53 protein-coding genes and 1 riboswitch (1 of these 54 running past the window's edge) are annotated in these 55,532 nt (G+C 66.8%); of the genes, 28 read left to right on the plus strand and 25 right to left on the minus strand.

The annotated features are described in order from the left end of the window. Positions 1-335, plus strand: a 335-nt coding sequence (locus Q331_RS0104625) for an IS630 family transposase (RefSeq protein WP_026379712.1), incomplete at its 5' end; no start/stop codon positions are given. A 12-nt stretch (positions 336-347) separates the two neighbouring features. Here Q331_RS0104625 and Q331_RS19990 read toward each other — a convergent pair. Further along, the gene (locus tag Q331_RS19990; RefSeq protein WP_051630569.1) at positions 348-1,226 is read right to left on the minus strand and encodes a LysR substrate-binding domain-containing protein; all 879 of its coding nucleotides are present in this window, start codon (positions 1,224-1,226) and stop codon (positions 348-350) included. A 144-nt stretch (positions 1,227-1,370) separates the two neighbouring features. Between Q331_RS19990 and ugpB the strand changes: the two genes are divergently transcribed. From ugpB to Q331_RS0104645, 3 genes are all read left to right on the plus strand, one after another. After that, positions 1,371-2,681 carry a sn-glycerol-3-phosphate ABC transporter substrate-binding protein UgpB gene (ugpB, locus tag Q331_RS0104635; protein ID WP_026379713.1) on the plus strand — a complete coding sequence of 437 codons (1,311 nt, stop codon included), beginning with the start codon at positions 1,371-1,373 and terminating at the stop codon, positions 2,679-2,681. Between the two features lie 74 nt (positions 2,682-2,755). Beyond that, complete coding sequence (gene ugpA, locus Q331_RS0104640; RefSeq protein WP_051630571.1) at positions 2,756-3,649, plus strand: sn-glycerol-3-phosphate ABC transporter permease UgpA; 894 nt, start codon at positions 2,756-2,758, stop codon at positions 3,647-3,649. A 4-nt stretch (positions 3,650-3,653) separates the two neighbouring features. Then, on the plus strand, positions 3,654-4,535 hold the full coding sequence (locus tag Q331_RS0104645; RefSeq protein ID WP_026379715.1) for an ABC transporter permease subunit: 882 nt from the start codon (positions 3,654-3,656) through the stop codon (positions 4,533-4,535). Positions 4,536-4,538: 3 nt separating this feature from the next. Here Q331_RS0104645 and glpK read toward each other — a convergent pair whose 3' ends face one another. Next, positions 4,539-6,029 carry a glycerol kinase GlpK gene (gene glpK, locus Q331_RS0104650; RefSeq protein ID WP_026379716.1) on the minus strand — a complete coding sequence of 497 codons (1,491 nt, stop codon included), beginning with the start codon at positions 6,027-6,029 and terminating at the stop codon, positions 4,539-4,541. A 255-nt stretch (positions 6,030-6,284) separates the two neighbouring features. Between glpK and Q331_RS22880 the strand changes: the two genes are divergently transcribed. Continuing rightward, the gene (locus tag Q331_RS22880) at positions 6,285-6,665 is read left to right on the plus strand and encodes a PRC-barrel domain-containing protein (protein WP_051630573.1); all 381 of its coding nucleotides are present in this window, start codon (positions 6,285-6,287) and stop codon (positions 6,663-6,665) included. A gap of 32 nt (positions 6,666-6,697) precedes the next feature. Here the strand turns inward: Q331_RS22880 and Q331_RS0104660 are convergent, their stop codons facing one another. Then, a complete protein-coding gene (locus Q331_RS0104660) occupies positions 6,698-7,909 on the minus strand; it encodes an aminotransferase (protein ID WP_026379717.1) in 1,212 nt (403 codons plus the stop codon). Positions 7,910-8,070: 161 nt separating this feature from the next. Then, positions 8,071-8,285, plus strand: a riboswitch (cobalamin riboswitch). Positions 8,286-8,444: 159 nt separating this feature from the next. On the opposite strand from Q331_RS0104660, the gene Q331_RS0104665 reads away from it, so the two are divergent. From Q331_RS0104665 to Q331_RS20000, 5 genes are read left to right on the plus strand one after another with little or no spacing between them, the layout of a single operon-like run. After that, the gene (locus tag Q331_RS0104665) at positions 8,445-9,242 is read left to right on the plus strand and encodes a DUF4198 domain-containing protein (RefSeq protein WP_026379718.1); all 798 of its coding nucleotides are present in this window, start codon (positions 8,445-8,447) and stop codon (positions 9,240-9,242) included. Positions 9,243-9,266: 24 nt separating this feature from the next. Beyond that, the gene (gene cbiM / locus Q331_RS0104670; protein ID WP_026379719.1) at positions 9,267-9,899 is read left to right on the plus strand and encodes a cobalt transporter CbiM; all 633 of its coding nucleotides are present in this window, start codon (positions 9,267-9,269) and stop codon (positions 9,897-9,899) included. Continuing rightward, complete coding sequence (locus Q331_RS0104675; RefSeq protein ID WP_026379720.1) at positions 9,896-10,516, plus strand: hypothetical protein; 621 nt, start codon at positions 9,896-9,898, stop codon at positions 10,514-10,516. The genes cbiM and Q331_RS0104675 overlap by 4 nt, the downstream gene beginning before the upstream one ends. A gap of 3 nt (positions 10,517-10,519) precedes the next feature. Further along, positions 10,520-11,308 (plus strand): cobalt ECF transporter T component CbiQ, encoded by a 789-nt coding sequence (gene cbiQ / locus Q331_RS0104680; RefSeq protein ID WP_026379721.1) that lies wholly within the window; start codon positions 10,520-10,522, stop codon positions 11,306-11,308. Positions 11,309-11,325: 17 nt separating this feature from the next. Further along, positions 11,326-12,024 (plus strand): energy-coupling factor ABC transporter ATP-binding protein, encoded by a 699-nt coding sequence (locus tag Q331_RS20000; protein ID WP_051630575.1) that lies wholly within the window; start codon positions 11,326-11,328, stop codon positions 12,022-12,024. Between the two features lie 81 nt (positions 12,025-12,105). Here Q331_RS20000 and Q331_RS0104690 read toward each other — a convergent pair whose 3' ends face one another. Further along, positions 12,106-12,555 (minus strand): hypothetical protein, encoded by a 450-nt coding sequence (locus Q331_RS0104690; RefSeq protein ID WP_026379722.1) that lies wholly within the window; start codon positions 12,553-12,555, stop codon positions 12,106-12,108. Between the two features lie 250 nt (positions 12,556-12,805). Between Q331_RS0104690 and Q331_RS0104695 the strand changes: the two genes are divergently transcribed. The 5 genes from Q331_RS0104695 (at position 12,806) to Q331_RS0104715 (ending at position 18,330) form a co-directional block, all read left to right on the plus strand. After that, positions 12,806-13,867, plus strand: coding sequence for a Fe(3+) ABC transporter substrate-binding protein (locus Q331_RS0104695; protein WP_051630577.1), 1,062 nt, complete (start codon positions 12,806-12,808; stop codon positions 13,865-13,867). A gap of 77 nt (positions 13,868-13,944) precedes the next feature. Further along, the gene (locus Q331_RS20005) at positions 13,945-15,663 is read left to right on the plus strand and encodes an ABC transporter permease (protein WP_156953264.1); all 1,719 of its coding nucleotides are present in this window, start codon (positions 13,945-13,947) and stop codon (positions 15,661-15,663) included. A 231-nt stretch (positions 15,664-15,894) separates the two neighbouring features. Next, on the plus strand, positions 15,895-16,080 hold the full coding sequence (locus Q331_RS0104705; protein WP_026379724.1) for a hypothetical protein: 186 nt from the start codon (positions 15,895-15,897) through the stop codon (positions 16,078-16,080). A gap of 150 nt (positions 16,081-16,230) precedes the next feature. Then, positions 16,231-17,652, plus strand: coding sequence for a radical SAM/SPASM domain-containing protein (locus Q331_RS0104710; protein WP_026379725.1), 1,422 nt, complete (start codon positions 16,231-16,233; stop codon positions 17,650-17,652). Positions 17,653-17,664: 12 nt separating this feature from the next. Continuing rightward, positions 17,665-18,330: a hypothetical protein gene (locus Q331_RS0104715; RefSeq protein ID WP_026379726.1), complete on the plus strand. Its 666-nt coding sequence runs from the start codon at positions 17,665-17,667 to the stop codon at positions 18,328-18,330. A 14-nt stretch (positions 18,331-18,344) separates the two neighbouring features. Here Q331_RS0104715 and Q331_RS0104720 read toward each other — a convergent pair whose 3' ends face one another. Then, positions 18,345-20,303, minus strand: a complete 1,959-nt coding sequence (locus Q331_RS0104720; RefSeq protein ID WP_034491134.1) for an acetoacetate--CoA ligase — start codon at positions 20,301-20,303, stop codon at positions 18,345-18,347. A 170-nt stretch (positions 20,304-20,473) separates the two neighbouring features. Between Q331_RS0104720 and Q331_RS0104725 the strand changes: the two genes are divergently transcribed. Beyond that, the gene (locus tag Q331_RS0104725; protein WP_026379728.1) at positions 20,474-22,213 is read left to right on the plus strand and encodes an AsmA family protein; all 1,740 of its coding nucleotides are present in this window, start codon (positions 20,474-20,476) and stop codon (positions 22,211-22,213) included. Positions 22,214-22,231: 18 nt separating this feature from the next. Here the strand turns inward: Q331_RS0104725 and Q331_RS0104730 are convergent, their stop codons facing one another. The 6 genes from Q331_RS0104730 to Q331_RS20010 form a co-directional block, all read right to left on the minus strand. Further along, complete coding sequence (locus Q331_RS0104730; RefSeq protein ID WP_026379729.1) at positions 22,232-23,023, minus strand: ABC transporter permease; 792 nt, start codon at positions 23,021-23,023, stop codon at positions 22,232-22,234. Then, a complete protein-coding gene (locus Q331_RS0104735) occupies positions 23,020-23,913 on the minus strand; it encodes an ABC transporter permease subunit (protein ID WP_026379730.1) in 894 nt (297 codons plus the stop codon). Before Q331_RS0104735 ends, Q331_RS0104730 begins: the two co-directional genes overlap by 4 nt. Continuing rightward, positions 23,913-24,323 (minus strand): hypothetical protein, encoded by a 411-nt coding sequence (locus Q331_RS0104740; protein ID WP_026379731.1) that lies wholly within the window; start codon positions 24,321-24,323, stop codon positions 23,913-23,915. The genes Q331_RS0104735 and Q331_RS0104740 overlap by 1 nt, the downstream gene beginning before the upstream one ends. Positions 24,324-24,327: 4 nt before the next feature. Next, positions 24,328-25,491 (minus strand): ABC transporter ATP-binding protein, encoded by a 1,164-nt coding sequence (locus Q331_RS0104745; protein WP_026379732.1) that lies wholly within the window; start codon positions 25,489-25,491, stop codon positions 24,328-24,330. Between the two features lie 392 nt (positions 25,492-25,883). Then, entirely contained in the window at positions 25,884-26,975 is a 1,092-nt protein-coding gene (locus Q331_RS0104750) for a polyamine ABC transporter substrate-binding protein (protein WP_026379733.1), read from the minus strand. Positions 26,976-27,107: 132 nt separating this feature from the next. Beyond that, entirely contained in the window at positions 27,108-28,520 is a 1,413-nt protein-coding gene (locus Q331_RS20010) for a short-chain fatty acyl-CoA regulator family protein (RefSeq protein WP_169738469.1), read from the minus strand. A gap of 226 nt (positions 28,521-28,746) precedes the next feature. Between Q331_RS20010 and aceA the strand changes: the two genes are divergently transcribed. Both aceA and Q331_RS0104765 read left to right on the plus strand, forming a co-directional pair. Further along, a complete protein-coding gene (aceA, locus tag Q331_RS0104760; RefSeq protein WP_026379734.1) occupies positions 28,747-30,051 on the plus strand; it encodes an isocitrate lyase in 1,305 nt (434 codons plus the stop codon). A gap of 267 nt (positions 30,052-30,318) precedes the next feature. Further along, positions 30,319-30,552 carry an SMc00767 family acetate metabolism repressor gene (locus Q331_RS0104765; protein ID WP_026379735.1) on the plus strand — a complete coding sequence of 78 codons (234 nt, stop codon included), beginning with the start codon at positions 30,319-30,321 and terminating at the stop codon, positions 30,550-30,552. Between the two features lie 160 nt (positions 30,553-30,712). Here the strand turns inward: Q331_RS0104765 and Q331_RS0104770 are convergent, their stop codons facing one another. From Q331_RS0104770 to Q331_RS0104780, 3 genes are all read right to left on the minus strand, one after another. Continuing rightward, complete coding sequence (locus Q331_RS0104770; protein WP_026379736.1) at positions 30,713-31,108, minus strand: (R)-mandelonitrile lyase; 396 nt, start codon at positions 31,106-31,108, stop codon at positions 30,713-30,715. 212 nt (positions 31,109-31,320) lie between these two features. Then, positions 31,321-31,680: an MmcQ/YjbR family DNA-binding protein gene (locus tag Q331_RS0104775; RefSeq protein ID WP_026379737.1), complete on the minus strand. Its 360-nt coding sequence runs from the start codon at positions 31,678-31,680 to the stop codon at positions 31,321-31,323. A gap of 66 nt (positions 31,681-31,746) precedes the next feature. Beyond that, entirely contained in the window at positions 31,747-32,283 is a 537-nt protein-coding gene (locus tag Q331_RS0104780) for a TIGR00645 family protein (protein ID WP_026379738.1), read from the minus strand. 362 nt (positions 32,284-32,645) lie between these two features. Between Q331_RS0104780 and Q331_RS20015 the strand changes: the two genes are divergently transcribed. From Q331_RS20015 to Q331_RS20025, 8 genes are all read left to right on the plus strand, one after another. Further along, on the plus strand, positions 32,646-33,362 hold the full coding sequence (locus tag Q331_RS20015) for a CerR family C-terminal domain-containing protein (RefSeq protein ID WP_051630581.1): 717 nt from the start codon (positions 32,646-32,648) through the stop codon (positions 33,360-33,362). Between the two features lies 1 nt (position 33,363). After that, entirely contained in the window at positions 33,364-34,344 is a 981-nt protein-coding gene (locus tag Q331_RS0104790; protein WP_026379739.1) for an HlyD family secretion protein, read from the plus strand. Further along, positions 34,341-35,270, plus strand: coding sequence for an ABC transporter ATP-binding protein (locus Q331_RS0104795; protein ID WP_026379740.1), 930 nt, complete (start codon positions 34,341-34,343; stop codon positions 35,268-35,270). The genes Q331_RS0104790 and Q331_RS0104795 overlap by 4 nt, the downstream gene beginning before the upstream one ends. After that, positions 35,271-36,404, plus strand: coding sequence for an ABC transporter permease (locus Q331_RS0104800; protein WP_026379741.1), 1,134 nt, complete (start codon positions 35,271-35,273; stop codon positions 36,402-36,404). A gap of 141 nt (positions 36,405-36,545) precedes the next feature. After that, positions 36,546-37,331 (plus strand): MipA/OmpV family protein, encoded by a 786-nt coding sequence (locus tag Q331_RS0104805; RefSeq protein WP_026379742.1) that lies wholly within the window; start codon positions 36,546-36,548, stop codon positions 37,329-37,331. Between the two features lie 72 nt (positions 37,332-37,403). Continuing rightward, the gene (locus tag Q331_RS0104810; protein WP_026379743.1) at positions 37,404-38,819 is read left to right on the plus strand and encodes a glutamine synthetase family protein; all 1,416 of its coding nucleotides are present in this window, start codon (positions 37,404-37,406) and stop codon (positions 38,817-38,819) included. Between the two features lie 25 nt (positions 38,820-38,844). After that, positions 38,845-40,116: an NAD(P)/FAD-dependent oxidoreductase gene (locus Q331_RS20020; protein ID WP_051630583.1), complete on the plus strand. Its 1,272-nt coding sequence runs from the start codon at positions 38,845-38,847 to the stop codon at positions 40,114-40,116. Positions 40,117-40,181: 65 nt separating this feature from the next. Beyond that, the gene (locus tag Q331_RS20025; RefSeq protein ID WP_084174767.1) at positions 40,182-40,625 is read left to right on the plus strand and encodes a DUF4112 domain-containing protein; all 444 of its coding nucleotides are present in this window, start codon (positions 40,182-40,184) and stop codon (positions 40,623-40,625) included. 15 nt (positions 40,626-40,640) lie between these two features. Here Q331_RS20025 and Q331_RS0104825 read toward each other — a convergent pair whose 3' ends face one another. The 11 genes from Q331_RS0104825 to uraH form a co-directional block, all read right to left on the minus strand. Beyond that, the gene (locus Q331_RS0104825) at positions 40,641-41,093 is read right to left on the minus strand and encodes a hypothetical protein (RefSeq protein ID WP_026379744.1); all 453 of its coding nucleotides are present in this window, start codon (positions 41,091-41,093) and stop codon (positions 40,641-40,643) included. Between the two features lie 141 nt (positions 41,094-41,234). After that, positions 41,235-42,542 (minus strand): guanine deaminase, encoded by a 1,308-nt coding sequence (gene guaD, locus Q331_RS0104830; protein ID WP_026379745.1) that lies wholly within the window; start codon positions 42,540-42,542, stop codon positions 41,235-41,237. Next, entirely contained in the window at positions 42,542-43,768 is a 1,227-nt protein-coding gene (locus Q331_RS0104835) for a urate hydroxylase PuuD (protein WP_026379746.1), read from the minus strand. The genes guaD and Q331_RS0104835 overlap by 1 nt, the downstream gene beginning before the upstream one ends. Before the next feature lie 259 nt (positions 43,769-44,027). Beyond that, the gene (locus Q331_RS0104840; RefSeq protein ID WP_026379747.1) at positions 44,028-45,104 is read right to left on the minus strand and encodes a BMP family ABC transporter substrate-binding protein; all 1,077 of its coding nucleotides are present in this window, start codon (positions 45,102-45,104) and stop codon (positions 44,028-44,030) included. Between the two features lie 39 nt (positions 45,105-45,143). Beyond that, positions 45,144-46,070: an ABC transporter permease gene (locus tag Q331_RS0104845; protein WP_026379748.1), complete on the minus strand. Its 927-nt coding sequence runs from the start codon at positions 46,068-46,070 to the stop codon at positions 45,144-45,146. Beyond that, positions 46,067-47,209 (minus strand): ABC transporter permease, encoded by a 1,143-nt coding sequence (locus tag Q331_RS20030; RefSeq protein WP_051630584.1) that lies wholly within the window; start codon positions 47,207-47,209, stop codon positions 46,067-46,069. The genes Q331_RS0104845 and Q331_RS20030 overlap by 4 nt, the downstream gene beginning before the upstream one ends. Continuing rightward, positions 47,199-48,767: an ABC transporter ATP-binding protein gene (locus tag Q331_RS20035; protein WP_051630586.1), complete on the minus strand. Its 1,569-nt coding sequence runs from the start codon at positions 48,765-48,767 to the stop codon at positions 47,199-47,201. Before Q331_RS20035 ends, Q331_RS20030 begins: the two co-directional genes overlap by 11 nt. Next, the gene (gene xdhC, locus Q331_RS20040) at positions 48,730-49,614 is read right to left on the minus strand and encodes a xanthine dehydrogenase accessory protein XdhC (RefSeq protein WP_051630588.1); all 885 of its coding nucleotides are present in this window, start codon (positions 49,612-49,614) and stop codon (positions 48,730-48,732) included. Before xdhC ends, Q331_RS20035 begins: the two co-directional genes overlap by 38 nt. Then, positions 49,611-52,016, minus strand: coding sequence for a xanthine dehydrogenase molybdopterin binding subunit (gene xdhB / locus Q331_RS20045; protein WP_084174769.1), 2,406 nt, complete (start codon positions 52,014-52,016; stop codon positions 49,611-49,613). The genes xdhC and xdhB overlap by 4 nt, the downstream gene beginning before the upstream one ends. Beyond that, positions 52,016-53,491: a xanthine dehydrogenase small subunit gene (gene xdhA / locus Q331_RS0104870; protein WP_026379749.1), complete on the minus strand. Its 1,476-nt coding sequence runs from the start codon at positions 53,489-53,491 to the stop codon at positions 52,016-52,018. Before xdhA ends, xdhB begins: the two co-directional genes overlap by 1 nt. Next, positions 53,491-53,835, minus strand: a complete 345-nt coding sequence (uraH, locus tag Q331_RS0104875; protein WP_026379750.1) for a hydroxyisourate hydrolase — start codon at positions 53,833-53,835, stop codon at positions 53,491-53,493. The genes xdhA and uraH overlap by 1 nt, the downstream gene beginning before the upstream one ends. A 133-nt stretch (positions 53,836-53,968) precedes the next feature. On the opposite strand from uraH, the gene puuE reads away from it, so the two are divergent. Together puuE and alc are read left to right on the plus strand one after the other, a co-directional pair. Next, complete coding sequence (gene puuE, locus Q331_RS0104880; protein ID WP_026379751.1) at positions 53,969-55,402, plus strand: allantoinase PuuE; 1,434 nt, start codon at positions 53,969-53,971, stop codon at positions 55,400-55,402. Further along, positions 55,399-55,532: the 5' end (the start) of an allantoicase gene (alc, locus tag Q331_RS0104885; protein WP_026379752.1), read on the plus strand. Its footprint extends 886 nt past the window's final position; the window shows 134 of its 1,020 coding nt (coding positions 1-134); its start codon is at positions 55,399-55,401; its stop codon lies off the right edge, out of view. Before puuE ends, alc begins: the two co-directional genes overlap by 4 nt.

A 55,532-nucleotide genomic window follows, 5' to 3' on the forward strand; every position in this document is an offset into this window, starting at 1 on the left:
TGAACGGTCCGGCGTTCCTGGCCTATGCCGAGCAGGTTCTCGCACCCGAGCTTCGCCCCGGTGATGTCGTGGTCATGGACAATCTGCCGGTCCACAAGATCAGCGGCGTGCGCGAGGCGATCGAGAAGGCCGGTGCGCGGCTTCTGTTCCTCCCGCCATACTCGCCCGACTTCAACCCCATCGAGATGGCCTTCTCCAAGCTCAAGGCCCTGCTCAGAAAGGCCGCCGCCAGAACCGTCGACGAACTCTGGTCCGTCGTTGCCGATTGCCTGCCAGCCTTCACCGCCGAGGAATGCCGCCACTATTTCAAGGCCGCCGGGTATGACCCGGATTAAGTCGAAGCTGCTCTAGACCGGCGCCAGTTCGCGGCTGAGAGTGAAAAGCGCGCCGACGGCGCCGAGATCGGCAAGCTCGGGCCGGCAGGTGAGAAACGCTTCGGCGCCGAGATCGCCGCCATCGGCAATGCGCAGGACCGCCAGGCGCTCGTCGCGGCCAATCTCGCCCTCCAGCACGACGCCGAGGCCGAGCCCGGCGGCGGCCGCTTCCTTGATCATCTCCCGGCTGCCGAGCTCAGCCGCCACGCTCACGGCCAGCCCCGCCCGCTCCAGGCCCTTCAGGAGGACGGCACGGGTCACCGAGCCTTCCTCGCGAAGAAGCAGCGGCAGCTCCGATACTTCTTTCAGGCGAAGCGCCGACCGCCGGGCGAGCGGATGCGTGCGAGGCGCGATGAGCGCCAGGCTCTGGCGGCCGAGGGAGCGGTTGCAAAGGTGGGCGGGCGGGGCAAGCTGGGAGGCGACGATGACGTCGACATGGCCCTCTTCCAGCTCCCTCATCAGCTCGCCCGTATTGCCCACGGAAAGCTTCACGTCGATGCCGGGATAGAGTTCGGCGAAGCGCTTCATCAGCGCCAGAATGGTGAAGGGCGTGGAGATGCCAACCTTCAGGACGCCACGCTTCAGCTCGCGCGTCTCGGCGACCTGATGCTCGATCTCCTCAACAAGGCCGAGAAGCTGCCGCACGGGCGCAAGCAGGCGCCGGCCCGCCGGCGTCAGCTCGATGCCGGCACCGCCCCGCGCGCGCAGAAAGAGCGGCGTGCCGAGCGCCGCCTCCAGCGACTTCACCTGCACGGTCACCGCCGGCTGGCTGAGGCCGAGCCGCCGCGCCGCCCGCGAAAAGCTGCCGGCCTGCACCACGGCATGGAAGGCGCGCGCCTGCTGGAAGTTCATGAGATAGCCCCCCGACACATTTCTCATAAGTAAAATTCATATCGGCGTCACTCAACTTAACTAGCCCCTATTTTCGCGGCCCGACAACGGCAGCCGCGGGCCGCCTTTCGCGGTCCGCGATCGAGGCTCAAACAGGGGTAGGTCATGCCGCTGCGCTATAAGGAAATTCTCGCCGCCGGCGTCCTCGTCTCGCTGACGTCGACATCGGCCATCGCCGCGACGGAGGTGCCGTTCTGGCACGCCTTCTCGCCGGACATCAAACTCGGCAAGGTGCTGACGCGCTATGCGGAGGAATTCAACGCCAGCCAGGACGATTACAAGGTCGTGCTGACCTATAAGGGCACCTACGACGACACCATCAACGCCACCATCGCCGCCTATCGCGCCGGCAAGCAGCCGGCCATCACCCAGATCCACGCTCCGGGCGCGCCGACGGTGATCTTCTCCGACGCCATCCGCCCCGTCGACGAGGTGATGGCGGAGGCCGGCCACGAGGTCGACTGGTCGCGCTTCCTTCAGCCGGTGGCGGCCATGTACCAGTTCGAGGGCAAGCAGATGGCCATGCCCTTCAACACCTCCACGCCGCTGATGTGGTACAACGCCGACGCCTTCGACAAGGCCGGCATCTCAGAGCCGCCCAAGACCTGGGACGAGCTTGAGGGCGCGGCGCGCAAATTGAAGGATGCCGGCTATGCCTGCCCGGTCACCTCCGCCTGGCAGACCTGGGTGCTGGTGAAGAATTACAGCTTCATCGAAGACCTGCCCTTCGCCACCAAGAGCAACGGCATGGACGGGCCGGACGCTCAGCTCATCTTCAACGAGACCGGCGTCGTGGACCATCTGGACCGCCTGCAGCGCTGGGCCGAGGAGGGCCTGTTCGAATATCAGGGCCGCCAGTGGACCGGCGCCCACGAGGCGTTTTACGCCGAGCGCTGCGCCATCCTCCTGGAAAGCTCCGCCGGCTACGGCGGCATCGCCGACAATGCCGACTTCACCTTCGGCGCCTCCGTTCTGCCGGTCGAGGAAGGCAATGACGAGCCGCGCAACACCTTCATCGGCGGCGGCGGGCTCTTCGTCATGAAGGGCCTCGACAAGCCCGTCTACGATGGCGCGGCCGCCTTCTTCGCGTTCCTTTCCAGCGCGCAGAAGCAGTTCGATTGGCACCAGAATTCCGGCTACGTGCCGATCACCGTCGATGCCTACGAACTGGCCAAGAGCGAAGGCTATTACGAGGCCTTCCCGCATCAGGAGCTGGCCATCAAGCAGCTTCTGCGCGCGCCGAGCGACAATAGCCGCGGCATCCGCCTTGGCTATCTCGTCCAGGTCGACGAGATCATCGACGAGGAGCTTGAGAATATCTGGTCGATGAAGAAGACGGCCCAGGAGGCCACCGACGACATGGTGCGGCGCGGCAATCCGATCCTCGCCCGCTTCGCCAAGACGATCGGCGAATAAAGCCCTTCCCGCCAAGGCCCGCCGCCGGCTTTCGGGCGGCGGGCCGCCTCGCACGCAACGCGGAGATCTCTCGCATGGCCAGCCGGGAAAAGGCAGCCTATTTCAAGGGCGGGATACTGCCTTGGTTGCTGCTTGCCCCGCAGCTTCTGGTGCTTGTCGTCGTCTTCTTCTGGCCGGCCGGCGAGGGCATCTTTCAGGCCTTCTTTCTGACCGACCCGTTTCTTTCCCGCATGCTCTTTGTCGGGCTCGACAATTTCGCCGCGCTCTTTGCCTCGCCGGAATATTGGGATTCGGTGCGCGTCACCTTCGTCTTCGCGGCGGCCACCACCGCCTTGTCGATGCTTCTTGCCCTGGCGCTCGCCATCGCCGCCGATCAGGTGCTGCGCAGCTCCATGGTGCTGCGCTCGCTGGTCATCTGGCCCTATGCCGTGGCGCCGGCGATCGCCGGCATGCTGTGGCTGTTCCTCTTCCATCCCGCCTTCGGCGTCTTGGCGCTGGCGCTGCGCGATCTCCATATCGACTGGAACCCGCTGCTCGATGGCGGCGATGCCATGGCGCTCATCGTCGGCGCCGCCGCCTGGAAGCAGGTCTCGTATAATTTCGTCTTCTTCCTCGCCGGCCTGCAGGCCATCCCGAAAGCCCTCCTGGAAGCGGCGATGATCGACGGCGCCGGGCCGCTTCGCCGGCTGCGCGACGTCGTCCTGCCACTGCTGACCCCGACCACCTTCTTCCTTCTCGTCATGAACCTCATCTACGCCTTCTTCGACACGTTCGGCATCGTCGACGCCATCACCGAGGGCGGGCCGGGCGGGGCGACGCGCATCCTCGTCTACAAGGTCTACAAGGACGGCTTCCAGGCGCAGGATTACGGCTCCTCGGCGGCGCAGTCGCTCGTCCTGATGGGGCTCGTCATCGCCCTGACGGTAGTGCAATTCCGCTTCGTGGAGCGGCGCGTGAATTACGGTTGAGACGATGATTGAGCGCGCCTACGGCTTCAAGCTCGTCTGCTGGCTGGTGCTGGCCGCCGGGCTTCTCGTCATCTTCGTGCCGATCTATTACGCCCTCGTCATCGCCTCCCAGCCCGACGATGCGGAGCGGCTCAGCCTGTTCACCCTGCCGGCCGGCCACCTCGTCGACAACATGCTGGCCGCCTGGGGCAAGGAGGATCTGCAGCGCCAGCTCTTCAATTCCACGGTCATGGCGCTCGGCATCACCGCCGGCAAGCTCGTCATCTCGCTGATGTCGGCCTTCGCCGTCACCTATTTCCGCTTCCGCTTCCGCATGCTCGCCTTCTGGGCGATCTTCGTCACGCTGATGCTGCCGGTGGAGGTGCGCATCGTGCCGACCTACGAGGTGGTGGCCAACGTCACCAGCCCGCTCGCCGCCATCGCGGCGCTGACCGGCATCGAACTCAGCCTCAACCTGTCGCTCATCGACACCTATGCCGGCCTCACCCTGCCCTTGATCGCCTCCGCCACGGCGACCTTCCTCTTCCGTCAGTTCTTCCTCGTCGTGCCGGACGCGCTGTGCGAGGCGGCCAAGGTGGACGGGGCGGGGCCGCTGCGCTTCTTCCGCGACATTCTTCTGCCGATGTCGACGACCTCCATCGCGGCGCTTTTCGTCATCCTCTTCATCTATGGCTGGAACCAGTATCTGTGGCCGCTGCTGGTCACCACCCGCGCCGACATGACGACGGTGGTCATCGGTGTCGCTCGCACCCTGCCGACCGACAATGCCGACACGCAATGGAACCTCACCATGGCGACGACCCTGCTCGCCATGCTGCCGCCCATCGCCGTCGTCATCGTCTTGCAGCGCTGGTTCGTGCGCGGCCTCATCGAGCAGGAAAAGTAGCGTTCAGCTTGGGCTAAGGGTCCGTTGAACCGCATGGCGCCAGCCGGCGAGCTTCCTCTCGCGCAGGCCCGCCTCAAGCTGCGGCTCAAAGCGCCGCTCGCGGCGCCAGGCCTCGGCGAACGCCGCCTCGCCCGGCCAGGCGCCGGCCTGCCTTCCGGCGAGCCAGGCGGCTCCCAGCGCCGTCGTCTCCAGCACCATCGGCCGGTCGACGGGCGCATCGAGAAGGTCGGCGAGGCGCTGCATGGTGAAGTCGCTCGCCACCATGCCGCCGTCCACGCGCAGCACCGTGCCGGAGGCCGGCGCCCAGTCGCGATGCATCGCCTCAACGAGGTCGACGGTCTGGAAGCACACCGATTCCAGCGCCGCCATGGCGAATTCCTCCGGCCCGGTGGCGCGCGTGAGCCCGAACATCGCCCCGCGCGCATCCGGGTCCCACCAGGGCGCGCCGAGGCCGGTGAAGGCCGGCACCAGATAAACCTCCTGCGCGGCGTCGGCGCGCGCTGCCAGCTCGCCCGATTCTTCGGCGCGGGCAATGAGGCGCATCTCGTCGCGCAGCCATTGCACGGCGGCGCCGGCAACGAAGATGGAGCCTTCCAAAGCGAAGGTGGTCTTGCCGTCGAGGCGATAGGCGATGGTGGTCAGGAGCCGGTTCTGCGAGGGCACGAATTCGGCGCCGGTATTGAGGACGGCGAAGCAGCCCGTGCCGTAGGTGGATTTCACCATTCCCGGTTCAAAACAAGCCTGGCCGAGCGTCGCCGCCTGCTGGTCGCCGGCAGCGCCTCGGATGGGGATGGCGACGCCGAAGATGCCCGGATCGGTCTCCCCGAACTCCGCGGCGCAGTCGAGCACTTCCGGCAGCATCGCACGCGGCACGCGGAAGAGCCGCAAGAGCTCCTCGTCCCAATCGTGGCGGCCTATGTCGAAGAGCAGCGTGCGCGCCGCGTTGGTGGCGTCGCTCACATGCCGGCGCCCGCCCGTCAGCTTATGGATGAGCCAGGTATCGACGGTGCCGAAGGCAAGCTCGCCCGCCTCGGCGCGGGCACGCGCGCCCTCCACGTTGTCCAGCAGCCAGGCGATCTTGGTGGCGGAGAAATAGCTGTCGATGAGAAGCCCCGTCTTTTGCGCCACCATCGGCGCGTTGCCCTCTGCGACGAGCCGCTCGCAGATGCGGGCGGTACGCCGGTCCTGCCAGACGATGGCGTTGTGGATGGGCTTGCCCGTCTTACGGTCCCAGACGATCGCCGTCTCGCGCTGGTTGGTGATGCCGATACCGGCAAGGTCGGCGGCAGGCAGGTTCGCCTCCGCCAGAGCCTGGCGAACGACGGCGACCGTGGTGCGCCAGATATCCTCAGGATCGTGCTCCACCCAGCCGGAGCGCGGGAAATGCTGCGGGAATTCCAGCTGGCCGACCCCGACGACATGCTGACGGGCATCGAAGACGATCGCCCGGGTCGACGTCGTTCCCTGATCGATGGCCAGCACAAAGCCGCTCATGGCGCGCCTCCCCTTCTTTTCGCTTTTCGGCCCGCGCCGTCCCTTGGGACATGCCCCGACAAAGGCGTCTTACGGGCCCGCCCGCGCGCCAGCAAGGCCTCGGCGCGCGGGGTCTCGGCACCGGCCGGCGGCTGCCCACTTCTGCGCCCGGCGCCCGGCCCCGCCAGCTTCCCGCCGTGAACCAAATCCCCGCCTCGGCCGTTCGCCTGCTGACGCACGCCGTTCAACACGACGAAAATTGGAGGTAATACTAAGATGACTAAGTATTTCGCGACCGCCTGCGCCGCCCTTCTTCTGGCCGGCACCGCCGCCCATGCCCAGGGCGCCTGGGCCGAGATCGAGGACGACGACATGGTGGTCGACATCCCCGTCGATCCGCCGCGCTATACCGTCGACGATATCGACGACATGGATATCGTCGGCAGCGACGGCGAGAAGATCGGCGAGGTGGAGGACGTGCTCGGCTCTTCCGACGGCACCTCCATGGCGGTCGCCGCCGAGGTCGGGGGCTTCCTCGGCATGGGCGAGCATGTCGTCATCATCCCGCTCGACAATGCCCGCATCGTCAACGGCAAGCTCGTCGTAGCGATGACGGCAGAGGAGATCGAGGCGCTCGACGAGTGGTCGAAGCGCTGAGTCAGGCCCCTTTCTTGCCAGAAGCGGCCGGCTCAGCCGGCCGCCCGCCGTTCCTGCTTCTCGCCCGCGCGCCAGGCGGCCAGCCTCTCCACCGCTTCATGCAGCGTCTCTTCCCGCTTGGCGAAGCAGAAGCGGATATGCGAGCGCATATCGGCGGCGCCGTAGAAGGCGGAAAGCGGCACGGCGGTGACGCCCGCCTCGAAGGTGAGCCGGCGGCAGAGCTCGGCGTCGCCGGGCCCTGACGCGCTCCGCTCCGCACCGATATCGGCGCCTATATCGGCGCCTATATCGGCGATGGCGAAATAGGCCGCCTCCACCTCCGGCACCTTGAACCCAGCCTGCCTCAGGCCGCCGACGAGGATATCGCGCCTTTTCTGAAGCTCCGACCGCAGCCCGTCGAAATAGCTCGCCGGCAGATTGAGGCCGAAGGCGACGGCCGCCTGCAGCGCCGGCGGCGTGGTAAAGGTCACGTATTGATGGGCGCGGGCGATCGGCTGAAGCAGCCGCGCATCGGCGGTGACGTAGCCGACCTTCCAGCCGGTGACGGAGAAGGTCTTGCCGGCCGAACCGATGCGCACCACCCGCTCGCGCAGCTCCGGCACGGCAAAGAGCGTGCGGTGCGGGCGGTTATCGAAGGTCAGATGCTCGTAGACCTCGTCGCAGATGGCGATGAGGTCGTGCTTCAGCATCTTCTCGCCAAGAAAGCCCAGTTCCTCCTCGCTGAGGATGCGCCCGATGGGGTTCCACGGCGTGTTGACAACGAAGGCGCGCGTCCTCTCGCCGATCGCCGCCTCGATTTCCTCAAAAGGCAGGCGCCAGTGTGGCGGCGTCACGCGGATCGGCACCGGCACGGCGCCGGCGCGGCGGATGATCGGGATGTAGCTGTCATAGGCCGGCTCGAAGACGAGCACCTCGTCGCCCGGCTCCAGGAGACCGAGGAAGCAATCGGCGAGCGCCTCCGTGGCGCCGGAGGTGACGAGCACCTCCTTTTCCCAATCGACCTTCACGCCGAGGAAGCGGCCGGCATTTTCGGCCACCGCCTGGCGCAGCGCCGGCAGGCCGGGCATCGGCGGATATTGGTGCGGGCCCTCGCGCAGCGCCGCCACAGCCGCCTCCACCACCTCTTCCGGCTCCAGCGCCTCGGGAAAACCCTGGCCGAGATTGATGGCGCCGGCCTCGGCCGCTAGCCGCGACATCGTCTCAAAGATGGTCGTGCCGACCGAGCCGAAGACGGAATTGACCATCGTGTCACCTCGCCTGTCCTCTGGCGGCGGCGCGCCTGCCTGGCTCTCCCGCCGCGGAAGGCGGAGAATATCGGAGCGGTGGCGGCGCGCAAAGCGATAGGGCAGTTGGACAGCCGCGCCCGCGCCTTTCGGCAGGATTGACATTTCGCTCCTCCTCACGGCACGAAGGGCGCGTCATCGGTTCTCGGACGCCAAGCGCCCGGGATGAAAAGGGAACACGGTGAGGCGTACCCATCAGGGACCGAAACCGTGGCTGCCCCCGCAACTGTGAGCGGAGAGCGGGCTTCTTGATGTCACTGGCGCATTGAAGCGCCGGGAAGACGAAGCCTAGCTGCGACCCGCGAGCCAGGAGACCTGCCGCTGACGCGCGACGCCGGGCAACCGGTGCCGCACCGCAACGGACGCCGGGGTGCGCGTCTGGCGGTGGAAACGGCGCCGGAATTGCCACCGACGCCCTCTCCTCGCCGAACCCCGATCGTCCTTTCCGCAACCCGGCGCGCAACGACCGCGCCGGTATCTGGAGAGACGACACGATATGCAACGCACTTCACTTGCCGCCTTCGGCCTTGCCGCCGCCCTCAGCCTGGCGCCTTCGGCCGCCATGGCGCATTTCCAGCTCATCTATACGCCCGAAGTGAATTTGGAGCGGCCCGGCGAGGTGCCGCTGAAGCTCCTCTTCTGGCATCCGATGGAGAACGGCCACGTGATGGATATGGGCGAGCCGGAAGAGTTCTTCGCCGTGCATCGCGGCGAGAGGATCGACCTCAAGGCCAGTCTGAAGCCCATCACCTTCACCGGCGCCGACAACGAGGCGGCCGCCTTCGAGGCCATGCTCACCGCCAAGCGCTCGGGCGACTACGTCCTCACCCTCGTTCCCGCCCCCTATTACGAGGAGAGCGAGGACATCTTCATCCAGCAGATCACCAAGGCCTATCTCAATCGCGGCCAGCTGCCGACCGACTGGGCCGAGCCGCAGGGCCTCGCCACGGAAATCGTGCCGCTCAACAAGCCGACCAACGTCCTCTCCGGCTCCACCTTCACCGGACGCGTCCTTGCCGATGGCAAGCCCGTCGCCGGCGCCGAGATCGAGGTGGAGTACATGGCCGCCGAGCCGGTGATGGAGGAGAACCGGCCGGGCGAGCCCAAGGCCTCGCCGATGCCCGGCGGCGCCATCGTCGCCGTCAGCGACGAGGACGGCGTCTTCACCTTCGGCATTCCCAAGGCCGGCTTCTGGGGCTTCGCCGCACTCGGCACCGGACCGGCCAAGGAGCACGAGGGCAAGGAATTGTCGCAGGACGCGGTCATCTGGGTGCGCGCCTACGACGTCAACTAGCCACCGCATGGGCGGGAGGGGCCAATGCATATCGTCGACGGGGCGCTCGCGCCCGAAGTGTTGATCGGAGGGGCGGCGCTCGCCGCCGCCGGAATCGGTCTCGGCCTGAAAAGCCTGCCGGCGGAGAAGATGCCGGCGGCGGGCGTCCTTAGCGCGGCCTTCTTCGTCGCCTCGCTCATCCATGTGCCGATCGGCCCTTCCAGCGTGCATCTCATCATGAACGGCCTGGCCGGGCTGGTGCTCGGCTGGGCCGCCTTCCCGGCGCTCTTCGTCGGGCTTTTGCTCCAGGCCGTGTTCTTCGGTTTCGGCGGGCTCACCGTGCTCGGGGTCAACACCGTCAACATCGCCTTGCCGGCGGTCATCGTCTTCTATCTGTGCCGGCGCGGGATCGCCTCGTCCTCGCCCGCCGTGGCGGCGGTCTGGGGCGCCGCCGGCGGCGGGCTCGCCATCGCGCTGACCACCGGCTTCGTCGCCATCTCGCTGGCGCTTTCGGGCGAGGAGTTCGTGCCGGCCGCCAAGCTCGTCTTTTTCGCCCACATCCCGGTGATGGCGATCGAGGCGCTGGTCGCAGGCGCCGCCGTGGCGCTTGTGCGGCGTGTCAAGCCGGAGCTCTTCGTCACCTTCGCCGCGGCGCTATCGAAGGGAGCCCCTTCATGAAATATCTGCGGCTTGCTCTCCTCGCCCTTATGCTGCTGCCGGTCTCGCCGGCGGCCGCCCATAAGGTTATCGCCTCCCTCTTCGTCTCCGGTGCGGTGATCGAAGGCGAGATCGGCTTTACCAGCGGCGACATGGCATCCGACATCCTGGTGGAGGTCTTCGACGAGGCCGGCAACAAGCTCGGCGAGACAAGGACCGACGCGGACGGCTTCTTCACCTACGCTCCGGAAAAAGCGGTCACGCATGTCTTCCGCGCCAATCTCGGCGCCGGCCATGTGGCGGAGGTGCAGATGGCGGCCGAGGAGCTGCCGGAAATCGCCGGTTCGCCGGCCGCAACGGTTTCCGCCGAGGCGAATGGCGGGAGCGGGCCCCCTTCAGCATCGCCGGCGCCGGCAAGCGTTCCGGCGCCGCAGATCGATCTTGATGCGCTGATGGAAGAGCAGCGGCGGCTCATCGCAGAGGCCGTGCAGAAGCAGGTGATCCCGCTCAGGCGCGACATCGACGCTTACAAGGAGAAGCACGACCTGCAGTCGATCCTCGGCGGCATTGGCTACATTTTCGGCCTCTTCGGCCTCGGCTTCTATCTCGCCGCGCGCCGCAAGATGAAGGCGGCCTGAAGGATGGGCCATTTCGTTTCGGCCGAGCGGCGGGCGCTGCGCGATACCGGGGCGGCACGCCGCACGCTGCTTCAGGGCGTCGATCCGCGCAGCCGCATCCTTGCCGCCGTCCTCTTCGCCGTGGTCATCGTCGCGCTGCACGATATGGCGCTTCTTGGCATTGGCCTTGGCGCGGCGCTCTTGATGATGCTGACGGCCCGCCTGCCGGCCCTTCCGACGCTGAAGCGCATGGCGACGATGGACACCTTCATCATCTTCCTCATCGCGATGCTGCCCTTCACCGTGCCGGGCGATCCGATCTTCACCGTCTTCGGGTTCGCCGCGACCTGGCAGGGGCTGTGGCAGGCGCTGGAAATCGCGCTGAAGGCCAACGCCATCATTCTCGCCTTGATGGCGCTCGTCGGCTCCATGGAGCCGGTGACGCTCGGCCATGCGCTCAGCCGGCTGAGGGCGCCGGAAGGCCTCGTCCATCTCCTCATGTTCACCGTGCGTTACGTCGACGTCCTGCGAGGGGAGTATCTGCGCCTGCGCCAGGCGATGAAGGCGCGCGGCTTCCGCGCCGGCACCAACCTCCATACCTTTCGCTCGCTCGGCTATCTCGTCGGCATGATGCTGGTGCGGGCGATCGAGCGCTCCGAACGCATTCTGGCGGCAATGAAATGCCGTGGCTTCACCGGCCGCCTGCCGCTTCTGGACGAGCTTGCCTTCTGCCGGCGCGACGCGGTCTTCGCGATCGGCCTCCTCGCCTTCCTGGCCTCGCTGATCGCCGCGCAAACCGTCTCCCCGGCGTGACCGGCGGGGCCCCGACGATGTCTGAGCTGATCTCGCTGCAAGACATCCATTTCGCCTATCCGGGCGGGGCGCCGGTTCTGTGCGGCCTCGATTTGACGCTTTCTGCCGGCGAGCGGCTCAGCATCGGCGGCCATAACGGCGCCGGCAAGTCGACGCTCCTGCATATCCTCGTCGGGCTGTTGCGCCCAAGCCGCGGGCGCGTCGTCGCCTTCGGCGCGGAGCGGGCCGAGGAGAAGGATTTCTACGAGGTGCGCCGGCGCGCCGGCCTCGTCTTCCAGGACCCGGACGACCAGCTCTTCTGTCCCACCGTCGCGGAAGACGTCGCCTTCGGGCCGCTCAATCTCGGCAAGAGCCGGCAGGAGGCGATGGCCATCGTGGAGGAGGTGCTTGCGCGGCTGGATCTCGCCGCTTACCGGGACCGCATCACCCACAAGCTCTCCGGCGGAGAGAAGCGGCTCGTCACGCTCGCCGCCGTGCTCGCGATGGAGCCGGACGTCCTCCTTCTCGACGAGCCGACCAACGCGCTCGATATCGACAACAAGGTCAGGCTGACGGAGATCCTCTTGTCGCTGCCGCAGGCGATGATCCTCGTCTCGCACGACCATGGCTTCCGCAACGACATCGCCACGCGCACGCTGATGCTGGTGGAAGGCCGGCTTACCGAAAGGCCGCCGCGCTGCGTGGCCGGGCGCTCGCCGGCCGCGCCCGCCGCATAGGCGACACAACGAACCCGGACCGCGCGGCGCCCGCAGAGCCGATGGCAGGCCCTGGCCGGCTCCTAGAAGCTCAACGCATTCCTAGAAACTCAAGATGCGGGTGTTGTCGGCCAGAAGCTCGCCCGCCATCGGGCCGGGCTCGGCCGCGCTCACGCCCTCGATCAGCGCCTCCGGCCCGACGCCCTTGTTCGGCAGATAGAGGGCGCAGACCTCCACCTTGGTGCCGGTCTTGTCCATGATCGTCTTCATCAGCCCCTGCGGGCTCATGCCGCGCGGCTTCTGCAGCTCCAGCGCCGTGGAAGGCGGGCTCTTGAGGGCAATGTCGCCCGCCGGACCGCAGAGCAGGATATGTGTCTCGGAGCCCTGCTGGGCGGCCTGCATGGTGAGGATCATCGCCATCAACTGGGTCTGCGGCTCCGCCGACGTCAACACGGTGACGAGGGAGGGCTTGTCCTGCGCCATGGCCGGACCGGCGGAAACGGCGAAAGCCGCCGAAAGGGCGAGGGCAAGGGCGAGAAGGCGGGTGCGCATGACGGGTTCTCCTAACGAGGTCATATTCCGCCCTCCATATGTGTCGTCTCATCGGGTGGTCCATGCGCCGTCCTGCGCCCGTTCGTCGCGCGCGGCTCAGTTTGGAACGCTTCTAAATTATTGATTTCATTGCAATTCTTCCGCTCCGAATTGTTGACTCTGATCTTCGACAATTTATAGTCTGCGCGGGCTGACACAGCGTTTGCCCTTTGATGTTGGGGCTTTGAACCCTTTCAATTGGAGGCTTTTTATGCATGTCCCGTTCCGCCGGAATCGCGCCTTGCGTGCATTCCTTCTCGCCGGCGCGCTCGGCGCTCTCTCCCTACCCCCCGCCGCCGCGCAAGAGGCCGGCGAGGTCAACATCTATTCCTATCGCCAGCCGGAGCTGATCGCGCCGATCACCGAGGCCTTCGAGAAGCAGACCGGCATCAAGGTCAACACGGTGTTCCTGTCGAAGGGGCTTGAGGAGCGTATCCAGGCGGAGGGCGCCAACTCGCCCGCCGACGTCATCATGACCGTCGATATCGGCCGGCTGCAGCGCGCGGAGGATGTCGGCATCACGCAACAGGTGGAAGACGAGGCGCTTCAGGACGCCATCCCGCAGCAATACCGCGACCCGGACGGAAACTGGTTCGGCCTGACGACGCGCAGCCGCGTCGTTTTCGCCTCCAAGGACCGGGTGGAGCAGGACGAGATCACCTACGAGGAGCTCGCCGATCCGAAATGGAAGGGACGGATCTGCATTCGCTCCGGCCAGCACGATTACAATATCGGCCTCATCGCCTCCATGATCGCCCATCACGGCGAGGAGGCGACGGAGGAATGGCTGCGTGGGCTGAAGAACAACCTCGCCCGGCGCCCCGACGGCAACGACCGCGCCCAGGCCAAGGCGATCTTCTCCGGCGAATGCGACCTCGCCATCGGCAACACCTACTATGTCGGCGTCATGGCCACGAACGAGAAGGAGCCGGAGCAGAAGCAGTGGGCCGAGGCCATCAAGGTGCTCTTCCCCAACAACGCCGACCGCGGCGCGCATGTGAACATCTCCGGCATGGCCATGGCGAAGAACGCCCCGCATCCGCAAAACGCTCTGAAGTTCATGCAGTTCGCCGCTTCCGAGGAAGCGCAGGCCCTCTATGCGGAGAAGAACTTCGAATATCCGGTGAAGGAAGGCGTGCCGGCTTCCGATCTCGTCGGCTCCTGGGGCGAGATCAATCCCGACGAGCTGCCGCTTTCCAAGATCGCCGAATACCGCAAGACGGCTTCCGAACTGGTCGACAAGGTCGGCTTCGACGAGGGACCGAGCTCGTGAGCAACCAGGCTCTCTGAACGCCAAGGCCCGGCACGCGCTGCCGGGCCTTTTCGCGTTGACCTCACAGGACAGCCCGCGTGACGCCGCAGGAACCCATCCTTTCCTTCCGCATTTTCAGCCTCCGGCGGCGCGGCCGCGTGCGGGGGCTGCCCGGCCATGCGGGGCTGAGGCTTTTCGCCTATCTTCTGACGGCGCTGGTGCTGGTGCCGCTGGTGGCGGTCATCGTCATCGCCATGGGTTCCTCGGAGGGCGTATGGCCGCACCTCGTCTCCACCGTCCTGCCGCGCTCGGTGCGCATCACGCTCCTGTTGATGGCGGGCGTTGCCGTCCTCAGCTCCACCATGGGCGTCGTCAGCGCCTGGCTGGTCACCCATTTCGCCTTCCCCGGCAGACGCATCCTGGAAGTGGCGCTGGTCCTGCCCTTCGCCATGCCGCTCTATATCGTCGCTTTCGCCTATATCGAGTTCCTGGATTTTACCGGGCCTCTGCAGAGCGCCATCCGGGCCATCGGCGGCTATACCAGCGTGCGCGAATACTGGTCGCCCGACGTGCACAATCTGCCGGGCGCGGCGCTGATCATGTCGTCGGTGCTCTACCCCTACGTCTACATGACGACGCGACTTCTCTTCCTGATGCAGTCGGTGACGGCGCTGCAGGTCGCCCAGACGCTCGGCTGCAGCCGGTTTTCCTCCTTCTTCCGCATCGCCGTGCCGCTCGCCCGCCCGGCCATCGCCATCGGCGTCACGCTGTGCCTGATGGAGACGCTCAACGATATCGGCGCCGTCGATTTCCTCGGCATCCGCACCCTCACCTTCTCCGTCTACGACACCTGGCTCAATCGCGGCAGCCTGGCCGGCGCGGCGCAGATCGCCACCGTCATGGTCGGCTTCGTCGTCCTGCTCATCGTCGCGGAGCGGGCCGCGCGCGGGCGCCAGCGCTACCAGGTGGCGCGGGCGGAGCGCGGCGGACAGTTCCGCATGGAACTGAACGGCTGGCGGGCCGCGGGCGCGGCATTCCTGTGCGCCGTGCCGCCGCTGCTGGGCATGGGCATTCCGGCCTTCGTGCTCATCGGCTACGCACTGCGGCGCCTTCCCGCCTTCGCCGAGCCGGAGCTTCTGGCCGCGGCCTGGCATTCCGTCACCGTCGCCGCCGCGACCGGCACCATCACGGTCATTGCCGGGCTGGTGCTGGCCTATTGCGCGCGCCTTGCCGCCGGGCGGCTGGAACATGTGGCGCTGAAGGTCGCGCTCATCGGCTATGCGGTGCCGGGAACGGTGCTGGCACTCGGCATCCTGATGCCGCTCGCCAGGCTCGACAACGCCGTCGACGCCTTCATGCGATCCACCTTCGACCTGCCGACCGGCCTCCTCATCACCGGCTCGGCGGCGGCCATCGTCTATGCCTGCTCGGTGCGCTTCCTCGCCGTCGCGCAAGGCACGGTGGAGGCGGGGCTTGCCAAAATCACCTCGCATCTGGACATGGCCGCGCGCACGCTCGGCCGCACCGCCCAGCAGACGCTCATCGACGTGCATCTGCCCTTGATGAAGAAGGCGCTCGGCGCCGCCTTCCTGCTCGTCTTCGTCGATAGCCTCAAAGAATTGTCGGCAACGCTGCTGCTTCGGCCTTTCAACTACGACACGCTGGCCACCCTGGTCTATTCGCGCGCCTCGCGCGCCGCCTATGGCGATGCCGCCGTGCCGGCGCTGCTCATCGTGCTCGTCGGCCTCATTCCCGTCATCATGCTTCTGCGCTCGGCCGCCCCGCCGCTGCCGCAGCAGCGCGGCGAGCTGCCCTGAGACATCGCCGCAGACGCTTTCCGCGCCTCGACGACGCGGCCTTTCCCTCGCGAAATGTCGCCCCAAGAAACAACCCCTGATTATGTGACTTAGGCAATTCAATTGAGAATTGCTCCAAGTCGAGTCTTCGATTCCAGAGGATATTTTCAATCTTAAGTAGATTTTATGTTGACTGATTCTCCCTGTAAGTGTGTCATTCTCTCGTTGCGGCACTCTACGAGGAGGACAAAGATGGCCGATCAAGCAGGACACCTTCACCAGCCCGACTATCTGCGGGGGCTTGCCAAACAGCTTCGCGACGAGGCGGACCGAGCCGAAGCCCGGGCCAAGCGCCTGGAATCGGGCCAGGAAAAGGCGAGCTGCGAATCCGGCTGCTGGAACGTGCTGTCCACCTGCATCAAGGTGCAGCCGCTCTGAACGAAGGCCTCCGGCGCCTGCGCGTGCGCAGGTGCCGGAGGCATCTTCCCTCAATCTTTTTGAACGCGGCGCGCCGGCGGCCGCCCGCCGGCTTGACCCCTGCCGGCGACGCAACGTCGCGTTTGGCAGGCCAGCGTTCGGGAGGCTCGTATGCACATCGCCGAAAACGGCCATTTTCCGCGACTGCGGCAGGATATCTGGCTGAAGCCGATGCAGGGCTATGCGCTCGTCCACGGCCATCACCCCTCCTCCATCGGCATGCTGCATCCCTCGCACGCCTTCTTCCTGGCGCTTTGCGACGGCCGGCTCGGAGGGGCCGAACTCGCCTATCTCTACGGCGAGACCTACGGACTTGCGCCAGCGGAAGCCGAGACAGAGGCGGCGGGGCTTCTCGGCCTTCACGAGGCGTTGCTCGCCAGCGGCGAGGGCGCGACATGGGGAACGCCAGCCGGCGCCTGCCGAACAAACCGCTTTTCGCCGCGCCGTTTTCTTTATCCGGGCGACGATCGTCTGCTTGCCAGCGCCGCCTTCGGCCAATGGCCGGTGCCGGCGGGCATCAACATCACCCTCACCTTCCAATGCAACTTTGCCTGTTCTTATTGCTACCAGGACCTCTCGCAGACCGGCGACCGGCGCTGGGATCTCGGCAAATGCCGCGAACTCATCGAGGAGGCGGCCGATTGGGGCGTCGTCTTTCTCGGCCTGACCGGCGGCGAGCCGACGATCTTCAAGGGCTGGCTGGAGCTCTTGGAGCACGGCCTTGAGCGCGGCATGATCCCGGTGATGACGTCCAACGGCTCGGTCATCGGCGGCGACCGCAGCATCGCCGAGCGCCTCGCCGCCGCGGGCATGCGCGAGATGACCATCTCCCTCGACGCCGGCACGCCCGCCCTGCACGACGCCGTCACCGGGTCGCGCGGGCACTTTCCCAGGGTCCTCAACGCCATCCGCCATCTCGTCGATGCCGGCATCCGCGTCGTCGTCAAAAGCGTCCTGACGCCGGCGACGCAGCATGGCGTCGACGAGATGATCGACCTGCTCGTCAGCCTTGGCGTCGCGGAGATCGGCATCACCCAGATGGAGGGCGGCGCCGTCGGCTCCGGCGCCAACAGCGCGCCCGGCCTCAGCCTGGCGGAGCGCCAGCTGGTGCGCGAGACGGTGCTGGCTCGGCGGGCGCGCTATGCCGGCCTTTGCGCCATCCATCCGCCGAAGGGGAACGGCCGGCCCTGGCGCGAAGACGAATGGTATCCCTGCGGCGGGCTCAATATGGGCATGTCGATCTTCCCCAGCGGCGAGGTCACCGTCTGCGACAAGATGCATGGCGTGAAAGACTTCACCTACGGCAACGTCTTTGCGGCGGGGCTGAAGGAGATATGGAACGGGGAGGCGTTCGCGGCCCTGCGGGCGCGCACCCTCGACCAGGCGCTCGTCGATCCGGACTGCGCGCGCTGCTCAAAACTCGGCCATTGCCGAACGGCATGCTTCGTCGACGCCTTCAACGCCACGGGCAGCTACTACGCCAAGGACCCGCATTGCGGCGGCCCTTTCCTTCACGACAGGCTTTGCAGCTGAGGAGGCGACAGGATGAGCGTGAAATTCGATATCGGCTATCACGGCCAGCTGACCGAGGACGCGAATGACGGTCTCCTCGACCAGCAGCAGCTCGGCTATGTCGTCGCCGCCAACATCGCCCAGGATCTGTTGCAGACGCAAAGCTGCGTGCATTTCGACAATTGCGACTTTCCCGGCGGCATCGCCCATATCGCCGATGAATGGAACCTGATCGAGAAGGTCGGCGACAAATACGCCAATGCGGCGCTGGCGGCCTTCGGCGCGCTATTGCACACGACGCAGGATTTCTACGCCCATTCCAACTGGATCGAGCTGCATGTCGGCGAGGCGCCGATCCCGGTCTGGGACCAGAAGCTGGCCAGCCTGCCGGCTGATATCGTCAGCGGCACATGGGCACTCGGCTCGCCGAAGCTCTGCGGGCCCGACGCGCCGAGCCACAGCCAGCTCAACAAGGACAACCCCAATTCCAAGGAAGGCGGCAAGATCGTCGACAGCGGGCCGAATGCCGGAAAGAGCCTGTTCGAGCTCGCCTTCGCCACCGCGCTCGCCGCCACCAAGGTGCAGTTCGCGCGCTTTGCCGCGCTGCCGCTCGCCTATGGGCAGGGCTATGCCTCCACGCACGGCGAGGCGCTGGAGCAGCTCATCGCCGCCAACCGGGAGCTGCGCGAGATGTCCTGAGCCGGGCGAGCCGGTCAGCCGCGCAGCGCCTCCATATCCCGGTAGAGGTCGAGCGCCTCCGGATTGGCCAGCGCTTCGCGGTTCTTCACCTCGCGCCCATGCACCACGTCGCGCACGGCCAGCTCGGTGATCTTGCCGGATTTGGTGCGCGGAATGTCGGCGACGGCGACGATCTTGCCCGGCACGTGACGCGGCGAGGCGCCCTCGCGGATCTGCTTCTTGATGCGCGCCTCAAGCGCCTCGTCGAGCACCGCCCCCTCGGCAAGGCGCACGAACAGGACAATGCGCACATCGCCCTGGAAATCCTGGCCGATGGCGAGCGCCTCGACGATTTCCGGAAGCTGCTCCACCTGATTGTAGATCTCCGCCGTGCCGATCCTGACGCCGCCGGGATTGAGCGTGGCGTCGGAGCGGCCATGGATGAGCATGCCGCCATGCTCGGTCCATTCGGCGAAGTCGCCGTGGCACCACACGCCGGCAAAGCGCTCGAAATAGGCGGCGCGGTATTTCTCGCCGCCCGGATCGTTCCAGAACTTCACCGGCATCGACGGGAAGGGCTTCACGCAGACGAGCTCGCCCTTCTCTCCCTTCACCGGCTGCCCGTCCTCGTCCCACACATCCACCGCCATGCCGAGGCCGGGGCCCTGGATCTCGCCGCGCCAGACCGGCTCCAGCGGGTTGCCAAGGACGAAACAGGCGACGATATCGGTGCCGCCGGAAATGGAGGCCAAATGCAGATCGGCCTTGATGCCCTCATAGACGAAATCGAAATTCTCCGGCGCCAGCGGCGAGCCGGTCGAGGCCATCATCCTGAGGGCGGACAGATCGTGGCTCGTGGCCGGCGTCAGCCCGGCCTTGCGCACCGCGTCGATGAATTTCGCCGAGGTGCCGAAGAAGGTCATCCTCTCCGCCTCAGCATAGTCGAACAGCACATTGCCGTCCGGATGGAAGGGCGAGCCGTCGTAAAGCAGGAGCGTGGCGCCGGCGGCAAGGCCGGAAACCAGCCAGTTCCACATCATCCAGCCGCAGGTGGTGAAATAGAAGAGCCTGTCGCCGGGCCCCAGCGAGCAATGCAGGCGGTGCTCCTTCAGATGCTGCAGCAGGGTGCCGCCGGCGCCGTGCACGATGCATTTGGGCACGCCCGTCGTGCCGGAGGAGAACAGAACATAGAGCGGATGGTTGAAGGGCAGGCGCTCGAAGGCGAGCTCGGCCGGCCGATAGGGCTCCAGGAAGGCCGCAAGCGTTTCGGCCCGCGGCACGCGCGCCGCCACCTCCTCGGCCTCGCCGAGATAGGGAACGATCACCACCTTGCTCGCGGAGGTGAGCTTCTCGGCGATGGCGGCGAGCTTGCCGGCGATATCGATGCGCTTGCCGTTGTACCAGTAGCCGTCCGGGGCGATGAGAAGCTTGGGCTCGATCTGCCCGAAACGGTCGAGCACGCCGCGCTCGCCGAAATCGGGCGAGCAGGAGGAGAAGACGGCGCCCAGCGAGCTGGCCGCCAGCATCGCCGCCACCGTTTCGGGCATGTTCGGCATCATCGCGGAGACGGCATCGCCGACGCCGATCCCGGCGGCGCGCATCGCCTGCTGCAACCTGGAGACAAGGGCGCGCAGCTCGTCGAAGGAAAGCCGCCGCGCCACCTTGTCCTCGCCGCGGAAGACCAGGGCCTCCTCAGAGCCGGCGCGGCGCAAAAGGTTCTCCGCGAAGTTGAGACGCGCCTGCGGAAAGAAGCGGGCGCGCGGCATCGCCTCGCCGTTCTCCAGCACGCTCTCGCCCTTGTCGCCGATCACCTCGCAGAAATCCCAGACGCCGCTCCAGAAGGCCGCCGGGTCGGCGACCGACCAGCGATGCAGGGCGCGGTAATCGGGAAGCGTCCTGCCGGCGATATCGGGCGCCATCCTGCCGGCAAAGCGCGCCATCGGCGTTGCGGCGGCCTTGCCGGGATCGGGCGACCAGAGGGGCGTATCGTGCATGAGCTTGTCCAAGGGTGTGACCAGGTTCGTTCCAAAACCGTCGGAACGGCTGGTGATGCCCATGCCACAGCGCCGCGGAAGCGCCAAGTGCACTGTCCACTGCAACCCCCCAAGCGCCTTGCCTTCGGCGGTCAAAGTGCCTATCGCCAGAGGTCCACGGAGATAGCCCCATGATGAGGCGTTCGCTCATCGCTCTCGGCGTCCTGGCCGTCCTTGTCGGCGGCCTGGTTTTCCTCGCCAGCCAGATCGTTTCCGCCGACGACATCAAGCGCCAGGTCGGCGAGCAGATATCGGCCTGGACCGGCCGGGAGGTCTCGCTGCAGGGCGATGCCGTCGTGGCTCTCTTGCCGACGCTCAGCGTCAAGCTGAAGGACGTTCAGATCGCCGGGCCGCGAGGGGCCGAGGAACCCTTCGTGCAGATGGAATACCTGAAGGCCTCCATCCGCTTCATCCCGCTGCTCATCGGAGAAGTCCGGATCGAGGACTTCATCATCGTCGGCCCGGATATCCGCCTCATCCGCACCGAGGACGGCACCCGCAGCTGGGATTTCGACAGCGGCGCGGCGGCGCTGCAGCTCGCCTTCGCCGGCGACGTCAGGCTCGGCGCCTTCGTCGTGCGTCAGGGCCGCATTCTCTACGACAATGCACTGACCGGGCAGAAGGAGGAGCTGACGAACGTCAATCTGGACCTCACCTGGAACAGCGTGCGCCAGCCGATCGAGCTGTCCGGAAACCTGGAGTGGCGCGGCGAGCGGATCAATCTCGCCGCCGCCGCGCAGGAACCCTATCGCTTCATCCGCGGCGGAGAGACGCCGCTCAACGTCGACGTGCAATCGGTCAATTTCAACGGCGCCTTCTCCGGCACGATGCGCAATCCGCGCGAGCCGGGCCTCGTCGGCAGGATGGCGTTCAACGCCGAAGACATGCCGCGCTTCCTCACCTGGATCGAAAATCCCTTCGCCGAGACGGCGCCCCTCAACGCCGTCCGAATCGATTCCAACGTGGAGTTCGCCGGGCGGAAGGCGAGTTTCGCCGACGCCACCATCAATCTCAACACCGTGCCGGGGCGCGGCGCCTTCACCGTCGACCTGACCGGCCGCCCCGCCATCACCGGCACCCTCGCCTTTCCCCGTTTCGACGCTTCGCCGGCGCTCGCGCATCTGGTGACATGGGACGAGGAGGACAGCCTCCTCGCCGGGCGGGTCAACCATGCGTGGCTGAACGAATTCACCGCCGATCTGCGCGTCTCCGCCGACGAGGTGCAAATGAAGGCGCTGCGCGTCGGCCCCGTCGCAGCGTCGCTTCTGGTGGGCAGCGGCAAGGCGACGCTCACCATTGGCGAGGCAACCCTCTACGGGGGACGGCTCAGCGGCTCCATCAGCCTTGCCGGCGATGAGGTGCCGCAGGTGGAGGCGGCCTGGCGGGCGAGCGGCGTTCGAGCCGGCGAGGTGATGGCCGCTCTCGGACTGCCCCCCTTCTCCGGTCTCACCGATCTTTCCACCGAGATCAGCGCCCGCGGCGAGCGATTGAACAATCTCGTGGAGACCCTGCAAGGGCGTCTTTCCCTCACCGCCTCCGATGGCCGCCTGCCCTATATCGACCTTGCCGAGGCGACGAACGGCGAAGGCGGCACGACGAAGCCCCTCTTGTCGCCCGATGCCAGCACCGATTTTACCCGCCTGGAGGCCGAGCTCGTCTTCCGCGAGCGGATCGGGCGGCTTGAACGGGGCATGGTGGCCACCGGCGCCTATGCGGCCGAGCTTTCCGGCGATATCGGCCTTGAGAGCCGCACCCTGGCCCTTTCCGGCACGATGCAGCCGAATGCGAGCGACACTTCGGACGTGCCGCTGCGCGTCGTCGGCACGCTGGCGAGCCCGGCGATCTCCATCGCCCCGCCGCCATCCAACTGAGACGGCAGGACGGCTCCCTCAGGGAGCGCGGGCCGGGGCGCGGGCCTTGCCGATGACGGAAGCCGTCAGCACGCCGAGCGTCACCAAGGCGACCAGAATGGTGCAAACGGCGTTGATCTCCGGGGTCACGCCGCGGCGGACCTGGCTGTAGATCTTCATCGGCAGCGTGGTGGCGCCTGGCCCGGTGGTGAAGCTGGCGATGACGAGATCGTCCAGCGACAGGGAGAAGGCCAGCATCCAGCCCGCCGCCACGGCCGGGAAGATGAGCGGCAGGGTGATGGCGAAAAACGTCTTCACCGGCGTCGCGCCGAGATCCAGCGCGGCCTCCTCCAGCGCGCGATCGAAAGCCAGGAGCCGCGACTGCACCACCACGGCCACGAAGCACATGGAGAAGGTGATATGGGCGAGCGTCACCGTCCAGAAGCCACGGTCGAAATTGATCGCGACGAACAGCAGAAGTAGCGACAGGCCGGTGATCACTTCCGGCATGACGAGCGGCGCATAGACCATGCCGGAGAACAGCGTTCGACCGTAAAAGCGGCCGCCGCGCACCAGGGCAAGCGCCGCGAGCGTGCCGAGGACGGTCGCCACGCTCGCCGACAAGAGCCCCACCCGGACGGTGACCCAGGCGGCGTTGAGGATGCTTTCGTTGGAAAGCAGCTCCACATACCAGCGGGTGGAAAAGCCGCCCCAGACGGTGACGATGCGCGAATCGTTGAAGGAATACAGGATGAGAATGAGAATCGGCAGGTAAAGAAAGGCCAGGCCGAAGACGAGGGAGACGAGATTGAAGGCGGTGAAGCGTCTCATCGCGCGGCCTTCTCCTGCATCTTCTGGAAGATGACGATCGGCACCACCAAGAGGATGAGCAGCAGGATGGCAACGGCGCTGGCGACCGGCCAGTCGCGGTTATAGAAGAACTCCACCCAGAGCGTGCGTCCGATCATCAAGGTGTCGGAGCCGCCGAGAAGGTCGGGAATGACGAACTCGCCGACCGCCGGGATGAAAACCAGCAGCGAGCCGGCCACGATGCCCGGCACCGACAAAGGCACGGTGATGCGCCAAAAAGCCTTCAGGGGCGTGGCGCCGAGATCCATCGCCGCCTCGATCAGGCGCAGATCGAGCCTCTCCAGGGAGGCGTAGAGCGGCAGCACCATGAAGGGCAGGTAGGAATAGACGATGCCGATATAGACGGCCCAATCGGTGTTGATGATCTGCAAGGGCTCGGAGATGAGCCCGAGCCCGATCAGCGCCTGGTTGAGCAGGCCCTCCGGCTTCAAGATGCCGATCCAGGCATAGACGCGGATGAGGAAAGAGGTCCAGAAGGGCAGGATCACCGCCATCAACAGAACCGGCCGGAGCCCGTCCGGCGCCCGCGCCATGGCATAGGCGAGCGGATAGCCGACGATGAGCGTGATCAGCGTGGAGACGAGGGCGATCCGCAAGGAAGAGAGATACGCCTTGATGTAGAGCGCGTCCTCCGTCAGCCAGAGGTAATTGTCGAAGGAAAGCTGTTTCGCCTTCTCCAAGAGGTCTTTCAGCCCCTCGAAGACGGGGGTGTAGGGCGGCATGGCGATCGCCGTCTCAGACAGCGAGATCTTCAACACGATCAAAAACGGCGCCAGGAAGAAGACGAGCAGCCACAGATAGGGGACCGCCGTCACCACCTGCCGGGCCAGGAAGCTGCGCAATCCCTGCATCAGAGATCGCCCCGCCATTGCGGCCAAAGCAGGAAAACCACGACGGCGAGCGTCGCCGGCACGCCGAGCCAGGCCGAGCCGAAGGCAAAGGCGAGGAAGACCAAACCGGCCAGAAGGGTAAGGCGAACGGGACCGGGCAGAGGCGCGGCGGGCGCGGCCGCGCCCCTTCGAAGCCGCAAGAGCATCGGGGGAAGAAGCAGGAGCGGCGGCAGCAACATCGCCGCGACGAGGTAGAAAAGCGCCAGATCGGGACGAAACAGCGCCATCAGCGTGAAGACAGCCATCGCCAGGGCGACGGCGGCCATCAGATGCAGGCGACGGAACGCGGCGGCGCGTTCGCGGTTGCGCTCGGCCCGGTCGCGCGGGTCGAGCGGATTGAAGAAGGCACGGTCGAGCGCGTTCGGTTTCATCGGGCTAGCCCGCCAGAAGGACGCCGGAATCGGGGCGCCAGGACAGCCATACCCGATCGTCCCAGGTGATCGGTCGCTCCACCTCGCGCGCCGCGTTCAGCCGGGTGGCGCGAACGATGTCGCCGCATGCGAGCTTGACGTTGTAGATCGACACATCGCCGAGATAGCCGATGTCCCAGACCTCGCCTTCCACCATGTTCGGCGCCGGACCGGAGGACGCGCCGGCCGGGCGATCATGGCTGATCACCATCTTCTCCGGGCGGACGGCGAACCAGACCGTATCGCCGTTGGCTGGCAAGGACGGGCCGTTGACCACCGTTTCCACGGCGAAACCGGCGGTGGTGGCGATGCGCAGCTTGCCTTCCTCAAGCCGCTCCGCCTGGCCCTCGAAGATATTCACGTCGCCGACGAAATCGGCGATGTAGCGCGTCGCCGGGGCCTCGTAGATCTCGGCGGGCGTGGCCACCTGGATGATGCGGCCATGGTCCATCACCGCGATGCGGTCGGCCATGGTCATCGCCTCCTCCTGGTCGTGGGTGACGATGACGAAGGTGAGGCCGAGGCTTTCCTGCAGATCGGCGAGCTCGAACTGCGTCTCCTCGCGCAATTTCTTGTCGAGGGCGCCGAGCGGCTCGTCCAGGAGCAGCACCTTGGGACGCTTGGCGAGCGCGCGCGCCAGCGCCACGCGCTGCTGCTGGCCGCCGGAGAGCTGCGCCGGCTTGCGGCCGGCGAAAGGCTCCAGTTTCACAAGACGCAGCATCTGCGCCACCCGCTGGGCGATGTCGGCCTTGGCCATGCCCTCCTGCTTCAAGCCGAAGGCGATGTTGTCAGCGACGCTCATATGCGGAAACAGAGCGTAGGACTGGAACATCATGTTGACCGGGCGCTTATGCGGCGGCACGCCGGTCAGCGGGCGACCCTGCAGCAGCATCTCGCCCTCGCTCGGTTCCTCAAAGCCCGCCAGCATGCGCAGGAGCGTGGTCTTGCCGCAGCCGGACGGGCCGAGAAGGGCGAAGAATTCACGCTCGTAGATGACGAGGGACTGACGGTCGACGGCGGTGAAATCGCCAAACCGCTTGGTGACGTCGCGAAGCTCGATATACGCCGGCTCGCTCGGATCGTTCCACGGCTGGAAACTGCGCCTTACCGGCCCGAGCGTCTTGGCCATGCGCGAACCCTTCTTTCTCAAAAGGCAGGCGCCGGAGGGGCACCGCGCCCGACCATGCGCGATCGGGCGGGCCCATGGCGCCCGCCCAACTGACACGTTCACTGCGGGGCGGGCGCTTGGCGGCCGCCCCAATGACACATTCACTGCGGGGCGGGCGCTTGGCGGCCGCCCCAATGACACATTCACTGCGGGGCGGGCGCTTGGCGGCCGCCCCAATGACACATTCACTGCGGGGCGGGCGCTTGGCGGCCGCCCCAATGACACGTTCACTGCGGGGCGGGCGCTTGGCGGCCGCCCCAATGACACGTTCACTGCGGGGCGGGCGCTTGGCGTCCGCCCCAATGACACGTTCACTGCGGGGCGGGCGCTTGGCGTCCGCCCCGCGGCCGACATTACTGGCCGGTCTTCACACTCGTCCAGGTGCGGGTGACGATGCGCTGCGTCTTTGGGTCGTAGGAATCGACCGTAAACAGCTTTTCCATCACATCCTCGGGCGGATAGATCGCCGGATCCTCCGCCACCTCCGCATCCAGATGCTGCGTCGCGTCCTTGTTGCCGTTGGCGTAGAAGACGTAGTTGGACGCCTTGGCGATGACTTCCGGGCGCAGCATGTAATTGATGAAGGTATGGGCGTTCTCCGGATGCGGGGCATCGGCCGGGATCGCCATCTGGTCGAACCACATCTGCGCGCCTTCCGTCGGGATCACGTATTCCACGTTGACGCCGTCGGCGGCCGCGTCGATCGCCTGGAAAACGTCGCCCGACCAGCCGACCGCCAGGCAGATGTCGCCATTGGCGAGCGCGTCGATATAGGCGGAGGAGTGGAACTTCTGGATATAGGGCCGGATCGCCTTCAGCGCCTCGCCGGCCTTGGCGATGTCGTCCGGATCCTTGGAGTTCGGATCAAGACCGAGATAGTTCAGCGCCGCCGGGATGGTCTCGGCCGGCGCGTCGAGCATGTAGACGCCGCAATCCTCGAATTTGGAGACGATCTCAGGGTCGAAGATCATGTCCCAGGAATCGGTCGGGGCGTCGGGCATGCGCTCGGCGATCTTGTCGACATTGAAGCCGATGCCGGTCGTGCCCCACATGTAATTGACCGAATAGGCGTTGTCGGGATCGTATTTCTCCACGCGCTCGGCGATGGCCTCCCAGACATGGGTGAGGTTCGGCAGCTTGGACATGTCGAGCTTCTGCAGCGCGCCGGCCTCAATCTGGCGGACCATGAAGGGCGCGGCGGAAGGCACCACGACGTCGTAGCCGGTACCGCCGGAGAGAAGCTTGGTCTCAAGGATCTCGTTGGAATCGTAGACGTCGTAGACGACCTTGATGCCGGTCTCGGCGGTGAACTCCTCCAAAATGCTCTCGTCGATATAATCCGACCAGTTGTAGACGTTGACCACCTTCTCCTCTTGGGCGAAGGCGGCCGTGCCGAGGCTGAAGGCCGCAAGGCCCGCGGCGACGCTGAGAAGCGCTCTAGACATGTCAACTCCTTCCCTGTGAAGGCGAGCCCGCCTGCGCGGCAGACGGGCCTGCTTCATTCCTGACATGGCCGGCACCATAGGCACGAGCGCGGCTCCGCTTCAATCGCGCAGGATGAGAAATCCGCACCCTTTCTAGGGTATCTCGCGGTCGGATTTGGCGATGCGGTAATCTGCAAGGCCGGCGGGTCGGGTCGCGGGCGGCTGGGCGCGGTGGGCGCAGCCTTCGCGCTCGCATAAGCGGCAGGTCACGCCCACCGGTCGCGGCGGGGCGGCATGGACGAAATCGTAGGCGGTCTCGGCGGCGAAGCGCTCCGGGAAGGCCAACAGACTGATCCTGAGCGGTGGCGGCAGGCCGGTCTCCGCAAGCGCCTCCGCCTCGCGGGCGGCCAGCGCCAGAAAGGCGGCTCCGTCAGGCAGGACGAGCCTGGCGGCGAGCACCCCGCTCTCGGTGCGCCTGTCGAACACCGGCAGCCGCCCACACGGAGCGCCGAAGCGGGCGAAGGGAAAGCCGGCACCGCGAATGCGCAGGATTGGCGAGCCGGCGGCGTCTAGCACGAGCAGCGCCGCCTCAAATCCCGCTTCCGGGCGGCCGGCGAGAATGGCGAGCCTTGCCATGATGCGCGCGCCACGGGTCTGAAAGCGATGGCCGAGCGCGGCGATGTCGAAACGCAATTCGCGCGCAGCGGCGGCGAGCCGGGGGGTGGGAACCAGGATGGCGTCGGCGAGACGGCGGGCGAAGCCGGCGCGCAACAGGCGCTGCGCCTCCGCGTCCTTCAGTTCCGCCTCGCCGGCGAGCCGGGCAATGAGCGGCCCGTAGCCGGCCTGCGCCACCTGCAGGGCGACGAGATAGGCCCGGTCGATGAGCGGCACCGCCTCGGAAATGAAGAAGCGCATGGAATGCCGATCGAAGCGGGCCCGCTCGTCCGGCAAGGCCGCGGTCGGCAGAATTCTGAGGTCAACGCCATGTCGCTCGCGCAAATGCGCCTTCAGCGCCGCGAAGGGATCGTCGCGCGGGACAAGCTCCTCGCGCAACGTCGCGGCAGCCTCCTCCAGCTCGGAGAACCAGGGCCCGGACTCTTCGAAATAGGCCGCCACCCGGTCGAAGGGCAGACGCGCGGTGAGCTCGGCACGCAACTCGTCGCCCTCGGCCAGAACCTGGGAGAGCTCCGTCAGCCGCGCCGCACCCTCCATATAGGCCTCGTAAAGGCGTGCAACGCCGCGCACGAGATTGGGCGCGGCCTCCGCCACCTCCTCCAGCTCCGAAGGGCTCGGCACCTCGTCGGAGAGCAGCGGGTCGGCGAAGACGGTCTTCAGCGCGTCGAGCCCCTCGCCTTCCTCGTCGAGCTGCAAGTCGGCGGCGGATATGTCGAAGGCCGCCTGCAGCTTCAAGAGAACCTGCACCGTCAAGGGGCGCTGGTTGCGCTCAATCAAGTTCAGATAGCTCGGCGAGATACCGAGCGCGCCGGCCATGTCGGCCTGGGTCAGGCGCAGGGCGTTGCGGATGCGGCGGATGCGCGGACCGGCAAAAATCTTGCGTTCGGCCATGACCTGACGTCCCATCGGTTGCAGAAGGCAACCCACGGCCACCCTCAGGTTTTGTAAATCATTTACATATCATACAAAGCTATAGGCTCGCACCTTACAACTTCACCTTATTCCGCCCAATCCCGAGCATGTGTCGCTGGCATTTTGTGCGCTGCGATGTAAAGGCGACGACAAGAGACCGGCAAGGATCGACAGTCTGCCTGGCACAAAAGGTAAGGAGATTGACATGACGGATTTCAAGACGCTCGTTCCGACAGCGCCCGAAGGCCGCTTCGACGGCATCGAACGGCCCTATACTGCCGAGGATGTGACGAAGCTGCGCGGCTCGCTCGACATCCGCTATTCGCTGGCCGAGCACGGCGCCAACCGCCTGTGGAAGCTTCTTCACGAAGACGACTTCGTCAACGCCCTCGGCGCCCTCTCCGGCAACCAGGCGATGCAGATGGTGCGCGCGGGCCTGAAAGCCATCTATCTCTCCGGCTGGCAGGTGGCGGCCGATGCCAACGTCGCCGGCGCCATGTATCCCGACCAGTCGCTCTATCCGGCCAATTCCGGCCCTGAGCTGGCACGCAAGATCAACCGCACCTTCCAGCGCGCCGACCAGATCGAGACGCTTGAGGGCGAGCCTTCGGTGGAGACCTGGTTCGCGCCCATCGTCGCCGATGCGGAGGCCGGCTTCGGCGGCCCGCTCAACGCCTTCGAGTTGATGAAGGCCTATATCGAGGCCGGCGCGGCGGGCGTGCATTACGAGGACCAGCTCGCCTCGGAGAAAAAGTGCGGTCATCTCGGCGGCAAGGTCCTGATTCCGACCTCGGCGCATATCCGCAACCTCACCGCGGCGCGCCTTGCCGCCGATGTCTGCGGCGTGCCGAGCCTGGTCGTGGCGCGCACCGACGCGGAGGCAGCCAAGCTTCTCACCTCCGATATCGACGAGCGCGACCGGCCCTTCGTCGACTACGATGCCGGGCGCACGGCGGAAGGCTTCTACCGGGTGCAGAACGGGCTTGAGCCCTGCATCGCCCGCGCCATCGCCTACGCGCCCTATGCCGACCTTATCTGGTGCGAGACCTCCAAGCCGGATCTGGAGCAGGCGCGGCGCTTCGCCGAAGGCGTGCACAAGGCGCATCCGGGCAAGATGCTCGCCTATAACTGCTCGCCCTCCTTCAACTGGAAGAAGAACCTCGACGAGGCGACGATCGCCAAGTTCCAGAAGGAACTCGGCGCGATGGGCTACAAGTTCCAGTTCATCACGCTCGCCGGCTTCCATCAGCTCAACTACGGCATGTTCGAGCTCGCCCGCGGCTACAAGGAGCGGCAGATGGCGGCCTATTCTGAGCTGCAGGAAGCGGAGTTCGCAGCCGAGGCGGAAGGCTACACGGCGACCCGCCACCAGCGCGAGGTCGGCACGGGCTATTTCGACGCCGTGTCGATGGCCATCACCGGCGGCTCGTCCTCCACGACAGCGATGGGCGAATCCACCGAATCGGCGCAGTTCCAGAAAGAGACGGGGGAGCGCGCCCACGCCGCCTGAGGCGGGGCGTTATCCGATGAGGGCCGGCTAAGAGCCCGACGATCCGCTCCTGCGCCCCCACGCGCCTCCTCCTCGCTGCGCGGCGGGAGCGAGGGGCGGATCGTCGATCTTGCGCCTCGTTGCGTCGGCCGGGCGCCGGCCACCGGCAAAGACGGCCCCTTGATTTCGGGCCGGCAAATTGCGCTACTTGAAAGGCCGGAGCAGGACGTCTTCGGCGAGATGGAAACGGCCGCGGCAAAAGGCCGGCCGGGCAAGGAAGTGGAGACGATGTTGAGCAAACCGCCGGTGAAGGAGCGCGCCGAAGCGCTTTCCTCGGAGATGAGCGACGAGCAGCAGGCCGCGATCCGGGTGCTCGCCAACGAGCTGCACCGGCTGAACCAGGCGGTGATCGGCTGCGTCGATGCCGGCCTGTCGGTGGAATTGCAGCGCACCGCCCGCCATCATTCCGAAGACGGCTTCTGGGGCGACCTGCTCGTTCCCATCATCGTCAAGCAGCGCTAGCGGCGGCCGGCCAGCTTGAGCGGCTTGGCCCGAAGTGGGAGAGGGCTCCGCCTGACGGCGATACGATCTCGCCCGCTCTCGGCCTGAGAGAACGCTGTCTTTTAAACGGCCGTCGCGGCGCCTCGCGGCGGCCGCTGTCGCCCGTGGCAAGCCTTTCGCCTCAACCACGGTATTCCTCGTCGGTGACGTGCTCCATCCAATCGACCGACGAACCGTTCAACCTCTCATGGATGGCGATGTGCGTCATGGCGGTCGTGGGCGTCGCACCGTGCCAGTGCTTCTCGCCCGGCTCGAACCAGACGACGTCGCCCGGCCGGATTTCCTCGATCGGACCGCCCTGACGCTGGACGCGGCCGCAACCGGCGGTGACGATCAACGTCTGTCCAAGCGGGTGCGTGTGCCAGGCGGTGCGCGCGCCGGGCTCGAAGGTGACGCACGCTCCGGCGACCCGCGCCGGTTCAGGAGGGCTCATCAAGGGATCGATGCGGACCGTGCCCGTGAAATACTCCTCCGGCCCTTTGCCGGAAGGCTGTGAGCCGCTGCGCTTGATATCCATCTCGCACTCCTCCTGCTTGCTCGGAAATGGCGGACACCGCACGGCGCCTTCTCCAAGCGCCATCAACGAGAGAGGCCCCAAGGTCCGCTCCAGATGCGCCCACCTCAGCCAGTCACTTAGCGCCAGGACGAATATTGCGAAGGGCAAGCCAAGCTGCTCCGCTCCGTCTTCAGACGACAGCAGCGAGGCTTACTCGCTCTCTGCCCTCGTCTTCAGCACTTCAAACCCAACTCGGCGCGCTTCCTTTTCGTCAGGCCCCCCACGACGAGATCGTAGGAGCGGCGGAGATAGGCGCGCAGCTCCTCGTCGGTGAGGCCAGGCCCGGCATAGCATTGGATCCATGTAAGGCCGCGCGAGGCGAGATAGGGCGCGGGCCTGAGGCCCGGCTGCTCCTTGAGGATATCGTAGGCAAGCGCGCTCGCCTTGAAGGTGAAGGCCGGACGGTCCTGGTGCCAGCCGCCGATGGCGAAGACCTTGCCGCCGACCTTCCAGACATCGGCGCCGCCCCATTGGACGACGTGGCTCGTGGCGGGAAGGGTGCCGCAGAAGGCGTTGAACTCCTCGTATGTCATTCTCGCCCTCCCCTGCGGACCGGCGCTTCGGCGGATCCGGCGTCTCGGCGGGCCGGGCGGCGCGGCTCAGTGTTTGCCCGTTTTCGCCGAGACCCAGTCCATCGCCGCCAAGAGCACACCGGAGACGACGAACGTCAGATGGATGATGACCAGCCAGCGCAGCTGCGGCTCGGAAAAAGTCGCCTCCGCGCCGGTCTCGCCGATCTCCATGAACTGCTTGAGAAGATGGATGCCGGAGATCGCCACGATGGAGGCGATAAGCTTCAGTTTCAGCCCGGAAAAATCGACCTTGCCCATCCATTCCGGCCGGTCGCCGGTCTCGTCGAGGTCCATCTTGGAGACGAAAGCCTCGTAGCCGGAAAAGAGCACAATGAGGAGAAGATTGCCCGCCAGGGTGAGGTCCACCAGCGTCAGCACCGCCAGGATCGCGTCCTCGGAGGGCATGGTGAAGGCCTTCGGCGCGTAATAGATCAATTCGCGCACGAAGACGACGACCAGCATCGCCAGCGATACGACGAGCCCCAGATACATCGGCGCCATCAGCCAGCGCGAGGCGAAGAGCCCCCGCTCAAACCCGCTCTCCACGCGGCTCTTGTCCACCATCACCTCCCCCATTTCAGCCGCGCAGACATGGCAATGTGTCCGGCCCCCGTCAATAACCGTAACCACGCCGCCAGGGGAAAGCCCTGGCCGGCGATACCGGCAGCTCTCCCTGCCGGCGGCGGCTGGACGTTCCTCAATCTTCCGGCCCAGAAGCCGGAAACTCTCGCCCACCGCAATGCCGTGGGTCCAAACCTCTCGCAGGGGCCGCCTCGCCGGACATTTGCGCGCACCAGGCCACCGGCTCAGCCGAGCCGCCGGGAGCGAGCCCAAACAAAAGGCGTCACGATTTAAACGAACGTTTGACTTAAACGTCTGTTTGATGTTATTTCGTATCGAAAGCCGCGCCTTCGAAGAGGCCTTTCATGCCGCCATCCTTGCCCGGCCCCGCCAACATCCCCGGCGACGGCACACGCGAGCGCATTCTCGAGGCTGCGCTGGAGCTCTTCGGCGAGCGCGGCCTGCACGCCGCCTCCGTGCGCGACGTCGCCAAACTCGCCAAGGCCAATGTCGCCGCCATCTCCTACCATTTCGGCGGCAAGGAGGAGCTCTACCGCGCCGTCGCCCGGCATGTGGCCGGCCTCATCGGCGGGCGGGTCGGCGAACGCGCGCCCGAAATCTTCGCGGCGCCGCCGCCCGCCGATGCCGAAGAGGCCCGCCAGCGCCTTGAAACGGTGATGGAAACCCTGGTCGACGTCCTCATCGGCCATGACGACATGCGCCGCGTCGCCCGCTTCGTCCTGCGCGAGCAGATGCAGCCCTCCCCCGCCTTCGACATCCTCTATGGCGAGCTGATCCAGCGCCTGCATTCCACCGTGTGCGTGAACTTCGCCGTCGCCACGGGCGAGGAGGCGGAGAGCCAGGCGGTGCGCCTGCGCGTCTTCCTTCTCTTCGGTCAGGCGCTCTTCCTGCGCGTCGGCGAGGCGGCGGTGCGCCGCCGGCTCGGCATCGAGCGTTACGACGCGGCGCTGCTTACGGAGGTGAAGGAGATGCTGAAGCAGCATCTCAACCTCATCGTCGCCGGGGTCGGCGCCGAGCGGGCCGGCTCCGGCGGCGCGCTCACCGACCGGACGGGAGCCTGACATGGCCCGCGCGCTTCTCGTCACACTCCTGCTTCTTGCCGCGCTGCCGCTTGCCGCCTGCGAGGAGGCAAGCGAAGCACAGGACACGCCCCTGCAAGGCTATGTGGAGGGCGACTTCATCTATGCCGCGCCGGAGATCGCCGGTCGCCTCGCCGAAATCGCCCCGCGCGAGGGCGAGCGGGTGGAGGCGGGCGCGGCGCTTTTCCGCCTCGAAACGGAGACGCTGGAGGCGGAAGTGGAGCAGGCGCGCGCCGAGCTCTCGGCCACCGAGGCCGAGTTCGCCGACCGGCGCGAGGGCCAGCGCCCGCCCGAGCTTGCGGTGATTGAGGCCCGCATCGACCGGGCGGAGGCTTCCCGCAGCCAGGCCAGTAAGGAATACGAGCGCCAAAAGGAGCTCTTTGAGCGCGGCGTCATCGCCGGCGCCCGGCTCGACCAGGCGGGCGAGGCGCTCTCCGTCGCCGAGGCCGAGCTCGCGGAGGCCAAGCGCCAAAAGGCGGTGGCGACGCTACCGGCGCGCACGGCGCAGATCGATGCCGCCGAACGCCGGATGGAGGCGGCGCAGGCCGCCTTGACGCAAGCCAAGACGCGGCTCGCCAAGGCCGTCGTCACCGCGCCACAAGCCGGCCTCGTCGACGACATCTATTACGAGACCGGCGAGGTGGTGGGTGTCGGCCAGCCGGTCTTGTCGCTCTTGCCGGACGCAAAGCGCAAGATCGTCTTCTTCGTGCCGGAGCCCCTGCTCGCCTCGCTCGCGCCGGAGGCGGAGGTCGCCATCGGCTGCGACAGCTGCCCGCCCGGCCTTCGTGCAAAGGTCACACGTGTTGCCAGCGAGGCGGAGTTCACGCCGCCCGTCATCTTCTCGCAAGAGCGGCGCGAGAAGCTCCTCTTCCGCGCCGAGGCGCGCCCGCTCGGCGAAACGGTGAAGCTCAGGGTGGGCCAGCCGGTCGATGTGCGCCTGCCTGAAACGGCGATTTCCCGATGACGGCTCAGAGCCCAGCCATCGAGGTCGTCGATCTCACGAAAATCTTCGACGGCAAGAGCGTGGTGAAGCATATCGACCTTACCATCAACCGCGGCGAGATCGTCGGCTTTCTCGGCCCGAACGGCTCCGGCAAGACGACGACCATCCGCATGATTTGCGGACTTTTGCGCCCCGATGGCGGCTCCGGCACCTGCCTTGGCTACGACATCCTCACCGAGGCCGCCGAGATCAAGCGGCGCGTCGGCTATATGACGCAGCGCTTCTCGCTCTACGAGGACCTGACGATCGAGGAGAACCTCATCTTCGTCGCCCGGCTCTACGGCATGAAGAACGTGCGCAAGGTGGCCGCAGAGACGCTCCAGCAGCTCGGCCTCACCTCGCGCCGCAAGCAGATCGCGGGCACGCTCTCCGGCGGCTGGAAGCAGCGCCTGGCGCTCGCCGCCTGCATCATGCACAAGCCCGATCTGCTTCTCCTCGACGAGCCGACCGCGGGCGTCGACCCCAAGGCGCGGCGCGAATTCTGGGACGAGATCCACGAACTCGCCGAGGCCGGACTCACCGTTCTCGTCTCCACCCATTACATGGACGAGGCGGAGCGCTGCCACCGCATCGTCTATATCGCCTACGGCACCATCGTCGCGCGCGGCACGGTGCCGGAGATCGTGGAGCAGTCGCGCCTCACCACCTTCGTCCTCACCGGCCGCGAAGCCGGCGCCGCCGCCAAGGCGCTCACCGGCGCGAAGGGCGTTGAGCAGGTGGCGCCCTTCGGCAGCGAGGTGCATGTGGTCGGCTCCGAGCCGGCGGCGTTGCGGGCCGCGGTGGAGGAGGCCGGGCGGCGCTTCGACGTCGCCATTGAACCTGGCGAGACGACGCTGGAGGACGTCTTCATCCGCCTGATGAGCCAGGCGCAGGCGTTGGAGGCGTGAATGGCGCTCGCCTCGGTCTCGCGCATCAAGGCCGTCCTCCTCAAGGAGGTGATCCAGATGCGCCGCGATCGGCTCACCTTCGCCATGATCATCGGCATCCCGATCCTGCAGCTCATCCTCTTCGGCTTCGCCATCAACACCGACCCGAAGCTCCTGCCGACCGGCATCATCGTGCTGGATAGCGGGCCGGTGGCGCGCGCCGTCGTCGCCGGCATGCAGAGCTCCGGCTATTTTGAGGTCGCCGAGCCCCTGTCGCGCGAGGACGCGGCGCGCCAGGCGCTGAAGGACGGCTCGCTCTCCTTCGTCGTCACCATCCCGCAGAATTTCGAGCGCGACCTCGTTCGCGGCCTCGGCGCGAAGATCGTGCTGGAGGCCGACGCCACCGACCCGGCCGCCTCCGCCAACGCGCTCGCGGCCATGCCGGAGATCGTCAACCGGGCGATCGCCCATGCCCTTACCGGGCCACTCTCGCCGGCCGCGGCGAAGGGGCGGGCCGCCGAGGTCGTCATCCACCGGCTCTACAATCCGGAAGGCATCAGCCAGTACAACATCGTGCCGGGGCTTCTCGGCACCATCCTCGCCATGACCACCATCCTGATGACGGCGCTGGCGCTGACGCGCGAGATCGAGCGCGGCACGATGGAGAACCTTCTCGCCATGCCGGTGAAGCCGCTGGAGATCATGATCGGCAAGATCGTGCCCTATATCGGCCTCGGCTTCCTGCAGGTCGGCGTCATCATCGCCGCCGCGCTCATTCTCTTCCACGTGCCGATGCAGGGCAGCTACGCAACGCTCGCCGTCGCCGTCCTCATCTTCATCGCCGCCAACGTGACGCTCGGCTACACCTTCTCCACCCTGGCGCGCACGCAGATGCAGGCCATGCAGATGACCTTCTTCTTCTTCCTGCCCTCCATCTTGTTGTCGGGCTTCATGTTCCCCTTCCGTGGCATGCCGGAATGGGCGCAGTTCCTTGGCAATATCCTGCCGCTGACGCATTTCCTCAGGGCCGTGCGCGGCGTCATGCTGAAGGGCAGCGACCTTCTCTTCATCCTGCCCAATCTCGCCCCGATCCTTATCTTCCTCGCCGCCATCGCGACGCTCGCCCTCATCCGCTTCCGGCGCACGCTCGACTAGCTGCCGCCGTGACGGCAGGGGCGTGGCACGGAGGCAACGCCGGCGCTGAAAGCGCAGGCGCCTGGCGATGCAAGGTTTTCCCCCGGAGCCGAAGCGGCTAGGAAAAGAAGCTAGATTTTTCCTTAGCCTGGAGCGGATTGCGTGCGCCTTTTCTTACCGGTTATCGCCGCGGCCCTGATGACGGCGCAGGCCGCACAGGCGCAGGATGTCCCCACCACCTATGGCGCCGGCGGGGAGGATCTGGTGCTGGAGCTCGGCGGCGGCGGCTCCGTCGCGCCGGCCTATGAAGGCGCCGACGATTACGTCATTCAGCCAAGGCCGTTCTTTTCGCTCCATTATCTGCGCCTGCCCGTGATCGGCGATTTCGGCGGCAAGCCGGAGCGGGAGTTCTCCTTCGGCCCCTCGTTCCGCGTCGTGCGTGAGCGCGACGACAACGATTACGCGGCGCTGACGGGTATCGGCGACGTCGACACAGCGGTGGAGCTCGGCGGCAAGGTTCGCTACCGCCGCAACTCCCTGGAGGCCTTCCTGGCGCTGCGCCGCGGCGTCACCGGCCATGACGGGTTCGTCGGCGAGACCGGCCTCAACGTCATCACGCGCCCGCTGGAGCGGCTGGAGTTCAAGGCGGGCCCGCGGCTCAGCTTCGCCGACGGCGAGTACATGCAGACCTATCTCGGCGTCACCGCGGCCCAGGCCGCCGCTTCGGGCCTGCCGTTCTTCGACGCCGATGGCGGCGTCAAGGGCGTCGGGCTCTCCGGCGAGGCCCGCTACAGCCTCACCCAGAGCTGGACCCTCGTCGGCTACGGCGGCTACGAGCGTCTCGTGGGCGATGCCGCCGATTCGCCCATCACCAAGGCCGGCAGCGAGAACCAGTTCACCGCCGCCCTCGGCCTCACCTATACGTTCGGGCTCGACCTTTTCGACTGATAAACCGAGCGCACGACAAGCTCCCGCTTCGCCTTTCGCCTTAAAATCGGCTATGAGGGGCCGAGGCCCTTCATGAGCGAAACCCATCCACGCCCCGCGCCCGAGCCGGAAAGCGAAGTCAGCGCCAGCCGCGGCGTTGCCAACGCGGAAGAGGCGCGCCGCTGGTGCCGCGAGCGCGCCATCGAGGACATCGAATGCATCGTGCCCGACCAGGCGGGCGTGGCGCGCGGCAAGCTGATGCCGACGGAGAAGTTCTTCGCCGAAAAGCCGATGACGCTGCCGGCGGCGATCTTCACCCAGACCATCACCGGCGACTATCCGGAACGCGACGAGGAGGAATACTCCGAATCGATCACCGACGGCGACCTCATCTTCCGGCCTGATTTTTCCACCTTCGCCGTCGTGCCCTGGGCCTCAGACCCCACGGCGCATGTCTTGCACGACGCCTTTCACCGCGACGGGCGGCCGGTGGAGGTATCGCCGCGTCGGGTGCTGCAGCGGGTGGTGCAGCTCTACAAAGATGCGGGGCTGCGTCCGGTGGTCGCGCCGGAGCTGGAGTTCTTTCTCGTCAAGCCGAACCTCGACCCGGATTATCCGCTGGAGCCGCCGGTGGGGCGCTCCGGGCGCACCGAGCGCGCCCGCCAGGCCTATTCCATTTCCGCCGTCAACGAGTTCGAAGCGCTGTTCGACGATATCTACGAGTTCTCCGAGGCCCAGGGGCTGGAGATCGACACGCTCGCCCACGAGGCCGGCACGGCGCAGATGGAAATCAACCTCAGGCACGGCGATCCGGTGGAGCTCGCCGACCAGGTGTTCCTGTTCAAGCGCACCATCCGCGAGGCGGCGCTGCGCCACGAAATGTACGCCACCTTCATGGCCAAGCCGATCGCCGAAGAGCCCGGCTCGGCCATGCATATCCACCATTCCGTCGTCAGCATGGAAACGGGCGAGAACGTCTTCTCCGACGCAGAAGGCGGGGCGACCAAGGAATTCCTCTACTATATCGCCGGCCTGCAGACCTATATTCCCCGCGCCATGGCGATGATGGCGCCCTTCGTCAATTCCTACCGGCGCATCACCCCGCACACTTCGGCGCCGATCAACATGCGCTGGGGATACGACAACCGCACGGTCGGCCTGCGCGTGCCGCTCTCCGACGCGGCCTCACGGCGGGTGGAAAACCGCGTACCCTCCTCCGACGCCAATCCGTATCTGGCGATTGCCGCCTCGCTCGCCTGCGGCTATCTCGGCCTCGTCAACAAGCTGGAGCCGGACGCGCCCGTGGAGGGCACCGGCTACAACGCCCCCTTCACCCTGCCCCGCTCCATCCTCGATGCCTGCCGGCTCCTGGAGAACACACCCGAGCTCGTCGATATCTTCGGCCGCCCCTTCGTGCGCATCTATCGCGGCATCAAGGAGACCGAGTACGAGACCTTCATGGGCGTCATCAGCCCGTGGGAGCGGGAATATCTGCTTCTGAGCGTCTGAACGGACCGAGACGAGACCGATTTCCTTGCTGCGGCCCTTTCCTCCCTCCTGGTACCATATCGCGGCGGAACCGGTGCCGGAGCGTCCGCGCCTGGAAGGCGAGGAGAAGGCCGATGTCTGCGTCGTCGGCGGCGGCTTTGCCGGGCTTTCGGCGGCGCTCCACCTCGCCGAGGCCGGCGCCAGCGTCGCGCTCCTGGAAGCGGGCCGGCTCGGCCACGGCGCCTCCGGGCGCAACGGCGGGCAGATCCATTCCGGACAGCGCCGCGACGTCCTATGGCTAGAGGCGCATTACGGCTTTGAACGCGCCAAGGCGCTGTGGGACGTCGCGGAAAACGCGAAAACCCTTGTGCGTCAGCTCGCGGCGCGCTTCGCCTGCCCCGTGGCGGACGGGCTCATCGAGACCTTCCACCGCACCTCCGACGCGCATGAGAACGAGCGCTTCGTGGAAGCGCTGACGAGCCGCTACGGCTACGATCAGGTGACGGCCCTCAACGGCGCACAGGTCGCCGAAGCCGTCGGCTCCACCGCCTATGTCGGCGGGCTGCGCGATGCCGGCGGCGGGCATCTCGACCCATACCGCTTCACGCTCGGCCTCGCCGCCGCGGCCGAGGGCGCCGGGGCGCGCCTTTACGAGACTAGCGCCGCGCTTTCCTTTGAGCGCAACGGCGGCTTTCGCGTCGCCACCGAGGCCGGCCATGTCATCGCCGAGCGGCTCATTCTCGCCACCAACGGGCGCTCCGGCCGGCTCGAGAACATCACCCGGCGGCGCACGCTCGGCATCCATTCCTTCATGCTGGCGACGGAGCCGCTGGGCGAGCTCGCCGAAACCGTGCTGCCGGGCAACGAATGCGCCTCCGACAGCTATTTCGTCATCTGCTACTGGCGCAAGACGCCGGACGGACGGCTTCTCTTCGGCGGCGGGGAATCGAACGCCGGCGCCGTGCCGGCCGATATCGGCGCCTTCGTGCGCCCGCACCTTTTGCGTGTCTATCCGCAGCTCAGAAACGTCGCCATCGCCCATGGTTGGGGCGGCGTCATCTCCGTCACGCCGGAGCGGCTGCCCTTCATCCGCAGCCTCGGCGACGGTATCTCCGCGGCGGCCGGCTTCTCCGGCCAGGGCGTGGCGCTCGCCCCCTATATCGGCAAGCTCCTGGCCGAGGAGGCGCTGGGGCGGGCACCGGAGGAGCTGAAGCTCTATGCCGACCTCAAAATCTCGCGCGTGCCGGACAGCACCTTCCTGCGCCGTGCGCTGGTGCGCCTGGCACTCCTGCGCGGGAAGCTCGCCGACCGGATGTAAGCGTTAGAGCGCGTCACACCTTGCCTTTCAGGGAACGGCTGTGCGGCAGTCGTGTTAATCCCGCTATGGACAGAAGCGCGACATCGGCTTTCGACAGCCGCTTTGCCCACTCGCGGCGGCAGGAAGCCGACCCGGCCGAAATCGAGCGCGGCCTGAAAGAGATGGAGATGCTGGCGCGGGTGATGGACCGTAGCTTCTCCATCGCCGGCATACGCTTCGGCTTCGATTCCCTCATCGGCCTCGTCCCAGGCATCGGCGATGCCGCCACGGGCCTCATCTCCGCCTATCTCATCTGGAGGGCCCACAAGCTCGGCGCCGACAATGCTGTGAAGGCGAAGATGATGACGAATGCCGGCCTCGATTTCGCCCTCGGCCTCGTTCCTTTCCTCGGCGATATCGGCGACGTCTTCTTCAAGGCCAATACCCGCAATGTGCGGCTCTTGAGCCGGCACCTGAAGGAAAAGCACGGCGCCGGCATGATCGACATCACGCCGAAGAAGGCGGGCTAGCTCTCTCGTGAGGCGCTATCGGCCACCCCTGTAATCGAGATTGCCGAAAACCTCCTCGCTGAAGAAATACTGGCAGGCCGAACGGCAATTCCCCGATGCCTTCATCGCCGTGCCGAAAGTGTGCACCGCCGAGACCACGATCAACAAGGTCGTCGCGACGAAGGATATCCGCCAGGCGAGGCGATAGGTGGAGCTGCGCGTCTTGCGGACCCATTCCAGGTGCTCAGCCGTATCTTCGGGCTCTTTCCAGCGCAGGAATATCACCTGAAGCAGGAACACACAGGAGATCGCCATCGCCAGGAAGGTGATATCGAGCGAAAGGTGCAGGTAGTTCAGAGGCACATAGCCCAGCCACACCGCAATGGAGGCGAGGAATATCGCATTGAACATCAACAGACCGGAGGCCTTGTTATCGAGTATGTCCAAGAGCTTGTATTGCTCTTCGACCATCGGATCGTCGATTTCCATTTCCTCCCCCAGCCACACTCGGCATTTTCACCATCCCGGCGCGCAGGCTAAAGCCAAAACAGACTTTGTTGCTCAAGGCATTCTTGGCGTGCGCGAAGATATCAGGCAAGTCGATTGGGGTTTCGGGCCGGCGAGGCTGCCTCAGCGCGTGCCGGTCCTCTCGCCCATCACATAGGTCGCCTTCACGGCCCGGTCGTCGCCCAGCATCATCAGCACGAAGAGCTCCTGGAAGAGCGTCTCCACCGTCTCCATGCGCTGCGCCATCGCCGGCGTCGCGCCGGCGTCGAGGACCACGAGATCGGCTTCCAGCCCCGGCCGGAAGGCGCCGATACGGTCGTCGAGGCCGAGCGCCTCGGCATTGCCGAGCGTCATCATGTGAAAGGCCTCGAACGGCGTCAGCCGCTGGTCCTGGAGCGCCAGCACCTTGTAGAGCTCGCTCGCCGTGGCGAGCATGGAATAGGAGGTGCCGCCGCCGATGTCGGTGGCGAGCCCGACCGCCACCGGCGGATGCGTCTTTCGCATCGCGGCAAGGTCGAAGAGGCCGGAGCCCAGAAAGAGGTTGGAGGTCGGACAGGAAATCGCCGCCGCGCCCGCCTCGCCGAGCGCCCGGCGCTCGCGCGCAGACAGATGGATGCAGTGGCCGAAGAGCGCCTTCCTCCGCACCAGCCCGTAGCGCTCGTAGACGGCGGTGTAGTCCTCGCTCCAGGGAAAGTCGCGCGCGACCGTTGCGATCTCCAGGTCGTTCTCGGAGAGATGCGTCTGAATGTGCATCTCCGGGTGCTCGGCTGCGAGCGCGCCCGCCGCTTCGAGCTGCGCCTCGGAGGACGTGACAGCAAAGCGCGGCGTGATGGCGTAGGAAAGGCGGCCGCGCCCGTGCCATTTCTCGATCAGCGCCTTGGATTGCGCATAGCCCGTCTCGGCCGTGTCCAGCAGCGGCGCCGGCGCGCCGCGATCCATCATCACCTTGCCGGCGACCAGGCGGATATTGCGCGAGGCCGCCTCGGCAAAGAGCGCTTCCACGGAGGCCGCGTGCACCGAACAATAGACGGCCGCCGTCGTGGTGCCGCAGCGAAGAAGCTCATCCAGGAAGAAGCGCGAGGCGGCGGCGGCGATCTCAGGGTCGGCGTATTTCTGCTCCTCCACGAAGGTGTATTTCTGCAGCCATTCCAGGAGATGGCCGGCATAGGAGGCGATCACCTGCGTCTGCGGCAGATGCAGATGCGGGTCGATAAGGCCCGGCAGGACGAGATGCGGCCGATGGTCGACGATGCGCGCGCCTTCCGCCAGTTCAGGCAGCAGCGAAGAGGCCTCGCCGACCTTCTCGACCAGGCCGTCTTTGAGGACGAGCAGCCCGTCCTCCACATAGCGCACGGCCTCTTCCTCGCCGGCGAGATAGGGATCGGCCTCAAACCAAAGAAGGCGGCCGCGCACGGCATCGACGGCTCCCATCACCAGGCCTTGCGGCTGTCAAGCCAGGCGGCGAGAAGCTGCCGCTCTTCGGGCGAAATCACCGCCACGGCCGGAGGCGGCATGGCGCGCGAGCGCACCGCCTGCATGTCGATCTGCCGCCAATTGCGCAGCACCCCTTCCGCGGTGTCGAGGCGCACGCCCTTCGGCGGGCCGGCAAGGCCCTCGTAGAGCGGCTTTTGGGCATGGCACATGGAACAATGGCCCATGACGATCGCCTGCGCCTCGTCGAAATAGCGCGAGGCAGAAAGCGCCCGCTGCGGATCTGAGGCGAAGCTCGTTTCGGCGGCCTCGGCCGGGCCGGTGCCGGGATAGCGCGACAGGATGACGATGACGAGCGTGAGCGCGGCCGCCGCCGCCCAGGGCCACCAGAGCATGCGCCCGCTCGCATGCATGACGTTGAAGAAATGCCGGATGAGCGCGCCGACCGGCAGGATCAGGATGGCGATCAGCCAGCTCCATTCGGTGGCGAAGGCGAGCGGGTAGTGATTGGAGACCATGAAGAAGAGGACGGGCAGCGTCAGATAATTGTTGTGCAGCGAGCGCTGTCCGGCCTGGCGTCCGAGTTCCGGATCCGGCTGGCGCCCGGCTTTGAGATCGGCGACGGCCACCCTCTGGTTGGGAATGATGGTGAAGAAGACGTTGGCGCTCATGATGGTGGCAATGAGCGCGCCGGCATGCAGGAAGGCGGCCCGGCCGGAGAAGATTTCCGTGTAGCCGAAGAAGGCGAGCGCCAGGAAGACGAAGAGGACGAGGAGAAGGAGCGTGTCGCTCCGGCCCAGCGGCGAGCGACAGAGAAGATCGTAGACGAGCCAGCCGGCGGCAAGGCTGAGGAGGCTCGCCGTCACCGCCCATTCGGCCGAGATGTCGGCCTTCGCCGGATCGAGGAGGAAGAGCTCGGCGCCGACATAATAGACGATGACGAGAAGGGCGAGACCGGTGAGGAAGGTGGAGTAGGCCTCCCATTTGAACCAGGTCAGCTCGTCCGGCATGAAGCGCGGAGCAACGGCGTATTTCTGCATGTGGTAGAAGCCGCCGCCGTGGACCTGCCAGGCCTCGCCCTTGACGCCTTCGGGCATGCCTTCGCGGCGCCTGAGGCCGAGATCAAGGGCGATGAAGTAGAAGGACGAGCCAATCCAGGCGATGCCGGTGACGACGTGCAGCCAGCGCACGAGAAGGCTCAGCCACTCCCACAGAACCGGACCCATTGTGCTTTCCCGTCACCCCGTTTCGGCGAATGCTTCCGGGCAATGTCGGCGCTCTCCCGCCGCGTCGCACGCACGCTTCTCCCCCTTGAGGGGGAGTTCCCGCCGAGCGCGGCGGAAGCGCCGGGAAGGGGTGAGCCTCTCACCCCCTGCCCTTCGGGCCGACCCTCCGTCTCAAGGGGGGCTGCGCCGCGGGGCCGCGTCGCGGCCCCACGCCTCCAACGCGCTCTGGCAGAACGGTTCGACCCCATCACAGAAGGCTCTAGCTCTGCACGCCCTCCACATACCAATCCATCTTCAGAAGATCGGCGTCGGCGACGGTCTCGCCGGCGGCCACCCGCTCGGCGCCGGACTGGTCCGTGATCGGCCCGGTGAAAGGATGCAGCGTGCCGGCGGCGATGTCGTTCTTCACCTTGTCGGCCGCCTCGCGCACATCGGCCGGCATCACCTCGTTGTAGGGCGAGATGCCGACGAGGCCCTCCTTGATGCCCCACCAGATGTCCTGCGGCTCCCAGGCGCCGTCGAGCTGCTTTTGAATCTGGTCGACGTAATAGGGGCCCCAATCGTCGGTGATGGCGGTGAGATGCGCCTTGGGGGCGAAGGCCATCATGTCGGAGGCCTGGCCGAAGGCGTAGACGCCGCGCTGCTCGGCCGCCTGCAGGGGCGCCGGGGAATCGGTGTGCTGGCTGATGATGTCGGCGCCCTGGTCGATCAGCGCCTTGGCGGCGTCGGCCTCCTTGGCCGGATCGTACCAGGTATTGGCCCATAGGACCTGCACGGTGAATTGCGGGTTCACCTTGCGGGCAGCCAGCGTGAAGGCGTTGATGCCCATCACCACTTCCGGGATCGGGAAGGAGGCGACATAGCCGGCCTTGCCGGTCTTCGACATCATCCCGGCGATGGTGCCGATGACGGCGCGGCCCTCGTAGAAGCGGGCGTTATAGATGCCGACATTGTCGGCCATCTTGTAGCCGGTGCAGTGCTCGAAATGCACGTCGGGGAATTGCTGGGCCACCTTGATGGTCGGGTTCATGAAGCCGAAGGAGGTGGTGAAAATGAGCTTGTTGCCCTGCTGGGCGAGCTGACGGATGACGCGCTCAGCATCCGGGCCCTCGGCGACGTTCTCCACGTAATTGGTCTTGATCTGGTCGCCGAACTTCGCCTCGGCGCGCTTGCGGGCGACGTCATGGGCATAGGTCCAGCCATGGTCGCCGACCGGGCCGACATAAACGAAGCCGACATTGAGGGGCTCCTGCGCGCCGGCCCGGCCGATGAGGGCGGGCAGGGCGAGGGTGGCGGCCGAACCGGCCAGGAGCTGGCGTCTGTTCATTCTGCTCATCTTGCAAAACTCCCTGGTTTCTTGAGCATTGTGTTGCAATCAGCCGGTCGCCCGGAACGGCTTGCCGAGGCAGGCGGGCGCGGCCAGCCGGCCGCCGGCCGGAGCGACGGAGATGACGGTCAGCACCACGATGGTGGCGAGATAGGGCAGCATCGCCAAAAACTCCGGCGCCAGAAACGAGACGCCGGCCGCCTTGGCGTGCAGCTCGAAGGTCATGACGGCGCCGAAGAGATAGGCGCCGGCCAGAAGCCGAAGCGGCCGCCAGGAGGCGAAGACGACGAGAGCGAGCGCGATCCAGCCGCGTCCGGCCGTCAGCCGGTCCGCCCACATCGGCGTCAGCACCAGCGAGTAATAGGAGCCGCCGAGCCCGGCCATGGCGCCGCCGAAGGCGACGGCGAGATAGCGCACGCCGATCACCGAATAGCCGATGGAATGGGCGGCCTCGTCGCTCTCGCCGATGGCGCGCAGGATGAGACCGGCGCGGCTGCGGGTCAAAAACCAGGCGACCAGCGCGGTCATGACAAGCGAGATATAGACCAGCGGCGAATGGCCGAAGATGAGGCGCCAGACGGGATGCTCGGCAAGCGCGGCGGGGAAGGTGCGGTGCAGCGCGTCGACGGTGCGGCCGACGAAGCCCTGGCCGATCAGCGAAGAAAGGCCGATGCCGAAGATGGTGAGCGCCAAGCCCGTCGCCACCTGGTTCGCCGTCAAGGTCAGCGTCAGAAAGCCGAAGATCATGGAAGCGGCGGCCGAGGCCGCCATCGCGGCGATGAGGCCGAGCGGGGCGCTGCCGGTGGAATAGGTGACGGCGAAGGCGGTGACGGCGCCGATGAGCATCATGCCTTCCAGCCCGAGATTAAGGACGCCGCTTTTCTCCACCACCAGCTCGCCGAGGGCAGCGAGCAGGATCGGCGTGGCGGCGCCGACCACCGTCATGGCGATGGAGATGAGGACGGCGCTACTCATGCCGAAGCGCTCTCGGGCGCCGGCGTCCGCGCCGCCGCAGGCGCCTGCGGTCGGCTTTCTTGGTGCGGGCGGGCCGCGCCGGGGCCGGAAAGGCGCAGGCGGTAGCGCACCAGAACGTCGACGGCGAGAAGGAAGAAAAGCATCATCGCCTGGAACATGCCGGTGGCGGCATAGGGCAGGCCTATCGTCGTCTGGGCGTTCTCGCCGCCGACATAGGAGACGGCGAGCACCATGCCGGCAAGCACGATGCCGAGCGGATGCAGGCGGCCGAGAAAAGCGACGATGATCGCGGTAAAGCCGTAATTGACCGGAAATTGCGGCGTCATCTGCTGGAAGGGCCCGGCCGCCTCGAAGATACCGGCAAGGCCGGCAAGGCCGCCGGAGGTCAAAAGCGCCAGCCAGACGGTGCGCCGGGCGGAAAAGCCGGCATAACGCGCGGCCTGCGGGGCGAGGCCGACGATGCGCACCTGAAAGCCGGTGACGGTGCGCGCCAGCACCACCCAGGCGACGACGGCGAGAGCGAGCGCCACCGGCACGCCGAGATGGATGAGCGTTCCCGGAACGGCCGCCGGCAGGGTCTGCCATTCGGTGAAAAGGCGCGTCTGCGGGAAGTTGAAGCCTTCCGGATCCTTCCACGGCCCGCGCATCAGATAATAGAGAAGCTGGATGGCCACATAGGTGAGCATCAGGCTCGTCAGGATCTCGTTGACCTTGAAGCGCGTCTTCAGGAAGGCCGGGATGGCGGCCCAGGCAAGGCCGCCCAGAATGCCGGCAAGGATCATCGCCGGCAGGATCCAATAGCCCTCCATGCCCCAGCTGGCGAGCGCCACGCCAGTGCCGGCGAGCGCTCCGACGATATACTGGCCCTCCGCGCCGATGTTCCAGACATTGGCCCTGAAGCCGACGGCAAGGCCGAGCGCGATGATGATGAGAGGCGCCGCCTTCACGAAAAGATCCTGCCAACGGTAAGGGTCGGCGAGCGGGGTGATGAAGATCTGGTAGATGGCGCCGAGCCCGTCATAACCCATCGCCGTGAAGATGAAGATGCCGGCAAGAACGGTCATGGCGACGGCGAGCGCCGGCGTCACATAGAGCATCGCCCGGCTCGGCTCGCGGCGCGCCTCCAGCCTAAGCCGCATTGCGGCGCTCCCTCGCCCCGCCGCCAGGCGGGGATTCGTTCTCGCCATGCATGCCGCCCATCAAGAGCCCGACGCGCTCAATGGAAATGCCCTCCACCTCCATCATCTGCGAAAGGCGGCCGCCGTTGATGACGGCGATGCGGTCGCAAAGCGCCAGCAGCTCGTCGAGATCCTGGGAGATGAGGAGGATGGCCGAGCCGGCGGCGGCAAGGTCGAGGAGCGCCTGGTGGATGGCGGCGGCGGCGCCCGCATCGACGCCCCAGGTCGGCTGCGAGACGACGAGGATGTCCGGCTTTTGCAGGATCTCGCGGCCCATGATGAACTTCTGCAAATTGCCGCCGGAAAGGCTGCCGGCGGTCGCCTTCGGCCCCGTCGTCCTGACGCCGAAGGTTTCAATGACGTTCCTGGCGAAATCCTCCGCCGCGGCGTAGCGGATGAAGCCCTGGCCGGTGAGGCCCATGCGGTAGCGCGCCGTCAGAACGGCGTTGTCGGAGAGCGAGATGCCCGGCACCGCGCCATGCCCGTAGCGCTCCTCTGGCACCGAGCACATACCCTCGCGCCGCCGCTCGCCGACATTGGCGGCGATGCAGGCCTTGCCGTTGAGGAAGATGGCGCCGTGCTCGGCTCCCTCCATCTCGCCGGCGAGCGCCGCCAGAAGCTCGTTCTGGCCGTTGCCGGCAACCCCGGCGATGCCGACGATTTCGCCGGCGCGCACATTGAGGCTGATCTCCTTGAGGGGCACGCCGAACGGCCCCTCGCCCGGGGCGGAGAGGCGCACGACGTTGAGACGATCCTGCCCGAATTCACCGCCGCGCCGGCGCGAGACGTCGCGCAGCGCGCCGCCGATCATCATCTCGGCCATGGATCTCGCCGATTCCGCCTTCGGGTCGCAGGTCCCGACGACGCGGCCGCCGCGCAGGATGGTGGCGGTGTCGCACAAGGCTTTGATCTCGTGCAGCTTGTGGGAGATGTAGAGAATGGAGCAGCCTTCGGAAGCGAGCTGGCGGAGGGTGTCGAAAAGCCGCTCCACCTCCTGCGGCGTCAGCACCGAGGTCGGCTCGTCCATGATGAGCAATCTCGGCTTCTGCAACAGGGCGCGGACGATCTCGATGCGCTGGCGCTCGCCGACGGAAAGGGTGTGCACCTCGCGCCTCGGATCGAGCGGCAGATCGTAGGCCTCCAAAATCCTGACGACGCGCTCCTGCAGCTCGCGCCAGCCAACCTTCTCGTCGATGCCGAGGGCGATGTTCTCCAGGACGGTCATCGCCTCGAACAACGAAAAATGCTGGAAGACCATGCCGATGCCGAGGCGGCGCGCCGCTTTGGGATTGGGGATTTCAACCGGCCGTCCGTCCCAGAGGATGCGGCCCTCATCGGCATGCAGGACGCCGTAGATAATCTTGACGAGGGTCGACTTGCCCGCCCCGTTCTCGCCGAGGAGCGCATGAATCTCCCCCGGCGCGACGGCAAAGCTCACCTCGTCATTGGCCAGCACGCCCGGAAAGCGCTTGGTGATGCCCTCAAGCGCCAGCCGCGGCGGGTGCCCTTCCTGTCCCATCGCTTCTCCTGGCCTCCTGCCCGCTCGCCGCTTCCGCTGCCTGCCATTGCAGGAGGTGCGTGGTGACCTCGGCCGCCACCAGGGCGGCGATCACCGGCGGGCGCTTGTCGCGCAGCGCCGTGCCGCCGATCGGCAGGACGAGACGGGCGAGTGTGGCGCGGTCGAGCCCCTCACGGCAAGCCCAGCGCTCGAATTGTCGACGCTTTGTTTGCGAGCCGATCATGCCCGTATAGGCGGCGTCCCCGCGCTTCAGCGCCGCATGGGCGATGGCGAAATCAAGCGCGTGGCTGTGGGTGGCGATGACATGGGCGGAGCCCGGCGGGGCCTCCGCCACCACGGCCTCGGCGAGCGCCGTCCATACCGTCTCCACGCCCTGCGGCAGGCCGGCGAGCATTTCCTGGCGCGGATCGACGACGGTGAGGCGGAAAGGCAGCGGCATAAGCGCCAGGGCCAGGGCCCGGCCGACATGACCGGCCCCGAAGAGGAAGACGGCGGGCATGGCGGCCGCCTCTGCCTCCTCCGCCGCCTGCAATTCGGCAAGCAGAGCCTTATCGGCGGCGCGGAAGGAAAGCCCGACGCGCCCGCCGCAGCACTGGCCGAGATCGGGGCCGAGCGGCACCCTTTCCTCGGCGTGCTTTCTGCCCTCCGAAAGGAGCCGGCGCGCCCGATCGAGCGCCTCGTATTCCAGGGTGCCGCCGCCGATCGTGCCGGCGAAATCGCCCTCGGTGACCAGCATTGCCGCGCCCGCCTCGCGCGGGGTGGAGCCCTTGGCCTCGGCGACCTTCACAAAAATCGCCGGCTCGCCGGCGGCAAGCTTCGTCCTGAGGAAAGCGGCAAGCGCGCTCACCGCGAAGCTCCCTCGGCGCGGCGGCGCGCCTCCTCCACGGCGAAGAGGACGCGCTCAGGGGTCGCCGGCGCGTCAAGGTCGGGAAAGGCGCGGTAATCGGCGGCGGCGGAGACGGCATCGGCAAGGGCGGAAAACACCGACATCGCCAGCATCAGGGGCGGCTCGCCGACCGCCTTGGAGCGGTGGATGGTCGGGACGCGATTGTCGCCCCTTTGCCAGATGGCCATGCGCATGTCGTCGGGCCGGTCGTTGGCGGTCGGGATCTTGTAGGTGGAGGGGGAATGCGTCCGCAGCGCGCCGTCCGCGTCCCACCACAATTCCTCGCTGGTCAGCCAGCCCATGCCCTGGATGAAGCCACCCTCGATCTGGCCCATATCGACGGCGGGGTTCAGGGAGCGGCCGACCTCGTGGAGGATGTCGACACGCAGCGTCCGGTGTTCGCCGGTCAGCGTGTCGATCGCCACTTCCGAGCAGGCGGCGCCGTAGGCGAAATAGAAGAAGGGGCGGCCCCTGCCGGTCTCGCGGTCATAGTGGAGGCCGGGCGTGGCGTAGAAACCGGTCGCAGAGAGCGAGACGCGGGCGAGATAGGCCTCGCCGACAAGCTCGGCGAAGCTCAGCTCCTCGTTGCCGATCCGCACCCGGTTCGGCAGGAAGACAACCTGATCGGTCGGCACCTTCCAGGCCTCGGCGGCGAATTCCACCAGCCGCTCCTTGATGGTGCGGGCGGCGGCCTGGGCGGCCATGCCGTTCATGTCGGAGCCGGAGGAGGCGGCCGTGGCGGAGGTGTTCGGCACCTTGGCGGTATCGGTGGCGGTGATCTTCACCTTCTGCGCGTCGATCTGGAACTCCTCCGCCACCACCTGGGCGACCTTGACGAAGAGCCCCTGCCCCATCTCCGTGCCGCCATGGTTCAGCGCCACGGAGCCGTCCTTGTAGACATGGACGAGAGCGCCGGCCTGGTTGAGATGCGTGGTGGTGAAGGAGATGCCGAATTTCACCGGGGTGAGCGCGATGCCCTTCTTCAGGACCGGACTCGCCCGGTTGAAGTCACGCACGGCCTGGCGGCGGGCGCGATAGCCGGCGCTTTCCTCCAGCTCCTCCACCATCTCGGCGATGACGCTGTCGGTCACCTCCATATGATAGGGCGTCAACGCCCCGCCGGCGGCGGGATAGAAATTCGCCTTGCGGATATCGAGCGGGTCCTTGCCGAGAGCGAAGGCGATGCGATCGATCACCCGCTCCGTGGCGAGCATGCCCTGCGGACCGCCGAAGCCGCGAAAGGCGGTGTTCGACACGGTGTGGGTCTTCAGCCGGCGCGAGCGGATATCGGCGTTGTTCAGCGCATAGGCGTTGTCGGCATGGAACATCGCGCGATCGGCGATGGCGCCGGAAAGGTCCGCGGAATAGCCGCAGCGCGCCGCCTGCTCGAAGACGGCGCCGGCGATCTTGCCCTCCCCGTCGAAGCCCGCCTCGTAGCCGATGAGGAAATCGTGGCGCTTGCCGGTCATCACCATGTCGTCGTCGCGGTCGAGGCGGAGCTTGGCGGGCCGACCGGTCTTCGCCGCGGCAAGCGCGGCAATCGCCGCCAGAAGCGCCGGCTGGCTCTCCTTGCCGCCGAAGGCGCCGCCCATGCGGCGCACCTTCACCGTCACGGCGTGATCAGCAAGACCGAGCACCTTGGCGACGTTGTGCTGCACCTCGCTCGGATGCTGGGTGGAGGCATAGACCGTCATGTCTCCGTCCTCGCCCGGCGGAGCGCAGGCGATCTGGCCTTCCAGATAGAAATGGTCCTGGCCGCCGATGGCGATCTCGCCGGCGAGCCGGTGCGGGGCCTCCTCGATGGCGGCGCGCGCATCGCCGAGACGCATCTCGTGCGGCGGCAGGAGATCGGCACCGGCCTCAAGCGCCGCCTCCACGGTGAGGATCGCCGGCAAATCCTCGTAATCGACGACCGCCCTTTCGGCGGCGGCGCGGGCGAGCGCCTCGGTCTCGGCCGCGACGGCGAAGAGCGACTGGCCGCGAAACTCCACCACCTTTTCGGCGAAGACCGGATCGTCGCCATAGACGGGGCTGGCGTCGTTCTCGCCGGGAATGTCGGGCGCCGCCAGCACGCAGACAACGCCCGGCGCCTTGCGTACCTCCTCAAGGTCCATGCCCTTGATGCGGGCATGGGCGCGCGCGCTCGTCGCCACGAAAAGATGCAGGGTGCCCGGCAGCTCCGGCAGATCATCGACATAGTGGGCAGCGCCGGTGACGTGCTTTTCGGCGCTGTCATGGGCGCGCGCGGCGGCGACGCCGCCGCGGATCGCGGCCTCCGCCTCGCCGCCCTGCCACGCCCGGCCAGCACGCCCCGGCCGCACCGTGCCGGCAACGCCCCGGTCCTGGATGAGGTTCTCGTCCATCAGGCGAGCTCCGACAGGCGCAGGGGCACGCCGCCGCCTTGCCGGGTCGGCGCGTTCGCAAGGAAGAAGCGCATCAGAAGATTTTCCGCCGCAAGCAGCCGGTAGCGGGCGGAAGCGCGCATATCGTCGATGGGCGAGAAGTCGTGGCAGAGCGCTTGCCCGGCCCGCCGAAACGTCGCCTCGGCGAATGGCTGGCCGATAAGCGCCGCCTCCGCCGCCTTGGCGCGTTTGGGCGTTGCCGCCATGCCGCCGAAGGCGAGCCGGGCGGCGGTTATGTTCTCGCCCTCCACTTCCACCCGGAAGGCACCCATCACGGCGGAAATGTCCTGGTCGAAGCGCTTCGACAGCTTGTAGGCGCCGAAGCGCGAGGCCGGCCCCAGCTTCTTCACCACCACCTTCTCCACGAATTCGCCGGCGGCACGGTCCTGGCGGCCGTAATCGAGGAAGTAATCCTCCAACTCGACGCGCCGCGTCTCTTCGCGCCGGCGCAGCACCAACTCCGCCCCCAGCGCGATGAACGCCGGCGGCAGATCGCCGATGGGCGAGGCGTTGGCGACGTTGCCGCCGACGGTGCCGCAATTCCTGATCTGGACGGAGGCGAAGCGGCGCATCAGCTCGCCGAGATCTTCATGGATGGCAAAAAGCCTCTCCGCCGCGCGCGCAAGGCTCACCGTGGCGCCGAGCTCAAGCCGCGTCTCGCTCTCCTTCATCTGCGCCAACTCCGGCACGCGGGTGATGTCGATGACGACCGGAAGGTGACGATGCTCCTTGGTGATCCAAAGGCCGACATCGGTCGCGCCGGCAACCAACACCGCATTCGGGTAACCCCAATAGGTGACGGCGAGCTCCTCCAGCGAGCGCGGCGCGAAGAAGCGCTGCTCGCGGCCCTCCGCGTCGCGGCCGGAAAGCCTCAGCATGGCGCCGTTGTCGAGGGCGGCGAGCCGGCGCGCCGTCTCGGCCTCGCCGCCCCGGCCATGACCTCCCTCGCCAAGCGCTTCCAGACCCGCCTCCACGATCGGCCCGTAGCCGGTGCAGCGGCAAAGGTTACCGGCAAGCCAGTCCTTCAACGCGCCCCGTGTTTTCGCCTCGCCGGTCAGCCAAGCGGCATAGAGCTGCATGACGAAGCCCGGCGTGCAGAAGCCGCATTGCGAGCCGTGATGGTCGACGAGCGCCCGCTGTACCGGATGCAGGCCCCCGTCCGGCCCCTTCACATGCTCCACGGCGAGAAGCTGGCGCCCGTGCAGGCCGGGCATGCACTGGATGCAGGAATTGACGGCGCGATAGGCCATGCCGCCCTTGCCGTCCGGCTCGCCGAGGACGACCGTGCAGGCGCCGCAATCGCCCTCCGCGCAGCCCTCCTTGGTGCCGGTCAGGCGCTCGCTCTCGCGCAAATAGCGCAGCACCGTCTGGCTCGGCGCGTTGCCCTCAAGGCAGCGTTCCTCGTCACCGAGGAGAAAGCGGATCTGCCTTCCCATCAGCTTCCCCGATACGTGGAATAGCCGTAGGGCGAGACGAGCAGCGGCACATGATAATGCCCGTCCGCCTCAGCGATGCCGAAGCGCACGGGAACGACGCTCAGAAAGGGCGGATCGGCGAGCGCAACGCCCTCGGCGGCGAAATAATCGCCGACATGAAAGCGCAATTCGTAGGTCCCGGCGCGGAAGGTCTCGCCGGAAAGGAGCGGCGCTTCGCAGCGCCCATCGGCGTCGGTCAGCGCCTCTCTCACCGGCGCGCCGTCCGCGGCAAGGAGTTCCACGCGCATGCCGGCGGCCGGCTTTCCCGATGCGGTGTTGAGAACATGCGTCGTCAAACGGCCCATCCGTCCTCCATGTCGCGCTCTTTTGCCAAGGTTGCGCCAAGGCTTGCGGGCGCACAACCCCTGCTTTACGCGCAATGCCGCCCGCCGGAACCCGGCATTGACGGCAAAGCCCGGCGGGTGCAAAGCCCGAAAGATGTCCTCGCCCCGCTATCCGCGCGACCTTCTCGGCTACGGCGCCTTGCCGCCGGATCCGCGCTGGCCGGGCGGGGCTAAGATCGCCCTTCAGTTCGTGATCAACTACGAGGAGGGCGGCGAAAACGCCGTCATCCATGGTGACAAGGCCTCCGAGGCCTTCCTGTCGGAGATCGTCGGCGCCGCGCCCTGGTCCGGGCAGCGCCACATGAACATGGAATCGGTCTACGAATACGGCGCCAGAGCCGGCTTCTGGAGGCTCCACCGCCTGTTCACGGGGCGCGCCATCCCGGTCACCGTCTTCGGCGTCGCGACCGCGCTCGCCCGCAACCCGGAAGCGGTGGCGGCGATGCTTGAGGCGAATTGGGAGATCGCCTCGCACGGGCTGAAATGGATCGAATACAAGGATTTCTCCTTATCGGAGGAACGCGCCCATATGCGCCGGGCGATCGAGCTCCACGCGGCGGTGACGGGCACGCGCCCGCTCGGCTGGTATACCGGCCGGGCCTCCGAGCACTCCCTGCGCCTCGTTTTGGAAGAGGGCGGCTTCCTCTATTCGGCCGATTCCTATGCCGACGACCTGCCCTATTGGGTTGAGGGCGCGAAGGCGCCACATCTCATCGTGCCCTATACGCTCGATGCCAACGACATGCGCTTTGCCACCCCGCAGGGCTTCAATTGCGGCGAGCAGTTCTTCGCCTATCTGAAGGACAGCTTCGACACGCTCTATGCCGAAGGCGCGGCCGGCGCGCCCAAGATGCTGAGCGTCGGCCTGCATGCACGCCTTGCCGGCCGGCCGGGCCGCGCGGCGGCGCTTGCCCGCTTCCTCGACTACGCGCAGGGCTTTGAGGGCGTCTGGCTTGCCCGGCGCATCGACATCGCCCGGCACTGGCACGCCCATCACAAGCCGGTCCTTTTGGAGCGACCGAGCCGCATGGACCGCGCCTCTTTCGTGGCAAAATTCGGCGGCGTTTTCGAGCATTCGCCTTGGATCGCCGAGGCCGCCTATGAGCGCGAGCTCGGCCCGGCCAACGATACGGCGCCGGGGCTCTGGGGGGCGATGGTGGCCGTCTTCCGCACCGCCGGCGAGGATGCGAAGCTCGCCGTCCTTGCGGCCCATCCCGATCTTGCCGGCAGGCTGGCGCTCGCCAAGAACCTGACGGCGGTGTCCTCCGCGGAGCAAGAAGCGGCCGGGCTCGACGCTCTCAGCGAGGCCGAGCTTTCCCGCTTCTCAGACCTCAACGGCGCCTATAGGGAGAAATTCGGCTTTCCCTTCATCATGGCCGTCAAGGGCCGCGGCAAGGACGACATCCTCGCGGCCTTCCAAGCGCGGCTCGGCCATGACCGCGAGAGGGAGTTTACCGCCGCCTGCCGGGAAGTGGAGAAAATCGCCCTGTTGCGCCTGAAGGATCTCTTGCCGGAGCGGCAGATATGAGCGGCCGCTTCATCCCATCGAAGCCGAGCCCGGAGGCGGAGGCGCTCGCGGTCCGCTATATCGACCTCGCCCATCCGCGCCTCGGCAGCAAGGTCACCCAGGTCAGCGACGAGTTCTTCGCCCCGCGCGA

It is taken from the genome of Afifella pfennigii DSM 17143, assembly GCF_000688515.1.
Classification (GTDB): domain Bacteria; phylum Pseudomonadota; class Alphaproteobacteria; order Rhizobiales; family Afifellaceae; genus Afifella; species Afifella pfennigii.

Excerpts from the sequence above, each read along its gene's own strand:
- uraH (WP_026379750.1), bottom strand. The coding sequence starts at position 53,835 with ATGGGCCGTTTGACGACGCATGTTCTCAACACCGCATCGGGAAAGCCG.
- Q331_RS19990 (WP_051630569.1), bottom strand. The coding sequence starts at position 1,226 with ATGAACTTCCAGCAGGCGCGCGCCTTCCATGCCGTGGTGCAGGCCGGC.
- Q331_RS0104715 (WP_026379726.1), top strand. The coding sequence starts at position 17,665 with ATGAGCGTGAAATTCGATATCGGCTATCACGGCCAGCTGACCGAGGAC.
- cbiQ (WP_026379721.1), top strand. The coding sequence starts at position 10,520 with ATGGGCCATTTCGTTTCGGCCGAGCGGCGGGCGCTGCGCGATACCGGG.
- Q331_RS0104730 (WP_026379729.1), bottom strand. The coding sequence starts at position 23,023 with ATGAGACGCTTCACCGCCTTCAATCTCGTCTCCCTCGTCTTCGGCCTG.
- Q331_RS0104665 (WP_026379718.1), top strand. The coding sequence starts at position 8,445 with ATGCAACGCACTTCACTTGCCGCCTTCGGCCTTGCCGCCGCCCTCAGC.
- Q331_RS0104750 (WP_026379733.1), bottom strand. The coding sequence starts at position 26,975 with ATGTCTAGAGCGCTTCTCAGCGTCGCCGCGGGCCTTGCGGCCTTCAGC.
- Q331_RS0104695 (WP_051630577.1), top strand. The coding sequence starts at position 12,806 with ATGCATGTCCCGTTCCGCCGGAATCGCGCCTTGCGTGCATTCCTTCTC.
- Q331_RS0104720 (WP_034491134.1), bottom strand. The coding sequence starts at position 20,303 with ATGCACGATACGCCCCTCTGGTCGCCCGATCCCGGCAAGGCCGCCGCA.
- Q331_RS20010 (WP_169738469.1), bottom strand. The coding sequence starts at position 28,520 with ATGGCCGAACGCAAGATTTTTGCCGGTCCGCGCATCCGCCGCATCCGC.
- Q331_RS20015 (WP_051630581.1), top strand. The coding sequence starts at position 32,646 with ATGCCGCCATCCTTGCCCGGCCCCGCCAACATCCCCGGCGACGGCACA.
- Q331_RS0104645 (WP_026379715.1), top strand. The coding sequence starts at position 3,654 with ATGATTGAGCGCGCCTACGGCTTCAAGCTCGTCTGCTGGCTGGTGCTG.
- xdhA (WP_026379749.1), bottom strand. The coding sequence starts at position 53,491 with ATGGGAAGGCAGATCCGCTTTCTCCTCGGTGACGAGGAACGCTGCCTT.
- ugpA (WP_051630571.1), top strand. The coding sequence starts at position 2,756 with ATGGCCAGCCGGGAAAAGGCAGCCTATTTCAAGGGCGGGATACTGCCT.
- Q331_RS20025 (WP_084174767.1), top strand. The coding sequence starts at position 40,182 with ATGGACAGAAGCGCGACATCGGCTTTCGACAGCCGCTTTGCCCACTCG.
- Q331_RS0104770 (WP_026379736.1), bottom strand. The coding sequence starts at position 31,108 with ATGGATATCAAGCGCAGCGGCTCACAGCCTTCCGGCAAAGGGCCGGAG.
- Q331_RS0104795 (WP_026379740.1), top strand. The coding sequence starts at position 34,341 with ATGACGGCTCAGAGCCCAGCCATCGAGGTCGTCGATCTCACGAAAATC.
- aceA (WP_026379734.1), top strand. The coding sequence starts at position 28,747 with ATGACGGATTTCAAGACGCTCGTTCCGACAGCGCCCGAAGGCCGCTTC.
- ugpB (WP_026379713.1), top strand. The coding sequence starts at position 1,371 with ATGCCGCTGCGCTATAAGGAAATTCTCGCCGCCGGCGTCCTCGTCTCG.
- Q331_RS0104675 (WP_026379720.1), top strand. The coding sequence starts at position 9,896 with ATGAAATATCTGCGGCTTGCTCTCCTCGCCCTTATGCTGCTGCCGGTC.
- cbiM (WP_026379719.1), top strand. The coding sequence starts at position 9,267 with ATGCATATCGTCGACGGGGCGCTCGCGCCCGAAGTGTTGATCGGAGGG.
- Q331_RS20030 (WP_051630584.1), bottom strand. The coding sequence starts at position 47,209 with ATGCGGCTTAGGCTGGAGGCGCGCCGCGAGCCGAGCCGGGCGATGCTC.
- Q331_RS0104840 (WP_026379747.1), bottom strand. The coding sequence starts at position 45,104 with ATGAGCAGAATGAACAGACGCCAGCTCCTGGCCGGTTCGGCCGCCACC.
- Q331_RS0104735 (WP_026379730.1), bottom strand. The coding sequence starts at position 23,913 with ATGCAGGGATTGCGCAGCTTCCTGGCCCGGCAGGTGGTGACGGCGGTC.
- xdhB (WP_084174769.1), bottom strand. The coding sequence starts at position 52,016 with ATGGACGAGAACCTCATCCAGGACCGGGGCGTTGCCGGCACGGTGCGG.
- Q331_RS20035 (WP_051630586.1), bottom strand. The coding sequence starts at position 48,767 with ATGGGACAGGAAGGGCACCCGCCGCGGCTGGCGCTTGAGGGCATCACC.
- Q331_RS0104740 (WP_026379731.1), bottom strand. The coding sequence starts at position 24,323 with ATGAAACCGAACGCGCTCGACCGTGCCTTCTTCAATCCGCTCGACCCG.
- glpK (WP_026379716.1), bottom strand. The coding sequence starts at position 6,029 with ATGAGCGGCTTTGTGCTGGCCATCGATCAGGGAACGACGTCGACCCGG.
- Q331_RS0104765 (WP_026379735.1), top strand. The coding sequence starts at position 30,319 with ATGTTGAGCAAACCGCCGGTGAAGGAGCGCGCCGAAGCGCTTTCCTCG.
- Q331_RS0104780 (WP_026379738.1), bottom strand. The coding sequence starts at position 32,283 with ATGGTGGACAAGAGCCGCGTGGAGAGCGGGTTTGAGCGGGGGCTCTTC.
- Q331_RS0104835 (WP_026379746.1), bottom strand. The coding sequence starts at position 43,768 with ATGGGTCCGGTTCTGTGGGAGTGGCTGAGCCTTCTCGTGCGCTGGCTG.
- Q331_RS0104690 (WP_026379722.1), bottom strand. The coding sequence starts at position 12,555 with ATGCGCACCCGCCTTCTCGCCCTTGCCCTCGCCCTTTCGGCGGCTTTC.
- Q331_RS0104705 (WP_026379724.1), top strand. The coding sequence starts at position 15,895 with ATGGCCGATCAAGCAGGACACCTTCACCAGCCCGACTATCTGCGGGGG.
- Q331_RS0104745 (WP_026379732.1), bottom strand. The coding sequence starts at position 25,491 with ATGGCCAAGACGCTCGGGCCGGTAAGGCGCAGTTTCCAGCCGTGGAAC.
- Q331_RS0104790 (WP_026379739.1), top strand. The coding sequence starts at position 33,364 with ATGGCCCGCGCGCTTCTCGTCACACTCCTGCTTCTTGCCGCGCTGCCG.
- Q331_RS0104660 (WP_026379717.1), bottom strand. The coding sequence starts at position 7,909 with ATGGTCAATTCCGTCTTCGGCTCGGTCGGCACGACCATCTTTGAGACG.
- Q331_RS22880 (WP_051630573.1), top strand. The coding sequence starts at position 6,285 with ATGACTAAGTATTTCGCGACCGCCTGCGCCGCCCTTCTTCTGGCCGGC.
- Q331_RS0104825 (WP_026379744.1), bottom strand. The coding sequence starts at position 41,093 with ATGGAAATCGACGATCCGATGGTCGAAGAGCAATACAAGCTCTTGGAC.
- Q331_RS20000 (WP_051630575.1), top strand. The coding sequence starts at position 11,326 with ATGTCTGAGCTGATCTCGCTGCAAGACATCCATTTCGCCTATCCGGGC.
- guaD (WP_026379745.1), bottom strand. The coding sequence starts at position 42,542 with ATGGGAGCCGTCGATGCCGTGCGCGGCCGCCTTCTTTGGTTTGAGGCC.
- Q331_RS0104800 (WP_026379741.1), top strand. The coding sequence starts at position 35,271 with ATGGCGCTCGCCTCGGTCTCGCGCATCAAGGCCGTCCTCCTCAAGGAG.
- Q331_RS0104710 (WP_026379725.1), top strand. The coding sequence starts at position 16,231 with ATGCACATCGCCGAAAACGGCCATTTTCCGCGACTGCGGCAGGATATC.
- Q331_RS0104725 (WP_026379728.1), top strand. The coding sequence starts at position 20,474 with ATGATGAGGCGTTCGCTCATCGCTCTCGGCGTCCTGGCCGTCCTTGTC.
- Q331_RS0104775 (WP_026379737.1), bottom strand. The coding sequence starts at position 31,680 with ATGACATACGAGGAGTTCAACGCCTTCTGCGGCACCCTTCCCGCCACG.
- puuE (WP_026379751.1), top strand. The coding sequence starts at position 53,969 with ATGTCCTCGCCCCGCTATCCGCGCGACCTTCTCGGCTACGGCGCCTTG.
- Q331_RS0104810 (WP_026379743.1), top strand. The coding sequence starts at position 37,404 with ATGAGCGAAACCCATCCACGCCCCGCGCCCGAGCCGGAAAGCGAAGTC.
- Q331_RS0104845 (WP_026379748.1), bottom strand. The coding sequence starts at position 46,070 with ATGAGTAGCGCCGTCCTCATCTCCATCGCCATGACGGTGGTCGGCGCC.